Source organism: Planosporangium flavigriseum (assembly GCF_011947225.1).
In the GTDB taxonomy this organism is placed as follows: Bacteria; Actinomycetota; Actinomycetes; order Mycobacteriales; family Micromonosporaceae; genus Planosporangium; species Planosporangium flavigriseum.
Genome location: NZ_JAATVW010000007.1, coordinates 115344 through 173014, shown reverse-complemented (window position 1 = coordinate 173014; position 57671 = coordinate 115344). Strand labels below are relative to the sequence as shown.

Below are 57671 nucleotides of genomic sequence, written 5' to 3'. Positions count from 1 at the left end.
CCCGGGGCCGGTGTTCGCCAACATCGTCATCGCCGACGAAATCAACCGGGCCTCGCCCAAGACCCAGTCCTCGCTGCTCGAGGTGATGGAGGAGCGCAAGGTCACCGTCGACGGGATACCGCACCCGGTGCCCCGGCCGTTCCTGGTGGTCGCCACGCAGAACCCGGTCGAGATGGACGGCACCTACCGGCTGCCCGAAGCGCAGCTCGACCGGTTCCTGATGACGCTGTCGATGGGGTACCCCGACGAGGCGGTCGAGATCGACGTGCTCCGGGGCGCGGCGATCGGGCACAGCCCGGAAGCCCTGCCCGCGGTCGCGGACACCGACACGGTCGCCCAGCTCGTCGCGCTCGCCCAGCGGGTGCACGTCGCCGACCCGCTGCTCACGTACGCTGTCCGGTTGGCTGCGCCGACCCGGACGCATCCGCAGGTCCGCGTCGGCGTCAGCCCGCGCGGCGTCATCGCGCTGACCCGCGCCGCCCGCGCGTACGCCCTCGCCGCCGGACGCGCGTACGTCGTCCCGGAGGACTTCAAGGCCCTGGTCGAGCCGGTCTTCGCGCACCGGCTGCTGCTGTCTCCGGACGCCCAGGTGCGCGGGGTCTCCGCCCTCGACGTGCTGACCGAGGTCATCGAGGCGGTCCCGGTGCCGGCGCCCGCCGCCCCGTAATCGGTCGGAGCCGTCCATGACGATCACCAAGCGCGGCATCGGACTTCTCGTCGCCGGGCTGATCCTGCTCGCCACCGGGTTCCGGTTCGGATACCCGGAACTCACCGTGCTGGGCTGTGCCGGACTCCTCGCGGTGCTACTCGCGCATGCCTACGCCGCGCTGCGCCCGCGGCTGGCCGTGACCCGCCGGGCCGAGCCCGACCGGGTCATGCGCGGCGAGGACAGCCGGATGACGCTGACCGTGCGCAACGCCAACCGGGTGCGGGCGGCGACGCTCATCGCGTACGACCGGTGTGGACCGGCGACAGTACCCGTACCGGTGCTGCAGCTTCGACCGGGTCAGGACACGGTGACCGAGTACCCGGTGCCCACCGCCCGCCGCGGCGTTGTCGCCGTCGGGCCGCTGCGTATCGTGCGTCGTGACCCGCTCAGCCTGGTGACGATGGCCCGATCCCACGGCGAGACGGCACGCGTCTGGGTGTACCCGAAGGTTCACCCGCTCTCGGCGGTACCCGTCGGCGTGGTGCGCAGCCTCGACGGCCGGGTCGACCGGGTGCCGCACGGCACCATCACGTTCGACACCCTGCGCGGGTACGTGGTCGGCGACGAACTGCGGCACGTGCACTGGCGGACCAGCGCGCGGGTGGGTGAGCTCATGGTGCGCGAGCACCTCGACACCAGCCTGCCCCGGCTGGTCGTGCTCCTCGATGACCGGCCGGTGGCCCACCCGGGCCTAGGCGGCGGTACGTCCGACAGCTTCGAGTCCGCCTGCGAGGCGGCCGCGTCGATCGTCATGGCGGCACAGCGCGAGGAGTTGCCACTGACGCTCCAGACGGTCACCGGCGTGACGGCTGGCGGCGACGGCCGGCGCATCACCGACACCCGGCCGTACCTGGACCTCCTCGCCGAGGCACAGCTGCGGGACAGCGCTAGCCCGGGCGATGGTGACGAGTTGTCACAGGCGACGGCCCGACTGCGCCAGCGCCGGCTCGGCGACACCCTCGTCTACCTCACCGGGCCGGGCCGGGCCGACGATCTCGGGCAGGTCGGGTCGCTCCGCGGCGCGTACCCGACGATCATCGTCGGCGCGCTCGGCGCGCTCGGTGCGACCGGGTCGGCACCGGCCCCGACGGAAGGCATGGTCGTACTGTCCGCCGCTGACGGCGCCGACTTCGCCGCGGAGTGGGACGGAGTCCGGGCGTGGTGACGCGTTCGCTGCGGTCGCTGATCGTGCCCGCGGCCCTCGCCGGCATGCTCGCCATCGCCGGACTGGCGCTGGGACGCATCTACGCCGGTGGCCTCGGCCCCAGGATGTTCCTCGGCGCCGCGGTCGGTGCGGTCATCGTGAGCGTCGCGGTGCGGCGGCTCCCGTCCTGGTCCGTGGCGCCGCTGTCAGTCCTCGCCCTCGCCGGCTACACGCTGCTGGCCGTGCGGCTGTCGGCCGCCAGCGGCCAGATTCACGGCCCGCTGGTGACGCTGACCGTGGACGCCCTGCGCAACGGCATCCCCCGCGTCCTGACCGCGATGATCCCCGTTGAGGCGCAGCCCGACACGGTCGCGGTCCCGGTAGTCGCGACCTGGTTGGCCGGGCTCACCAGCGCCGAACTGGCGCTGCGCGCCCGGCGGGTGCTGCTCGCGTGCACGGCGCCCACGCTCCTGTACGCCGTCGTGCTGTACACGATCGGCCCGAACGCGAACGCGGCGCTGTGGCAGCCGATCTGTTTCGCCGGCCTCGTCGCCCTGGCGCTCGCGGCGAGCGCCGGTACCCGTGGCGGCGCCGCGCCCAATCTGACCGCGTCCCAACGCCACGCCCTCCGCCTGCGCCTCGCCCTCGGGACCGCGGCGAGCCTGACGGTCAGCGTCGGTCTGGTCGCCGCGATCGGGCCGAGCGTCGCCGCCGGTGTCCACAATCGCCCCACTGACCCGCGACGGTACGTCGCTCCCCCACGGCTGGACACCCTCGACGAGAACCCGCTGGTACGCCTGTCCGGTTGGGCGCTCAATCCGGACCAGCACCTGTTCGACGCCCGGATCTCCGGTGCGTCGGCTGACAAATACGTCACCCGCCTGGCCGTGCTCAACGACTACGACGGCGTGACCTGGCGCGTCGGCGCCACCTACCGCAGCGCCGGCCGGGTGCTCACCGGCCCGAACGCCACCTCGGCCGGCGGAGCCCGCTCGGGTAGGCGCGGACCGGCCGTGACGCAGCAGATCACCATCGCCGAACTCGACGGCCGGCTGGTTCCCTCCGTGGCGGTACCGGAGCGCATCGACGGGGTGCGGGTCGCCTTCGACGAGACCAGCGGGACGATCGCGCTGCCCGAAGGGCTACGGTCGGGCCTACGGTACGAGGTGGTGTCGCAGCCACCCCGGACCGACGGCAACCTGCTGCCCACCGCCGACATACCGACCGGACCAGGCGTCGCCAGGTTCGTGACGCTCGGCGGCGCGGCACCGCCGCAGATCCGCCGACTCAGCGAACAGCTCACCGAGGGCAATGGCGCGCCGTTCGCGCGCGCACAGGCGATCGAGCAGTTCCTGTCCGAGCACTACCAACTGGTGGCGGACGCGCCCAGCGGTCACGCCTACCCCAACCTGAATTTCTTCCTGTTCGGCCCGCGCAACGGCGGTGGCCAGCGGGGCACGTCGGAGCAGTTCGCCGCGGCGTTCGCGGTCCTCGGCCGACTGGTCGGCCTGCCGACCCGGGTCGTGGTCGGTTTCCGGTCGCCCACGAGCGGCACCGCGGTACGCGGAGCGGACGCCTTCGCCTGGCCGGAAGTGCTCTTCACCGGAATCGGATGGGTGGCGTTCAACCCGTTGCCGCAACCAAACACGCAGCCCCGGCCGGTGGAGGACGACTTCAAACCCAAGCCGGAGCCCTCCACTCCCCCGCCGTCGACCGCGCCGCCCGCCTCGGTCGCGCCGTCCTCGGCACCACCCAAGCCCTCCGCCAAGGCCGCGCCGCCCGCCGCCGCGACCCCGCCGGGCACGATCGCCGCAGCGGTGGTCGCCGGGCTGTTTCTCGCACTGGTCCTGACGGTCGGCCTGGTGGTGCTGCTGCGCACATCCCAACGCAGGCGACGGCTGCACGAAGGCGATCCGCCCCGCCGCATCATCGGAGCGTGGCTGGAGGTCCTCGACGCCCTGCGGCTGGCCGGCCGGCCGCCGCCCCGTCACCTGGCCGCCACCGAGATCGCCGAGCACGCCGCGCGCACCGCCGACGAACAGCGCACCGACGAACAGCTCAAGTCCCCAATTCGCCCAGCGGCGCCGGGGCTCGACGAGCTCGCGGGGCTGGTCAACGTCGTGACGTTCGCCCCCGACGGCGCGAGCGCCGCGCAGGCGGACCAGGCCACAGCAGCAGCCCTCGCGTACGTCGAACACCTGCGCGCGCGGCGGTCGTGGTGGCGGCGGCTGCTCTGGTCAGCCGATCCGCGCCCGGTGTGGTGGGGCCGGGGCCGGCGCTGACCCGGTGGGGCCGGCGCTGACCTGGTGGGGCCGGCCCCGCCCCTTGACCGGCGCCGGCCCCACTCTCGTCAGGCCGGCTTCGCGCCGAGGCTCTGCGCCGCGGCGTACGCGTCGACCAGCCCGGTTCCCTTGTCAACGGAGGTGGTGTACGAGCCGACGGTCTCGTACGGCGCGCCGTTGGCGAACTTGTACGCCGTCGACTTGATCGCGTTCTCGATCTGGGCCGGCGTCGCGTTCGGCGCCAACTGGAACAGTTGGGCCACGATGCCGACGATGTGCGGCGTCGCCATCGAGGTGCCGCTGATGGTGTTGAACGTGCCGAGGTCCAGCAGCCCGGGGCCGTTGTGCGGATCCGCGCCGGTGGAGCAGATCACCAGGTACAGCCGGCACGACGACGTGATGTTCGATCCGGGCGCGGAGATGTCCGGGTACGTTTCGGGGTGGCCCGCCGCGCCACGGCTGGAGAAGTCGGACACGGCGCCGTCGCGGGTACCGGTGCTCTGGTCGTCGTAGGACGCGACCATGATGATGCCGCCGGTCGGGTCCTGGCCCGGCGGGTTCGTGGCACTGTTGTTCGGGCCGTCGTTGCCGGCCGCCCAGGCGGTGACCACGCCCGCCGCGACCAGCGCCCGTTGGAGTTTCACCGTCGCCGAGTTCGGGTCGAACGTGCCGCCGCCGCTCGGGCCGTACGAGTTGTTGGTGACCTTGATCGGCGGGCAGCCGGCGCAGGGGTTCGCGTGGTGCTCCAGTACCCAGTTCAGGGCGCTGTCCGCGCCGAAGATGCTCAGGCCCGCGCCGACCGACAGGCTGATGAGGGTGGCGCCGGGCGCCGCGCCGTGCAGCTTCGTCCCGTCGGTGAGCTGGGTGTCCCGACCGGCGACGATGCCCGCGACGTGCGTACCGTGCCCGCCCGCCGATAGCGTGTCGGTGTCGTTGACCGCCGTCAGGTCGGCGAAGCACGTGTCGTTGGGTACGGGGAGGGACAGCCCCACATCGGTCAGCGGACCGCAGACATTCTTCAGGTTGAGCTTGACGGCGCTGGAGCCGTCGGCATTCTTGAAGAACGGGTGAGTGCCGTCCACGCCGGTGTCGATGATCGCGGCCGACACACCACGGCCGTCGATCGGTCGGCCCTGGGCGTCGCGAAGCTGTGTGCGGGCTTGCTCTCCCCGCGTGGCAACGTTCGATGTGGACAGGTACGGCTTGATCGCCTGGTCGCCTTCCACGTACGTGACGCCGCTGCGCGCGCGGACGGCCGCGATCTGGCCGGCGTTGCCACGGGCGACCGCGACGCCGATCGTGTTCCAGGTGGTGACGAGCGTGAGCCCGGAGTCGGTGACCGCCTGCCGGGCGGCGGCGATGCTGGTGCCGTGGACGAACACCGGGAGGGTGCCGGTGAGGTTGGTCAACTGCTGGGACAGCAAACTCGATACCGGGGCGAGCGGATTGCTCGCCCGCGCCGGAGCGGTGGGCACCAGCGCCATGCCGGTCAGGAGCGCACTGCCGGCCAGGAGTGCGCTCAGGAGTATCGGGGCGGTTCGGCGCACAGGGGGATCCTCTCTGCGTGACGACACCCGGCCGTTCCCGCCTGAAGATCGCGGCTGGATGTCGCGAGGGCGGCGGGCAGCCGGTTACCACACGGTAATGACAACGCCCACAGGTGTCGATCAGCAGAGATGAATAGATGTGGTTGTATCCCTCGATCGGATGAACCGATCGTGGACCTACCCGGCAATTCCCCCAGCGAGCCGGCGCATGCCCGCCAGCCATCGGTCCGGATTCTGCGTCTTGTGCGCCAGGTAGGTGCCGACCTCCGGGTGCGGCAGGATCAGGAACCGCTCGTCGGCGAGCCCGGCGATCACCGCGTCGGCCACGTCGTCGGGTGACAGCACCGCACCGGACGCGGCCGTCACGCGGGCCCCGACGTGGCCGGCGTCGAGACCGTCGCGCAGCATCGGCGTATCGACGCCCTGCGGGCACAGCGCGCTGACCCGGATCCCCCGGTCGCCATACGTGATGGACAGCCACTCGGCAAGTGCGACCGCGGCGTGCTTGGTGACCGTGTACGGCGCGTCGCCCACGGCCGTGAGCAGGCCGGCCGCGGAGCAGGTCTGCAGCAGGTACCCCTCGCCGCGTTCGAGCATCGCCGGCAGCACCGCGCGCGCCGCGTACACATGGGCCTGGACATTGACCGCCCACGACCGCTGCCAGAGCGCGTCACCGTCCTCCAGCCCGATCCCGGTCGTGATCCCGGCATTGGAGCAGAACAGGTCGACGCGACCGTACCGCCGCAGCGCGGCGTCGACGAGCGCCCGGACCTCGTCGGAGACCGTGACATCCGTGCGGACGCCCTGCGCGTCGACCTTCAGCTCACCGGCCAGCGCCGTCACCGCGTCCAGATCAAGATCAGACAGTACGATCCCAGCCGCGCCCTCGGCCGCGAACCGCCGCGCCAGGGCCGCGCCGATCCCGCCCGCCGCGCCGGTGATGACGACCACGCGTCCGTCCACTCGCATCGCTCACACCTCCGTGTATGGCGGCGCCAGATCGAGCAGCACGGTTTCCAGCACACCGCCCTCCCCCGACGCCAACGCCGGGGTGGGCAACAGCGCGATCACCGGCGTCTGCACGCCCTGGCGCACGTACTCCTCGATTTTCTGCCGGCAGACCTGCGGCGAGCCGTACAGGACCAGCGCGTCGACCACCTCGTCCGGGATCGCGGCCGTCGCCGCCCGCCGGTCCCCCGCCTCCCACGCCCGCCACATCGGTTCGAGCAGCTCACCGCGGCCCAACCAGCGATGGAACGCCGCGTACGCCGGAACGGTCAGGTACCCGGCGATCATGCGTCGGCCCAGCTCGCGCGCGTACCGCTGGTCATCAGTCGGGCACACGAAGATCCGGGCGACGGTCTCGAATCCGTCCTTCGCGCCTTCCAACTCGGCCCGCACCCGGGGCAGGTCGCTGGCGGCCAGCCAGTTCAGGATGACCCCGTCCGCCTCCGCAGCGGCCAGCCGCAGCATGCGTGAGCGCAGCGCCGCCAGCAGGATCGGTGGCGGGCTCGCCGGTGGCCGCTCCAGCTTGAACCGCCGCACGGTGAATGTCGGATACTGCTCGTCGACCATCTCGCCGGCGAGGGCCCGCTTCAGGAACCGCAGGGTGTCACGGGTACGCCCGAAGGGGTCCACAAAGGACTGCGTATTCCAGTCTTCGACCACGACCGGCGACGACGCGCCGATGCCCAGGCGGAACCGGTCAGGCGCGACCTCCGCGAGGGCCGCGGCCGTCATCGCGAGCAGACCCGGTCCGCGGGTGAACACGGGTGCGATCGCGGTGCCGAGCCGCAGCGCCGGCGCCCACGTCGACGCCAGCGCCAGCGGCGTGAACGCGTCAGTGCCAGCCACCTCCGAGGTCCACACGTCCGTGTAGCCGGCGTCGGCCAGCGCAGCAAGTAGCGGCGCGTGTGCTCGGAGTGGTACCCCTGTCAGCGGGATCGTCAGTCCCCAGCGCGCGTACATTGGCCGATCATCGCACGCGACATTCGATCCCTGTCTCCCCCTGGCCGCCCGTCTTGCCATAGCGGCAACGGGCCCCACGACGTTGATCTGATTCGATAACCTGTGGTCGACATCTGGACGCACCCGGGGGAGCTGCGATGTTGCCCGAGGAAGACCGACCACCTGTTTGGCTGCGCGACCAGCAATCGATCGACGTTCAGGTCGACAACCTGCAGAGTTTCGCGAAGGCGCTGCTGGCGGACCTGGAGAAGAACTTCGGTACCCACGTGCCCCAGGTCTACGATGTGATGGCCAAGCAGGCGTGCGTCGGCGACGGCCTGTTCTTCCAGGAGATGGACCTGGCCCGCCAACGGCACTACGAGAGCCTCACCGCCACCGTCAACCTGCTTCGCGGTTACACCAGCGGCACGTACGCCATCGGCAAGGGCGCGGAGACGGTCGCGAAGAACTACACCAACGCCGATGACCTGGCGCAGGTGACGGTCTCGGACGTGCACAAGGCGATGCCGCAAGGGACGCCCGGACCAGCCACCCACGCGTTGGAGAGCGCCTCGAGTCCGATAACGGCGTCCGACTCCGGCCTGACCGACAAGGGGATCCGGTGATCCCAAGCGACGGCGGCGGTCTTTACACCGACTGGCGCGCGTACGACATCGAGGCGATGCACAACCTCGTGCAGAGCGTGGGTGACGACCAGATCAGCACGAGCTGGGATCAGGTCAGGGCGTGGCAGAAGACCCACGAACTACTCGACGACCACACCAGCACGATCAGGTACTACCGGCAGGGGCTGGTCGACCGGTGGCCGCCAGACAAGAGCCCGGCTGCGGCGGCGTTCATCACGTACGTCGACGAGCTGATCGACTCGCTGCAGAAGGCTTCCGCGGATGCCAAGGTCAACGAGCGGGTACTCGGGGACCTCACCCATGAGGTGACGAGGGCCCGTGACGAGGTCCGGGCGGCGTACCAGGAGCATGCGGCCAACCAGGCAAAGCTCGACGCGAGCCCGCCGCGACCGCGGCCTGTTCCGTCCCGCTATCCCGTACCGACGCCCAGCCCGGCCCCGCCAGCCGTGCCGCCGGGCCGGCAGGAGGAGCTGACCCAGCGGGCCCGCGACGCGATGGTGCAACTGTCCGGGGTGGCGCTGAGGTCGAGTTCGCAGATGAAGGTGCCCGAGCCGTACACGCCGCCGGGGAAAACCACCCAGCACGATGGCGAACACATCGACCCGCCGGCCGCGGTCATGATGACGCCGCCGGTCATCCCGGCGCCTCGCACCTCCGCGTCCCAGGCCGCCCTGGCCGCGGCCCAGGTTCCGAGCGCACCGTTCCCCACCGGCTACTCCGGTGACGGCGCACCGGTCCTGACCGGCGGCACGCCCACGCTTCCACAACCGCCGACGGTCACGCCCAACCCGCCGACAGGCCTCCCATCGACGGGTGGACCTGGTGTGGTGCCGCTCCCCGGCATCGTCGGCCCACTCGGGGCCGGCGGTGGCAAGACTTCCACAAAGGGGCCCGGGCTTCCCAAAGTCGGCCCGCTGGGCGGTGGCACGGCCCACGGCCCCGCCGGCCCGCTGCCGGGCATCGCACCGGAGGTCCACGGCTCGGGCGCTGCCCCGGCCCGGCCGCTCCCGCCGGGCGGTGTGATCGGAGGCCCGCCCGCCATGGGCGAGGCCAGCCCCGGCGGCGCGGGCGGCGGGCGCGCGGGCGCCGCGCCACGCGTCAACCCCGTCGGCGGCGTCCTCGGTCAGGGCGCTCCCACAGCGGGCCAGCGCGGTGGACCGGCACGCACCCATGCCGCCAGCGGCACCGTGGCGGGTCAACCGGTCGTGGGTGGGCAGCGCCGCACCAACGGCGAGCGGGACCGCGACTTGCGGCACTGGGACCCCGACGATCCGTGGGCGATGGAGCACGGCGTCTCCCCCGTCCTGGAGCCTGGACGGGAGCCGACCTCGCACGAGCCCGGGCCGGGAGTCATCGGGATCGATCGGTGACGCGTCGCACCAGTCGGGCGTTGGCGGCAGTGACGGTCGGCGCCGCGGCGGTGATGCTCGCGGCGCCGCCCGCCGTCGCCGACTCCATTCGAGACCGGCAGTGGCACCTGGCGTACCTGAACGTGGCCGCCGCGCACGCACAGAGCCAGGGCGACGGGGTGGTCGTCGCGGTAGTCGACACCGGCGTGAACGCCAGCCACCCCGACCTCGCCGGCAACGTGCTGCCGGGCGCCGATGTCTCCGCCAGCGGGGGCACAAACGGTCAGGTAGACACCGACGGGCACGGCACGTCCATGGCGAGCCTGATCGCGGGCCACGGCCACGGCAATGGCGACGGGGTGCTGGGGATAGCGCCACGGGCCAAGATCTATCCGGTCCGCGACAGTGCCAATGGGCGCGGCCATCCCGCGGATCTGGGTGCGGGGATCGAGGCCGCGGTCAGGTCCGGCGCCAAGGTCATTTCCATCTCGCAGGGCGGCGAGTCCGACGAACGCCTGCGAGCGGCGATCCAGACGGCGCTGGCGGCGGACGCCGTCGTCGTAGCAAGCATGGGCAACAAGCCGGACGCGAAATTTCCCGACTTCCCGGCCGCGTACGGCACCATCGTCGCGGTGGGCGCCACGGACCAGACCGGCAACGTCGCGCCCATTTCGATGACCGGAGACCCGATGGTCCTGAGCGCGCCCGGCGTCCGCATCGTGTCCGCCGACAAGACCGGCTACAACATCGCGGACGGCACCAGCGATTCCACCGCGATAGTCGCGGGTGCCGCTGCGCTCGTCCGATCCAAGTACCCCAACCTGTCGGCTAAAGAGGTCGTCCACCGGCTCACGGCGACCGCGACCGACAAGGGCCCACCCGGCCGCGACCCGCAGTACGGCTACGGCGTACTCAACCTCGTCGCCGCGCTGACCGCAGACGTTCCGCCACTTGCCTCAAGCGCCACTCCGAGCCGACCCGCCACCTCGGCGGCACCGACTACCGGCGCGACGAACGCGGCCGCGCCCGGCAAGAACAAGAGCGACGGTTCCCCCTCCGGCACGATCGTCGCCGTTTCAGCCGTCGTCGTACTCGCCGCAGTGGGCGTTGCTGCCTGGCTTCTCCTTCGCCGCCGACACCAACCGCCCACCAGCTAACTAACTGTGTCCTATTTTCAGCTCAAGTTCTGCCAGACCTGACCGGCCTGTAGAGCGTGGCGTACCCGAGTGATCTGACCGACGCGCAGTGGGCGGTGCTGGAGCCGTTGCTGTGCCGGGCCTCCAAACGCGGCCCGAAGCACGCCGACCTGCGGGCGGTGGTGAACGGCATCCTGTACTTGACCCGGGCCGGGTGCCCGTGGCGGTATCTGCCGGGCGAGTACGGGCAGTGGACGCGGGTGTGGTCGCAGTTCCGGCGCTGGTCGCGCAACGACACCTGGGCAACTGTCCTCGCTGCGCTGCACGAGCAGGCCAGGGCGGCGATGGGTCGGGAGCGACGGCCTTCGATGCTGGTCATCGACTCCTCCCTCGCGCGGGGCGCGTCGCAGGGCGGGGTGACGTTCCACGACCGTGGCGGCCCGTACGGGGCGACGAACGGTGCCAAGCGGGTGGTCGCGGTCGACGTGACCGGGCTGCCGGTGGGCGCGATCGTGGTTCCGGCGTCGACGACCGAGTCCCGGGCGACGGAACTGCTGCTCGAGCACCTCGCCGAGCTCGGCCTCACCGACCGCCTGGAGCTGGTGCTGGTGGACCGGGGCACGACGGCGAACGCCGCACGGGTGATGAGCGGACGGTTCGGCTTCGAGGTACGCCGGGTGTTCTGGCCGGAGAAGTCCTCCGTCTTCCGACCACTACCTCACGCGTGGCGGGTCGAGGTGGCGCACGGGCGTATCGGCCGCGCCCGGCGGCTGGCGAAGTCGTTCGAGAACACCACCGCGTCGGCGGCCGGGTGGCTGCACGCCGCGTGCGTGAACCTGCTCCTGGCCGCGCTCGCGCCGGCGTAGAACTACTGCGATTGTCGTACCTGGCTGGCACGATACGGCCCATGCCGAGCGCGACCGGGGACGACGACACGCCACTGGTGTCGCACACCGGTGCGCCACTCACCCGCCCGGTGACGTTCGTGTTCACCCTCGACCCGACGGCCGAGCAGGACCAGCTGTGCTTCCAGTACGCGGGAGCCTTCCGGCTCGTGTTCAACCACCACATCGCGCGGGTGTTCGCCAACCTTGACCAGCGCGCCGCGGAGAAGAGCTACGGCATCACGGACGCCGAGCTGACGCCAGCACTGTCCTGGTCGAAGGTGTCGTTCATCAACCACATGAACGCGTGGAAGAACGGCTACGCCCCCGACTCCCCGGTCACTGAAATCGCCGACGGCACTGTCGTGCGCGGCCTGCCGTGGCGTGGTGCGGTGTCGGCGGACGTGTTCGAGACCGCGAGCGTGAACGCCGCCCAGGCGCTGAAGAACTGGCGTGACTCTTTCCGTGGCGAACGCAAGGGGAAGAAGGTCGGCCGGCCGCGGTTCAAGGCCAAGCACCGCACCACGCCGGCGTTCCGACTGCGGTGCAAGTACACCGAGGGCAAGACCCCACCCGTCCGGCCGGCCGGGCCCCGCGCGATGAGGTTGCCGAAACTGGGTGAGATCCGGGTCGCCGAGCACACCGGCAAGCTGTCCCGGATGCTCGAGACCGGCCGGTTCCATGCCTATGCGGCCGCGTTCACCTACCGCAACGGACGGTGGCAGGTGGCCGTCACCGGGATGGCCACCCAGCACCACCACCTGCGCCGCTCCGCCCGCCACCGCCACGACCGCCCGGCCGGGGTCGACCTGGGCGTGAAGGCGCTCGCGGTGGTGGCCGACTCCGACGGTCTCGTGCTGCACGAGTGGACGGGGGTGAAACCGTTGCAGCGCGCCCAGGCACGCCTGAAGCTGGCCAACCAGGCTCTTGCGAGAACCAAGCAAGGGTCGAACGGACGGAGGAAGGCAGTACGAAGCCTGGGCAAGATTCACGCCCGCATCCGGCAGCTGCGCCGCCAGCTCCTCCACGACATCACCACCACGCTGGTCACGCGCTGCTCGACCCTGGTCATCGAGGACCTGAACGTCACCGGCATGGTCCGTAACCGGTCACTCGCCCGGCACATCTCGGATGCCGCGCTCGGCGAGCTGCGTCGGCAGCTGGAGTACAAAACCGCCTGGTACGGTGCCCGCCTCGTGGTCGCCGACCGGTGGTACCCGTCCAGCAAGACGTGCTCGCGCTGCGGGCACGTCGACGACGGGCTCACCCTCGCCGACCGCACCTACCGATGCGCCGCATGCGGGCTTGAGCTCGACCGCGACGTGAACGCCGCCATCAACCTCGCCACGCTCGCACTCGAGCGGGCACCCGATGCGCCACCGCCACAGCCTGTGGCCGTCTGACACCACGCACGGTATCTGCACCCGGATGAGCCGGGGAAGAGCCGGTCGCCACCCTGCATCACTGGGGCCCTGGACCGGAACCCAAACCAGCAACGACTGGCACGGGAAGGGAACCAACCACCCGCCCCGCCGGGCCGGTGAAGGGAACCCGGTGTGCCCCTGAAATGGGACACACTCAGTAAGCGAGCCGACGTTGGCCGGCTGGCTCGACCGCGAGTCCGCCGCGCACCTGACGGCCGCGATCGACCCGCTGACGCGGGAAACGCGTCAGCGACGCGTGGCATTGGATAGCAGAATTCGGTGCGACACACCCATAGCCCCATACTCGCCTTGATCGAATCGCTCCTGGGATACTTCGCCCACGTTTCCCAGTGGAGGTTGATCAACGATGATGGGCCCTTCGCACGCCCTCTCGGGCGCTGCCGGGTGGCTGGTCGGATCGCTCGCGCTCCAGCAGTTCGCGGGCATTCATCAGACCCCGGTGCAGCTCGCCGTCGGCACGGCCATGTGCGCCGGCGGGGCGCTGCTGCCCGACATGGACATGTCGGGCCGGGTCCTGACCAACCGGGGCGGTGCGACGGTCGCGCACACCTTCGGGGTGGTGTCGTTGTTTCTGGCCGAGTGCATGGAGAAGCTGTCTCTCGGCATCTACAACCTGACCAAGGGCCGCCGCGACCCGCATCGCGACAACGGCCACCGCACGTTCACCCATACCCTGCCGTTCAACGTCGGCGTCGGGTTCGGCGTCTTCGAACTGTGCCTGCACTTCGGAAAGCCTGCCGTCCTCGGCATCCTGTTCTTCACGTTCGCCATGGCGCTGCGGGGCCTGTTCGAGAAGTGGGCGGCCCGGGCCGGCTGGCTCATCGTCACGCTCGCCGCCGCCGCCGGCACGCTCGGCGCGTACGCGGTCCTGCCCGCCGGCCGGGGGTACCCGATCCTCGGCATCGCCCTCGGCATCGGCGGCCTGATCCATATCCTTGGCGACATGCTCACCAGCCACGGCTGTCCGGTCCTCTGGCCGATCCCGACCGGACGGAAGCGCAGGTGGCGCTGCTACGGGCTGCCCGACGAGGTCTCGGTCAAGGTCGGCGGCAAGGTCGAGGTGTACGTGCTGCGCACCGCGTTCTGGCTGGTGTCGATCGCCACTGCGGCGTGGATGCTCTACCAACCGGTGCTCCAACGGTTCAACATCAAAGTGTGACGATCGAGGGTTCGATGATCGACGACTCCATGTCCGACGACTCCGGCGTTCCCGCCTTCTGGCGGGCGCTCGACCTGCCGGGCCTGGCCGACGTGCATACCCACTTCCTGCCGGAGCGGATGCTGCGCCGGGTCTGGGCGCACTTCGACGAGGGCGGTCCGCTGATCGGCCGGGAGTGGCCGATCCGGTACAGGTGGAGCGAGGCCGAGCGCATCCAGCACCTGGCCACGCTCGGCGTACGGATGTTCTCCGCGCTCGCCTACGCGCATCGACCGGGCATGGCCGCCGATCTCAACGAGTGGACCCTGGGCTTCGCCGCCGCGACCCCCGGATGCCTGCCCAGCGCGACGTTCTTCCCCGAGCCGGGCGTCGACGAGTACGTGCGCAGCGCGCTGGACCGGGGCGCGCGGGTGTTCAAGGTGCACCTGCAGGTGGGTGGCTACGATCCCCGCGACGAGTCACTCGACCCGGTGTGGGGGCTGCTGGCCGAGACCGGCACGCCAATTGTGGTGCACGCGGGTTCGGGTCCGGTCGCGTACGGCTTCACCGGACCGCAGCCGATCGGCGCCGTGCTCGCCCGCCACCCCCGGCTGTGCGCGCTGATCGCCCACATGGGCGCGCCCGAGTACGAGGGTTTCCTCGCCCTGGCCGAGCGGTACGAGCGAGTCGGGCTGGACACCACCATGGCGTTCACCGACTTCTTCGAGACGATGGCACCCTTCCCCCGAACGCTGTTCGGGCGACTCAAGGACCTGGGACTGGCCGGCAAAGTACTGCTGGGCAGTGACTTTCCGAACATTCCGTACCCGTACGCACACCAGCTGGCGGCGCTGGCGCGCCTGGAGCTGGGCGACGACTGGCTACGGGCGGTGTGCTGGCACAACGCGGCCCGACTGTTCAACCTCTAACGCGTCTGCTCCCGCGACAGCCACCCGGCGACCTGGGTGCGCGAGGACAGCCCTAGCTTGGCCAGGATGTTGGAGACGTGCACGGCGGCCGTCTTCTTGGAAATGTACAGCCGGCGCGCAAGCTCGGCATTGGTCAGCCCCTCGGCGATGAGGGCAGCGACCTCGCGCTCGCGTGGGGTCAGAACGGGGCCGGTGCCCTCCGCCGCGACCGAGACCGGCAAGCCGACCCGACCACGCAGGGCGTCGACCTCGGCGACGCGCCAGCCGCTCCAGCGCGCCAGCAGGCCGTCCGCCGCGACCACGTGGTCGCGGGCCTGGTCGACGCGTCCCAGGTGGATCAGGCATCGAGCCGCGCCGGTGCGGGCGGTCGCGCGGATAGCCGGGCGGGGTTCCCGCAGCGTGGTCGCCGCCTCGTACCCGGCGAACGCCGCTGAATGCCGCCCACCGGCCTCGTCGAGCTGGGCGAAGACGAGAGCCTGCAGTCGCCGGGAGGTGCGACGCCGCCGCGCCGCGTCTGGCGCGAACCGCACGGTGCGGCGTGCCGCGCGAGACGCCCGTCACCCGCACCCCCGGCGGTGACGACCGGTCCGGCTCCGGCCGAACCGGCGCCGCTCGGCGGCTTCCGCGATCAGTTCCTGGTGCCGCTGGTTGACGAGGATCCGCAGGGTTTCCGGGTGGTACAACATCGTGGTCACATCCGTCCGCTCGAAGCTGACTCCAGCTTCGTTTGGTAAGGGCCTTTCCACGTCGGCAGCAGTTACCTATCTCCCGGCCGACAGGGGTACCTAGTCGGCTCGGGACGGCCCTAGGTACCCCTACGCCCGACCGCTGCCGAGAACGGCCGACCACGGTTCGCAAGAATGATCGCTATGCGTCGGACCCTGCGCCACCCGGCCCGGATCGTGCCCATCGCGTTCCTGCTCGCCATCGGAGTCGGTACCGGGCTGCTGATGCTGCCCGCCGCCCGGGCCGGCGTCCACCCGCCAGGCGCCGACCAGCCGTCACCGCTCACGGCACTGTTCACGGCCGCGTCGGCGGTCTGCGTCACCGGCCTGACCGTGGTCGACACCGCGACCTACTGGTCGACGTTCGGCCATGTCGTGATCATGGCGCTGATGCAGGTCGGCGGGTACGGGATCATGACCCTCGCGACGCTGCTCGGACTGCTGGTGTCCCGGCGACTCGGGCTGCGGACCCGCCTCATCGCGCAGGCCGAGACCCGCATCACCGACCTCAGCCAGCTCCGGCGGCTGCTGGTCCGGGTCGCCGTGCTCATGCTCGCCTTCGAGGTGGTCATCGCGGTGGTACTGGCGCTGCGCCTGCGCATCGGGTACCGGCAGGACCCGGGGACCGCGCTCTGGCACGGAGCCTTCCACGCGGTGTCGGCGTTCAACAACGGCGGCTTCTCGCTGTACCCGGACAACCTGCTGCGATTCGCCACCGATCCGTGGATCTGCCTGCCTATCGCCATTGCCGTGGCCACCGGATCGCTGGGCTTTCCGGTGCTGTTCGAGCTTGCCCGTGAGTTCCGCACGCCCGCCCGCTGGTCGGTGCACACCCGGATCACCGTGTACGGCTCGTTGGTGCTGCTGGCGGCCGGCGCGCTGGCCGTCCTGCTCTTCGAGTGGACCAATCCGGCCACGCTGGGTCGGTTCGACGTCCCCGGCAAGATCCTCAACGCCGTGTTCCAGGGGGTGATGCCGCGCTCCGGAGGCTTCAACACCGTGGACTACGGGCGGATGAACCCGGAAACGCTCGCTGTCACCGACGCCCTGATGTTCATCGGCGCGGGCAGCGCCGGCACCGGCGGCGGCATCAAGGTGACGACGTTCTTCCTGCTGGCGTTCGTCCTGCTGGCGGAGGTCAGGGGCGATCCCGACGTCGTGGTGGGCCGCCGGCGGATCCCGGTGGCGGCGCAGCGGCAGGCGCTGACCATCGCCCTGTTCGGGGTGCTCCTGGTCTTCGCCGGCACCCTCGCGGTGCAGGCGTTCACCCCACACCCGCCGGACCGGGTGCTGTTCGAGGTCCTCTCGGCGTTCGGGACGGTCGGGCTCTCCACCGGCATCACCGCCTCACTGCCGCCGCCGGCCCAGTTGCTGCTGGTCATCCTCATGTTCCTGGGCCGGGTCGGTACGATCACGGTGGCAACCGGGCTCGCGCTCCGGGAGCGCAAGGTGCTCTACCGACACCCCGAGGAGCGACCGATCGTTGGCTGACATCCGTGACAACGACGTTGTCGTCATCGGCCTGGGACGGTTCGGCCGCCAGGTGGCCCTGTCCCTGATCGAGTTGGGCCATGACGTGCTGGCGATCGACGAGAATCCGGAGATCGTCCAGCGGATGGCCGACCGGCTCACCCACGTCGTGCAGGCCGACTCCGCCGACGAGGAAACCCTCCGGCAACTCGGCGTCGGCGAGTTCCGGCGCGCGGTGGTGGGGATCGGCACCGACATCGAGGCCAGCGTGCTGACCGTACTGGCCCTCTCCGAGCTGGGCGTTCCGGAGATCTGGGCCAAGGCGATCAGCGCCAAGCACGGCCGGATCCTCGACCGGGTCGGTGCGGACCACGTCGTCTACCCGGAGGCGGCGATGGGCGAGCGCGTCGCGCACCTCGTCACCGGCAAGATGATCGACTTCATCGAGTTCGACGACGAGTACGCCATCGCCAAGACCCGGGCACCGAGCGAGACGCACGGGCGCACCCTGGGCCAGGCCGCGCTGCGATCCAAGTACGGCGTGACCGTCGTCGGGGTGAAGCGACCGGGGACCGATTTCATCCACGCCACGCCCGACACCAGGATCGAGCGCGGCGACCTCCTGATCATCTCCGGCCCCACCCGGAACGTCGAACGGTTCGCCGCGCTCCCCTGAGAGCTGTACCCAGTAGGGTCGAAAATCATGAAGCACTCGCACTGCTCGTACTGTGGCAGCCCGTTCACCGCCGAGGCGTCCTGGCCCCGGTCCTGCGCCGACTGCGGCGAAACCACCTGGCTCAATCCGCTGCCGGTCGCGGTGGCGCTGTTGCCCGTCGACGACGTGGGCCAGCGCGGCCTCGTCGTCGTCCGCCGGGACATCGAGCCCGCCCGCGGCCACCTGGCACTGCCGGGTGGCTACATCGAGGTGGGCGAGACGTGGCAGGAAGCGACAGTACGTGAGCTGCGCGAGGAGACCGGCCTGATCGCGATGCCCGACGAGGTGAGCCTGTTCGCCGTACATAGCGTCGCGACCGGCACGGTCAACATCTTCGGGCTGCTCCCCGCGCGCCGCGCCGACGATCTACCTCCGTCGGCGCCGACCGAGGAAGCCACCGAGTGGCTCGTACTCACGCAACCGCAGCGGCTGGCGTTCTCCACGCACACGCAGGCCATGGCGGACTACTTCGCGTCCGCCTACTTCGCGTCGGCATAACACTCCACGGTCGCCACGCCGAGCGGGAACCGTACCGCGGTGTCGCCGAACAGCAGTCGGCGCGCGTCGTCCGCGGCGGCCTCCACCGTGGCGACCATCGCCTCGGCCATCTCCTTGGGGCAGTGCACCACGACCTCGTCGTGTTGGAAGAACACCAGCTGGGCCGGGGTGTCGGCGAGCGCGGTGCGCAGCCTGGCCAGGAGCGCGAGCGCCCACTCCGCCGCGGTGGCCTGGATGACGAAGTTCCGGGTGAACCGGCCTCGTGCCCGCGCGCCGGCGTCGGTGCGCGGCCCGTCGCCATCTTCGGCGGAGACCGGCTCGAAGGCCTCATCCCGGATAGCCACCGACCCCGGCGGACATGTCCGGCCGAGCCAGGAGCGCACCAACCCGCCCGCCCGCCCGGTACGCGCGGCCTGCTCCACGTACTCCCACGCCCTCGGGTAGAACCGGCGCAGCGCGGCGAGGGCCGGCGCCGCCTGGCCCCCGGTCTGCCCGTACATCGCGCCGAGCAGGGCCACCTTGGCCCGCGCGCGGTCGCCGGCGAACGCGTCGGCGGCGAGGGCCGCGTACAGGTCACCGCCGCGGGCCGCCTCGGCGAGCCGCCGGTCACCGGAGACCGCGGCGAGGATGCGCGGCTCCAACTGTCCCGCGTCGGCGACCACGAACGTCCAGCCGGGGTCGGCGACCACCGCCCGGCGGACCACCTTCGGGATCTGCAGCGCCCCGCCGCCACGGGTGGCCCACCGCCCCGACACGACGCCGCCCGGCACGTACTCCGCCCGGAACCGCCCGCCGCGTACCCACTGCTCCAGCCAGGACCAGCCGTGCGCGACCCAGATGCGATAAAGCTCCTTGTACTCCAGCAGGAGCGGCACCGCCGGATGTTCGACCCGTTGGAGCACCCAGGCCCGCGTGCTGGGCAGCTGGATACCGGCGCGGGCGAACGCGCGCAGCACCTCGGCCGGCGAGTCCGGGTGGATGCGCTGGCCGAACGCCTCGTCGATGGCCTGGGTCAACTCGGCTAACCGGCGCGGCGGCCCGCCCACCGGGGACGGCTCCCCCAGCATCTCGGTCAGCAGCCGGTCGTGCACGTCGGGCCGCCAGGGCAGCCCGTACCGGCTCATCTCGGCCGCGACGAGCCCGCCGGCGGACTCCGCGGCGACGAGCAGGCGCATCCGCCGCGGGTCGGCGGTCGCCGCGATCCGGTCGCGCTGCGCCTGGTACACCCGGACCAGGACCTCGAGGGGATCGGCGCCGAGGTCGGGTGGGGGTGGGCCGGTGTCGAACAGCGCCTCCTGCGCCTCGCCCGGCGGCGTGGCCGCGCGGGCCGGCGGATCGGGCGGCACCGGCCCGCCGGTCAGCCGGGCCCAGGCCGCGGGTAGCGCGCGGGGTGCCCCCCAACGGCCCTCGTAGCCGAGCAGCAGCGCCTCGACCAACTCCAGGTCGTGGCAGCGCTCGACCCGCACGCCGGCCTCCAGCAGCCGCGGGTAGATCGCTGCGGTCGCCGGCCACAGCCACCGGGGTGTACTGGCGGCTTCCCGCGCCCTGACGGCGGCGGTGAGGTCGGCGACCTCGATGACCGGGCCGAGCGGCTCACCATCGTCGGACAGCTCGCGCAGGCGGCCGCCGCCACTCACGTCGGGATGGACGGCGACCAGCATGGCCCGATTACATCGCACCGCTCCGACAATTCCGGCACCCGGCGCCCGTCCCGCGACCGTGATCACGGAGACTGTTCCGCCCCCGGGCCCGGAACAGTCTCCGTGATCATGAGAAGCCGCGTTACTTGACGGCCCCCGCGGTCAGGCCGGCCTGGATCTGCCGCTGGAAGAACGCGTACACGATGATCATCGGAAGGATCGACATGCTCAGCGCGGCGAACAACCCCGACCAGTCCGCCTCGTAGCCGGCGTTGACCGAGATCTGGGCGATGCCCTGGGTCAGCACGTACTTGTCCGCGCTGGTCATCAGCACCACCGGCAGCAGGTACTGCGCCCACTGCCCGATGATGTTGAAGATCGTCACGCTCACCATTCCCGATCTGGCCATCGGCAACATCACCTGGAAGAACAGCCGGGTGTGCGAGCAGCCGTCGATCACGGCCGCCTCCGCCACCGAACCCGGCAGCGTCTTGAAGAAGGCCGAGAGGAAGAAGACCGTGAACGGCAGCGAGTACGCGATGTAGACGAGCACCAGCCCCGTGTACGTGTTGAGCAGGCCGAAGTTCTGCACGACCTTGAACAGCGGGACGAGCGCGAGGAAGGGCGGGAACGCGAGCCCCGACACGAACAGGAAGTAGACGAACCGGTTGCCGATGAAGGTGTACCGGGCGAGGACATAGGCCGCCATCGAGCCGAGCAGCATCGTGCCGAACGTGCTGAGCCCCACGACGATGACGCTGTTGAAGAAGTACCGTCCCACGTGCGCCTTGGTCCACGCCCGCGACCAGTTCTCCAGCCGGAGTTCAGCCGGCAACGTCCAGGGGCTGCTGAAGATCTCGGCGGTGTTCTTGAACGAGGCCAGGAACGTCCACAGGATCGGCCCGATCACGACGAGAGCCCACAGGATCAGCGCGACCTGGCCGAGCCGGGAGAGGATCCGCGCCTCCGACCGGGTGGAGGGCTTCCCGCGGTCGGGCGTCGAGTGGCGGGACGGGCTCGTGGCCCGCTGAGTTTCGATAGTCATGAGCGATCCCACCTAAAACTCGATCGACTCGCGCCGGGTCACCCGCAGCGTGAGCGCCGCGAACGTGAGCGTGAAGAAGAACAGCGCCACCCCCATCGCCGATGCGTAGCCGTACCGGGAGAAGGCGAACGCGTTGCGGTAGATCTCGACCGACAGCACGGTGGTCGTGCCGTCCGGACCACCGTTGTCCACCGACAGGACGTTGACGATCGCGAACGCGTCGAACGCCGCGATCCCCAGGTAGACCCACGCCACCTGCAGGGTGTCCCACAGCAGCGGCAGCGTGACCCGGAAGAACAGCGTCACGCCGCCGGCGCCGTCCAGCGCCGCCGCTTCGTAGATGTCCTTCGGGATCGAGGCCATCCCCGCGGAGAACAGGACGACGTAGAACCCCACGCACTGCCACACCAGGGCCGCGATGATCGCCCACAGTGCGAGCTTGGGATTGATGAGGAACCCGACGGGCTCCAGGCCCAGCTTCATCAGGAAGCCGTTGATGAGGCCGGACGAGTTCGGCCGGTACACCGTCTGGAACAGCACCGCGACGATCGGTACCGCCAGGAGCTGGGGGAAGAAGAACACCACCCGGTAGAACTTCGACCCCCACACCCCCGACATCGTGCCGCTGCGCGATCCCCCACCCACGTTGATGAGGAACGCGAAGAGCAGCGCGAGCGCGATCGTCACCAGCGGCAGGACGAGCAGAAGGATCCCGTTGTGCTGCACCGCCTTCCAGAACGTGCCGTCGTCGGCCAACCTCCGGTAGTTGTCGAAGCCGATCCACTTCGGTGGGGCGAAGCCGCGCCAGCTGGTCATCGAGATGTAGAACGCCTGGGCGAACGGCGAGATCACGAAGGTCAGGTACAGCGCGACGGGTACGGCCAGAAAGCCGAACACGAATGGGTACTTGCGGTGCTGCATGACGGGTCCGCTCCGGTCAGCGCGTGAACTTGGTGATCGACTTGTCGTTCTTCACCGCGTCGGCCTTCTTCTGCATCCGCTCGCAGAACTGGTCGGGCGTCTCCCGGCCGAACATCAGCGCGTTGGTCGCGGTACGGCACTCCTGCTCGATGTCCTTGTAGTCGCCGTCGAAGAAGAAGTCGACGACCTCCTTACCGGCCGCCTTCAGCGCGTTCGTCGAACTGGTCACGCCGGGCGGGAAGGTGACGCCCTCCGCGCCACCGACCACGACCGTGTTCGACCCGACCAGCTCGCCGAAGCCCTTCGCGCCGGCACGCGACAGCATCTGGCGCAGGTACTCCAGCCCGCCCGCCTTGTTCTTGGCCTTCGCCGGCACGAGGTATCCCTCGGCGGCCGTCGCCCGTACCGCCTTCGTCGACAGCTTGCCCTTCACCGGGATCGGCAGCAGTTGGTACGTGAAGTCCGCCGGGGCGTCCTTCTTCTGCTCGTTCTCCAGCCAGTCACCGCTCGGGTAGTAGGCCAGCTTGTACTGGTTCTGCTGCAGCTGAACGTCCGTGTGCTTGAGCCCCTCGTACGCCTTGTCCAGGTACTTCGCGCCGACCTCCGCCCACGCGGTGGCCGCCTGCTTGACGGCGTCCTGCTTCCACGCGCCGTCCTCGAGGTTGTCGATGTTCTTGAGAACCTCCTGGCCGCCGAGCTTCGCCGCGTGCGTGAGAATGACCGTGTACTGGTAGTACGCGGCGTTGGCGCCCGCGTACCCGTACGGGGTGATGCCGGCCTTCTTGATGTCGTCGAGCTGCTTGAGGAAGGCGTCCCAGTCGGCCGGCTGGGTCCAGCCCCGGCCGGAGAAGAGCTTGCCCGAGTACCACAGGCCGAAGACGGTGGACACGTAGTACAGCACGTACGGCTTGCGGTTGAACGAGCCCCGCTCGACGGTGCCCGGCACGACGGTGTCGCGGACCTTCTTGCCGGGGTCGTCGACCGACGGGGCGTCCCACAGGTCGGTCAGGTCAGCGAGCTGCTTGTCCGCGACCATGGCGCCGAAGTCCAACAGCTTGCTGCCGGAGTTGTTGATCATGTCCGGCACGTTGGTGCCGCTGGCCAGCCGCGGCTGGACCACGGTGCTGATCTCGGTGACCGCCTCGTGCTTGATGGCGGCCTTCGGAAAGGCCTTCTTGTACAGCGGCTCGTGCACGTCGGTGGCGTACTTGTCGGTGTACCCACCAGGGAAGATCACGACGTCGAGCGCGGCGTCCTCCTTGACACCGAACGGGTTCTTGTCGCTCTTGGTGCCGCCCCCGCCGTCGGTCTCGCTGTCGCCACCGCTGGTCGCGCAGGCGCTCAGCAAGCTAGTACCGGGGACGACGACTAAGCCGACGGCGGCCGCGCCGCGTAGGAGCGAGCGGCGGGCGACGGTGGGGACGGACGATGCTGGCTCGGGATCAATGGACATCTTCGGCTCCTCTGTTGACGGTCGGGCGGTGCTGATCTGGGCTGACAGGTTTTGCGAGGCGTTGCCCGAACGGGGTTCGGGGACCCGTCCGGACCGGATGTGCATGCGCACCTAATCCGCCTCCTTCGCGGCCCGATGGCCCGCCACCGCGCGCGCGGTGACCTGGAAGGACGCGTGCGCCCGCTCGTGGGTTCGCTGCGCCACCGCGATGTAGAGCAGGTCGAGCACGACCAGTTGCGGATGGCGGGCCGACAGCGCGTCGGGGCGGAACGTCGTCGCCTGCGTGGCGGTCAGCAGCACGATGTCCGCGACGTCCGCCAGCGGCGAGCGGGGGAAACTGGTCAGTGCGACCGTGGTGGCGCCCTTGCTGCCGGCCTCGGCGATCATCTCGATCGTCTCGCGGGTCTGGCCGCTGTGCGAGATGCCGAGCGCGACGTCACCCGGGTTCAGCAGCGCGGAGCTGGCAAGTCCGTTGTGGACATCGGTCCACGCCCACGCCGCGACGCCGATCCGGTGCAGGCAGAACTGCATCTCGGCGCCGACGAGCGCGCTGCCGCTGGCGCCGTAGATGTCCACCCGTGAGGCGCCGGCGATCGCATCGGCGGCCCGCTCGATCTCCCCCAGGTCGAGCAGGGCCGCCGTGTCGTGCATCGCACGGGTATCAGCCGCCATGATCTGGCCCAGCACTCGGTCGAGGGGGTCGGTGGGCTGGATCTCGCGTCCAATGTCGACGGTCCAGCCACCGGTTCGCGCGGCCCGGCCGGTCTCCCCGGCGATTCCCAGCCGCAGATCGGCGTAGCCCTCGAAGCCGAGGGCCCGGCAGAACCGGGTCACGGTCGCCGGTGAGGTACCGCTTCGCTCGGCAAGCTCGACGATCGTGCAGCGGGCGGCGTTCGCCGGGTCGGTCAGTACGAGTTCGGCGACGCGCTGGAGCGCACCGGTGAACTCGGGCAGCCGGGAGCGCACCCGGGCGAGAACCCCATCGGCGGGAAGCACCGGCATGGCGATCGGCTCTGCGGCGGCCGACTCAGCGGCAGCCGACTCAGCGCCGGCCGACCCAGCGCCGGCCGCGGGGGAAACCGCGTCATACCCAGCCATGCCCCCGCCTTCCGCAAGGAGTGTTAACTGTTAGTGGTAAAAGTTCTTACTGAGGCCCCTCCGCTGTCAAGGCTTTGGTCGAAGTTTTCAAACCGTTACCTACATCGATCAGTTGAGCTGCCTCCGACAGGCGACACGGCGGCCCGGATCGTGACCGCATGCGACCTTGCGCAAGCGGATGGCAATAACCGCAACGCTTGCCGCAACAAGAAGCAGAGTGACCGAACGGCCAGTCCGACCGGATCATCACCGTCGCCGCGCATGTCCGGTAGGCTCCACCGCGGTCAATGGCCGCGAGCCGCGCCACCGCATGTCGAGGGCCCGTGCTGTCGGCAACGTCGAGCGGTACCCTACGGATCGGCCGAAATGGGGTACGTACTGGTGAATTGCATGGCATTCGTCCGACGACGCCTGTCCACGACCGTCGCGCTGCTGGCTTCCGTGTTGATCGTTCTGGGCGCCGCGACTGTGCCGGCCGCCGCCGCACCCGCCGACCCGGACGGCATCGGCAACCAGTCCCTCCGCGAGAAACTCGACGCCGCGGCCAGCGCGTACAACGACGCGAAGGGCCGACTGGACGCCTCCCGCGCGCGGCAGGGCGACCTACAGCAGCGCCTCGGCGCCGCCGAGCTTCGCCTCAAGGAGCTCGACGCGGAGGTCGGCCCGATCGCCGCCGCGGCCTACCGCGGAAGCCGCCTCAACGTGTCGATGGTGTTGCTGGACGCCGGCCCCTCCGGTGTGATGTTGCACGACGCCGCCACGGTCAACTACCTGACGCAGCGCGATGACCGGGAGATCCGCACCCTCGCCAAGGCGAAGAAGGAGTACGCCGAGCAGAAGGCGGCCCTCGACAACGAGATCAAACTGCAGGAGCAGCAGCTCGCCGAGATGGACAAACGCAAGCGGGACGCGGAGCAGGCGCTGGGCAATCCGGGTCGCGGATCGTCGCTGGGCGCCGGGCTCGCGGCAACCGCCAACCCGGCGCCCCGCAACTCCGACGGAAGCTGGCCGAGAGAGTCGTGCTCGGTCAAGGATCCGACGACGTCGGGCTGCCTGACCCCGCGCACCCTGCACGCGCTGCAGCAGGCGCAGAGCGCCGGCTTCGACCACTTCACCGCGTGCTACCGCGCCGGCGGTGGCGGCGAGCACCCGAGGGGCCGGGCGTGTGACTTCGCGGCCAACGCCAGCGGCTTCCAGAACGCGCGGGCCAGCGGGGCCGACAAGGCCTACGGTGATCGGCTCGCCGGCTGGCTCATCGCCAACAGCGATCGGCTCGGGGTGCTCTACGTGATCTGGTACAAGCAGGTCTGGTTCCCGGGCCTGGGCTGGAAGGCGTACACGTCGGGCGACGGCACCCCGGCCGGTGACCACTACAACCACGTACACCTCTCGGTGCACTGACTCAGGCGTCGCGTACCGCGTCCAGCGCGAGCAGCGCCACATGTAGTGACAGGCACACGTCCACGGCGTCCAGGTCGGCACCGACGATGCGGGAGATGCGCGCCAGCCGCTCGTAGAACGCCGGCCGCGACAGGTGGGTCGCCTCGGCCGCCGCCGACTTGTTGCGCCCGCACTCCAGATAGGCCCGCAGCGTGCCGAGCAGGTGCTCGCGTGGGTGCTGCGCATCGTAGGTCAGCAGCCCGCCCAGCTCCCGCTCCACGAACGTCTGCAGCCGGGGCTCGTCGCGCAACAGGTGCAGCAGGCCGGCCAGGCCGACGTCGGGCAGCCGGTACACCATGCCGGCCCCGGCGCCCGACATCCGCCGGTCCCGGCGGGCGGCGTGCGCGACCTGGCGGGCCTCCAGGAGCGAACGACGCGCCTCCCGCGGCGAGTCCACGCCGGAGCCCGCCGCGACCACGACCTCGGCGCGGGCCAGGGACCGTACCGCCGCCGCGAACCGGAACAGCGCCATCTCCGCCTCATCGGCGCTCTTCAACGCCAGCAGGGCGCCGACCGCGTGGTCGTCCAGTACGCTCGCCAGCCCGGACAGGCGCGCCTCGCGCACCGCCTGGCCGACCGCTTCGGCCAGGTCCCGCAGTCGCGCCTGGGCCGAGGTCGGCGCCTCCGGCGGGTCGGCCCGATGGCGTACGACCACACCGACCAGGTGGCGACGCTCCAGCGGTACGCCCAACGCCCGCGCCCGCAGCGCGACCTCATCGACGGGCCCGGTGTGGTCGAGCAGCGCGGTCAACAGCGTCCGGTGGATCTGACGGGCGAGGTCCTCGGCGTCGCGGCGGATCAGCCGGCCCAGCGCGAGGGCCGACGCGGCACGCTCCAACAGGATCGACAGGCGCGTCGGCGGCGCGCCGTTGGCGCCACGTGAGCCGCCTGGTCCCGGCCCCTCCCAGCGCAGCAGCAGCCGACCCCAGTCCTGTCCGCGCGCGCCGACGACGGTCACCAGCCAACCGGAGTCCGGGTCGTACCCGGTGCGCCCGGCGGGGCGGATGCGTCGCGAGTACGACTCCCAGCCGTCGAGCAGCAGCTCGGCCCGCTCCCCCGCGGCGTCGTACGCGAGGACCTGTCGCGCGAGGTTCTCCAGGACGACGGGGGCGCCGGCGAGCACCGCCGCCTGCGCGACCACCTCCGCGGGTTCGGCGCCCTCGACCGACAGTTCGGTGAACCGCTGGTGGATCTCCTCAGTGGCGCGCAGCTCCGCGAGCTGGGCGTCGATGATGAGCCCGTGCACGGCTTCGGTGACCGGCACGAACGGGGTGGCCCGGTGCAGCTCGATCAGGGGCAGCCCGTGGCGCTGCGCCGCCGCGACCATCGCCCTGGGTACCGAGGTCGCGTACCTGCGACCCAGTTCGAGCACCAGGCCGCAGGCGCCGACCTCGGCGAGGTCGCTGACGAACCGGCGCAGCCCGTCGTCGTCGGCGGGCAGGCCGATGCCGGTGCTGAGCACGAGTTCCCCGCCGCGCAGCAGGTGGGCGATATCGGGTACCTCGGCGCTGTGCACCCACCGCACGGTCCGGTCGAGCCCGGCTTCGCCCGCGACCACGCGCGGCGCACCTAACCGGACCGGATCGAGGGCGAGCACTTCACGGACGGTCGGGAACACGGCTCAAGTCTCCCGGCACAGTTCCCAGAAGGCCACGGCCGCCGCGGCCGCGACGTTGAGCGAGTCCACCCCGGCGTGCATCGGGATCACCACCGCCTGGTCGCTCGCTGCGATGGCCTCGCGCGTCAGCCCGGCGCCCTCGGCGCCCAGCAGCAGGGCCGGCCGCTCCCGCTCTTTCGCGGTCAGGCGCTGGATGGGCAGCGCGTCCGGCGCGGGGGTCATGGCCAGCAGCGTGAAGCCGGCGCGCCGCACCTGCTCGAGGCCGGCGGGCCACGGGTCCAGCGTGGCGTACGGCACGGCGAAGACCTCCCCCATGCTCACCCTTACGCTGCGCCGGTAGAGCGGGTCGGCGCAGGTGGGCGACAGCAGCACCGCGTCCATGCCCAGGGCGGCCGCCCCCCTGAAGATCGCCCCGATGTTGGTGTGGTTGTTGACGTCTTCGAGGATGGCGATCCGCCGGGCGCCGGCGAGGACGTCGCCCGGGTCGAGCAACGGCTTGCGGTGGAACGACGCGAGCACGCCACGGTGGACGTGGAATCCGGTGACGGCATCCATGACAGCCTGGCTCGCCGCGTACACGGGGGCGTCGTCGCCGAGGTCCTTGACCTGCCGGAGCCGCTTTTCGTCGACGAGCACCGACCGCATCCGGTAGCCCGCCCGCAGCGCCCGGCGCAGCACCAGTTCACCCTCGGCGATGAAAAGCCCGCTCGGCGGCTCCCACCGGGTACGCAGCTCGAGATCGGTCAGCGCGCGGTAGTCGGCGATCCGCTCATCATCGGGGTCGGTGACAGCTACTGGGTCAGGCACGCCGCCCATTGTGACGCTAGCGCTGATCAAGGACGAACGGCGGGGACACCGTTCGTCCTTGATCTAGCTGCTCACTCCGGCTGTCGAACCGGCTGTGCCTCGTCCCCGAGCAGCGAGCTGGCGGGGTTGCGGGGCGCGGCGGAGAGCTGCTGAGGCGCAGCCGACGAGCCCGGGGTGGTGACCGGACCGGCGCTCTCCGGGTCGGTCACGCTTCCGGGGCCGCTGCCCGGACCGCCGACCGCGACACTGGCCTCCCTGGCGGCGTCGGCAGCCGACGTGGCGGCCGCCCGGGCCTCCTCGGCCGCTGCCTCGGCGGCCTGCGCCATCTCCTGGTCGACCGCGGCCTTGGCCTCCGGCCGCTCAACGCCCGGGGCCACGCCCAGCCCGCTCAGGCCGCCCAGCGCGCCGCCGATGCCTTCGAGTGCCCGCGTCAGCTCCGCCGGCACGATCCAGACCTTGTTGGCCTGTCCGGCCGCGATCTGCGGCAGGGCCTGCATGTACTGGTACGCCAGAACCTGCGGGTTGGGGTCCGCGGTGTGGATGGCATCGAAGACCGTCTGGATCGCCTTCGCCTGGCCCTCAGCCGTCAGGATCCGCGACACCCGGTCGCCCTCGGCGCGCAGCACCGCCGCCTGCTTCTCACCCTCGGCGGTCAGGATCTGGGCCTGCTTGTGCCCCTCGGCCTGCAGGATCACCGCGCGCCGGTCCCGCTCGGCCCGCATCTGCTTCTCCATCGAGTCGCGGATGCTCGGCGGCGGCTCGATCGCCTTGATCTCCACCCGGGTCACCTTGATGCCCCAGCGCCCGGTCGTCTCGTCCAGAACTCCCGACAGGTGCCGGTTGATCTCGTCCCGACTGGTCAGGGCCTTCTCCAGATCCATAGAGCCGATGACGTTCCGCAGCGTCGTCACCGTCAACTGCTCGATCGCCTGCAGGAAGTTGGCGATCTCGTAGGTCGCCCGTACCGGGTCGACGACCTTGAAGTACAGCACCGTGTCGATCGACACGACCAGGTTGTCGGAGGTGATGACGGGCTGCGGTGGGAAGCTGACCACCTGTTCGCGCATGTCCACCTTGGTGCGCACCGCGTCGATGAACGGCACCAGCAGATTGAGACCGGGCGTGAGCGTGCGGTGGTACTTGCCCAACCGCTCCACCACGTCCATACGCTGCTGCGGCACCACCCGCACCGACCGGAACAACACCGTAATCACGATCAACGCCAGCGCCACCGCCAGCGCGATCAGAATCGCTTCGCCCACTGGTATCTCAGCCCCTCCACACCATCGCCGTCGCACCCTTGACCTCGATCACCTGCACCCGCTCGCCGGGCTCGTACACCTCGGTCCCGTCGAAGGACCGGGCCTGCCACAGCTCGCCGTCGATCTTCACCAGACCGCGGTCGGCGTCCACCCGCTCGAGCACGACGCCGGCCGACCCTTCGATGGCGGCCAGGCCGATCCGGACCGCCCCGCCGTCGCCCCGATCGAGCCGCCGCTTGAGCGCCGGCCGCGCCACGACCAGAGCGAGCGCCGACACCAGCGCGAAGACCAGAGCCTGCGCCCACAGCGCATCGACCAACGCGGCCGTCACCGCCGCCGCGAGTGCCCCGCCGGCCAGCATGAGCAGCACGAACGTACCGGTGAAGAGCTCGGCCACCGCGAGTCCCACCGCCGCTACTATCCACAAAAGCACCGCCACGCCTCGATCGTGACACGTACGCGCACGCCTCCGCGACGGCCATAAGATCGCCGCCATGCCGCTGCTGCCCGACACCGCCCGCCGGATCGACGACGCCGTCGCGGCGGCGCAGTCACACGGTCGAGTACCCGCCCTGGTCGCCGCGGTCGTACGCGACGGGGAGCCGGTCCACTTCACCGGCGCCGGGGAGTTCACCGGCGCCGGGCAGGGCTCCCGACCCGGGCCCGACACGCAGTTCCGGATCGGCTCGATCACCAAGACGATGACGGCCGCGCTGGTCCTCGCGCTCCGCGACGAAGGCCGGCTGGTGCTCGACGACCCGCTGCGCCGACACCTCCCGGGCACCCCCGTCGGCGACGTCACCGTGCGACAACTCCTCGGTCACGTCTCCGGGCTGCAGAGCGAGCCCGACGGCGACTGGTGGGAGCGGTCGGCCGGCGTCGACCTGGACCGCTTCCTGGGCGCGCTCACCCCGGAGAAGATCGCGTACCCGCCGCACCGGACCCACCACTACTCCAACCTGGGGTACGGGCTGCTCGGTGCCGCACTGACCCGGCTCACCGGGCAGCCGTGGTGGGACCTCGTCGCCACGCGCCTGCTCGTCCCGCTCGGCATGGCGCGGACCACGTACCACCCGACCGAGCCGTTCGCCCGCGGGTACGTGGTGCACCCGTGGCACGACACGCTGCGGGAGGAGCCGCGCCACGACGCCGGGGCGATGGCGCCCGCCGGCCAGCTGTGGTCCACGACCGACGACCTGCTGCGCTGGGCGACGTTCCTGGCGCAGCCCGAACCGTCCGTTCTTACGCCCGCCACCCTGGCCGAGATGTGCGTGCCCGTGGTGATCAGCGATCTCGACTCCTGGACCGCCGGGCACGGGCTCGGGCTGCAACTGTGGCGGCGCGGCGAACGGGTGTACGTGGGCCACACCGGCTCGATGCCCGGGTACCTGGCGGTCCTCGCCGTGCACCGGCCCTCGCGTACCGGGGTGGTCGCCTTCGCCAACGCGTACACGCTGCACGGCGGGCACATCGGTGAGCTGGGGCTAGACCTGCTCACCGCAGTACTCGACGCGGAGCCGGCCCGCCCGGCGCCGTGGCGGCCAGGGACCGAGCCAGGGACCGCGCCGGGCGCCGAACCGCCCGCCGACGTGCTGCCGCTGACCGGGCGGTGGTGGTGGATGGGCAGGGAGTTCCAGGCCTCCTGGGACGCGGCGACCGGCGAGTTGGTGCTGACGTCCGTACCCGAGCACGGTCAGGCGTGGCGATTCACCCGCGAGGGGCCGGACCGGTGGCGCTGCCACGCGGGGTCCAACGAGGGCGAAGTGCTGTTGGTACGCCGGGAGGCCGACGCCGTGGCGGCACTCGACATCGCAACGTTCGTGTTCACCCGTGACGCCTGGCCGGCGAGGTAGGGCCGGGCCTACTCGCCCGGGGCCGTCACGAAGTCGATCAGCCGCTCCATCGCGCCGATCAGTGGCGTCTCCACGTCGCGGAAGCTCGACACCGAGGCGAGGATGCGCCGCCACAGGTCGACCGGTTCGGCCACGCCCAGCGCCGCGCAGACGCCTTCCTTCCACGGCTGGCCACGCGGGATCTGCGGCCAGGCCCGGATACCGAGCCGCTCCGGCTTCACGGCCTGCCAGATGTCGATGTACGGATGGCCGGTCACCAGGACATAGGGTGAGGTGACCGAGGCGACGATCCTGCTCTCCTTGGAGCCGGCCACCAGGTGGTCGACGAGCACCCCGAGCCGGCGCTCCGGGCCGGACCCGAACGCGCGGACCGCCTGCGGCAGTTCGTCGATACCGTCGAGCGGCTCCACTACCACGCCCTCGATGCGCAGGTCGTCACCCCAGATGCGCTCCACCAGGGCGGCGTCGTGGATGCCCTCGACCCAGATGCGGCTGGCCCGCGCGACCCGCGCGTCGACCTTGTCCAGCGCGATCGACCCGGACGCGGTACGGCGCGGCTTCGCCGGAGCGGCCGCTGCCGCCGGCTTGCGCAGGGTCACGACCTCGCCGTCGAGCAGGAACGCCGCCGGCTCCAGCGGGAAGTTGCGACGCCGGCCGTGCCGGTCCTCCAACACGACCGCGCCGAACTCGAACCCGACGACAGCGCCGCAGAACCCGGAGTCCGCGTCCTCGACGACGAGATCGGGTTCCGCGTCGATCTCGGGCACCACCTTGCGTCGCCGCCAGTTGCCCGCGAGCACGTCTTCGCCGTACACGAGCGGGGAGCCTATCGGGGTCGATGCGGCTTATCACGGCGACGCGCCCATGCGACGACACGTACGCCGGCAGGCACGAGACAGTCGCCCATGCAGCACGTACAGTTGCGGGCATGTTCCCCGCAGCGCACGAGGCGACCATGACCGTGCGCCGGTCGACCCGGTTCGTCGCCTGGGTACGCGCTTGGCGCGCCGGCCTGGTGCCGTACGACGACGTCGCCGACCAGATCGCGGCCGACGAGGAGCACCTGGTCGCGGACGCCCCCGGCACCTGGACCGACATCCCGCTCGGCGAGGGGCTCACGCACCTCTCCAAGTGCCACCCGGACCAGATCCGGCTGGCGCTGCCCGCGCCGGGTGACCCCCGTGGCCTGCCCGGCCCCGGCCCGTTCACGGGCGCGGCCCTGGTCGCTGGCGAGGGTGTCGTAACACCGGGGCTCGGACTGGTTCCCGAGGTGCGCACGCACACCTCCGGCTCCGGGGTGACCTTCGAGACGGTGCTGTGGCGCTGCTACCCGCTGCCCGAGTCCACGGGGCGGCCGGTCGACGAACCGACCGCCGCGGAGGCCGAGGCTGAGCTGTCCCAGACCCTCGCCGAGTCGACCCGGGCCCTCGCCCGGCTCGACATCGCGCAGTGGCGGCCGGAACTGGCCAGCGCCCTCGCAGCGCTCCGCAGCCCGGACAATGCCGCGGATCTTCCGCCGGGCTACGACCCCCGGGCCCGCCGGCTCTACGCCCGGGCCAGCGTCCTCGATCAGGTGCTGGCCCTGGCTGACCAGTCCGCTCCCGGCGGCGCGGTCAACGGGTACGAGGCGCAGCAGCGCGATGCCGCGCTTCGCCCGCTGCTGGCCTCCTGCCGTCGGGCGCTGGTCGCCGCCTGCAACGCCCCGATGATCTAGCCGACTACACCTCGTCGATCAACTCCGCGATCGACGGGATCACCCGCGACGGGCGGTACGGGTACCGGTCGATGTCCGCGCGGGTACTGATGCCGGTGAGCACCAGGATCGTCTCCAGCCCGGCCTCCAGGCCGCACAGCACGTCGGTGTCCATCCGGTCGCCGATCATGGCGGTCGTCTCCGAGTGCGCGTTGATGGTGTTGAGGGCCGAGCGCATCATCATCGGGTTCGGCTTGCCGATGAAGTACGGGTCCACCCCGGTCGCCTTCGAGATCAGCGCCGCCACCGCGCCACACGCCGGCAGGGCGCCTTCGGCGGACGGCCCGGTCGCGTCGGGGTTGGTCGCGATGAACCGGGCGCCGTTGTTGATCAGCCGGATCGCCGTGGTGATCGCCTCGAAGCTGTAGGTGCGGGTCTCCCCCAGCACGACGTAGTCGGGCTCCTGGTTGCTCAGGACGTACCCGATGTCGTGCAGCGCCGTGGTCAGCCCGGCTTCGCCGATGACGTACGCGGTGCCGCCGGGCCGCTGGTCGTCGAGGAACTGGGCGGTCGCCAGCGCGGACGTCCAGATCGAGGTCTCCGGCACGTCGATGCCCATCCGCGCCAGCCGGGCGTGCAGGTCACGCGCGGTGTACATGGAGTTGTTGGTCAACACCAGGAACGGCCGGCCCGACTCACGGAGCTTCCCGATGAACTCCGGCGCGCCGGGTATCGGGTGTCCTTCGTGGATGAGCACGCCGTCCATGTCGGTCAGCCAGGACTCGACCGGCTTACGTGGTCTGACGGTCATGAACCGGCCCTCCGAGGTGCGGGGCAGCAGTCGCGCGGGCACACGTCCCAGGTCGGCACGCAGCCGAGCGCCGCCCGCGGTGCCGCCGGGTCGATCCGCTCCCGGACCAGGTCGCACACCATGCTGACGAACCGCGGGTCGGTGTCCGGCGTCGCGGCCCGGGCGAAGTTCAGGCCCAGTTTCCGCGCCGTCTCGGCCGCCTCGTTGTCGAGGTCCCAGATGACTTCGAGGTGGTCGGAGATGAAGCCGACGGGCGAGACCACGACGTTGCGGACCCCGTCGGCAGCGAGCGCCTCCAGGTGGTCGTTGACGTCCGGCTCCAGCCAGGGCACCTGCGGCGGGCCGGAACGGCTCTGCCACACGAGGTCCCACGCCAGTTCCAGCGCGGCGAGGCCGCCGACCAGGCGCGCGGTCTCCCGTACCTGAGTGGAGTACCGCCGACCGTCCGGTCCGCTGGTCGCGTCCATCGAGGTCGGGATCGAGTGCGCGGTGAAGACGAGACGGGTGCGCTCCGGCGTCCGGTCCGGCAGCGTGTCCAGCGCCGCTTTCACGGCGTCGGCGTGCGGCAGTACGAAACCGGGGTGGTCGTGGAAGTGCCGAAGCTTGTCGATGTGCGGCGCGTCGGGCCCCACCTCGGCCCGGGCGCGCGCGATGTCCTCGAGGTACTGCCCGCACGCCGAGTACGACCCGTACGCACTGGTCACGAACGCGATGGCCCGGCGGACCCCGTCATCGCGCATTTGTGCAACGGTTTTGCTGAGGTACGGCTCCCAGTTGCGGTTGCCCCAGTACAGAGGAAGGTCGATGCCCGCCCGGGGCAGTTCCTCGGCGAGCGCCGCGAGTAGTTCGCGGTTCTGGGCGTTGATGGGCGAGACACCTCCGAAATGCCGGTAATGCTCGGCCACTTCGGCCAGCCGCTCTGCCGGGATTCCCCGCCCCCGCGTCACATTCTCCAGAAACGGGATGACATCGTCCGGCCCCTCCGGACCGCCGAACGAAACCAGCAGAAACGCGTCGTACTCCATTCCGCTATCTTGCTCGCCGCCCTCAGCGCCCCGTCGACCACCCCTCACGCTGCTCTTACACAGTGACATTGCGTGGCTACCTTAGGTATGGTCGATGGCTTCCAACCAGACGCATGGGTCGATGCGAGGTGACGGGGCGTGCAATTACGCGTGCGCGTGGCGGACGGCTCGATCGACGAGGCCCGCTCGCTGTTCACCTGGCTGCAGGATGAGCCGCGGGTGCGTACGCACGGCGAGCCGACGATGTCCGACGGCGACGGCAGCGCAGATCCAGGGCACGCCGATCACATGGGACCCGGCCTCGACGTACTCGGCCTCGTCATCGGCTCCGGCCTGACGACCGCGCAGCTTGTGCTGTCCATCATCATGTGGCGCGCCTCGCACGGGCGGCCGGTACGGGTGATCATCGAGCGCGACGGCCGGGAGGTGCCGGTCGACACCGACGACGCCGCTGAGGCCGAGGCGATCGCGGCGAAAGTCGAAACGGGTTGACGGTTGGCGCAGCTCTCCGATCCGCTTCGCTCCCAGGTCGCCCTCGTCGGAGTTGGCGCGTACACCCGGCTGCCGCCGTTGCCCGCGGTCGCCAACAATCTCACCGGAATCTGCGACGTCCTGACCGACGACCGGCTCTGGGGCCTGCCTGCGGACAACTGCCGCATCGTGGCCGACCCGAAAACGCCGCAGGAGGTCGACGGACCGCTGCGCCGGGCGGCTCGCTCGGCCGGCGTCGGCGGCCTGCTGCTGGTGTACTTCGCCGGTCACGGCCTGGTCGACGCGCGCACCGGCGAACTGCACCTGGCCGTCCGCGAGACCGACCGGGAAGCCGCGTACGCCACCGCCGTGCCATACGAGTGGATCCGCCGCTCCGTCCTGGCGAGCCCGGCGAGCCGGCGGGTCGTGATCCTCGACTGCTGTTACGCCGGGCGGGCGATCAGCGGCATGGGCGACGACCTGACCGCGGTCGCCGACGAGGTCGAGATCGACCGGACCTGCATCCTGGTCGCCACCTCCCCCAACCGGGTCGCCCTCGCACCACCGGACGAGAAGTACACCGCGTTCACCGGCGCGCTGGTGGGGGTGTTGCGCGAAGGGGTACCCGACGGCCCCGACCCGCTCGACGTGGCGACCGTGTACGACGAGGTCCTGCTGGACATGCGGCGAAAGGCCCGGCCGTTGCCGGAGTTGCGCTGCCGTAACGGCGGCGAGCGGGTACCGCTGGTGCGCAACCTCGCCCGCCCGGCACGGCGACCCGCGCCGGCCCCGCCGGCCGTCCAGCCCGGTCCACTTTCACATGCTGGAAGTGTGCTGGTCGCCGGCCCGGCGGTGAGCGACGATGAGCTGCGCGGCGCCACGGTGGCAGTGCTCGCGCACAGCCCCGCCACCGGCGCCATGGGAGTACGACTGGACCGCCCGACCACACGCTCGGCACAGGAAGTCTTCGAGCACCCCACGCCGGCGGCGCTCGCGTTCGCGCCGGTGTTCGACGGCGGTCCGGTGCGCGATGTCGTCATACTGCTGGCCGCCCCGCACGCGAACGCGCGTCGCCCCGCGGGCTTCCGGCCGGTACACGGGGGGCTGGGCACCGTCGCGGTGCCCGTCGACGGGGCCACGGCGTCCACGCTGTCGGCGGCGTGCCTGTTCGTCGGGTACCTCGGCTGGCGGCCGGGCCAACTCGAGGCCGAGTTGGCCGCCGGTGAGCTGGTGGTCTCGGGCACCCAGCTGGACACATGGTTCTGGCAGCAGCAGGGCCGGTAGGACTGAGGAGAAGTCGTGGCCACCGAGGTCGGTCTGGTCAACCGCCTGGCGACAGCCGTACAGCGCGGCCGGCGGGTGGCGCTCGTCCTCGGTTCGGGCGTGACCGCGCCCGCCGTGCCCGGCGTGGCGCGCATGGTGGATCTGGCCGACCGGTTCGTCGCCGAAGGCATCGAGAACCCCGACCTCGCGGCCGCGCTCGCCCAGGTCCGCGCCGCCCACTCCGACCGGCCGGTGGACATGTACCGGGCCTACAAGCGCACCTTCACCGAATGGGTGTCCCCGATCGAGTTCGACATCGTGGTGCAGCAGGCGGTGCTGCAGGCCCAGGGCCCACAGGACGGCGCGGCCGGCGCCTTCGAGCGCGTCGGCTTCCAGCGCGGCGCCCTTCTGGAGGCCGATCTGGACAGCTGGCTGCTGCCCGCCGGGGTACGCGCGCTCGGCGCCCTGTTGGCGACCCGGCCGGCCAGCTTCGGCCACCGGGTACTCACCACCAACTTCGACCCGCTGATCGAGGTCGCGGTCCAGCGCGCGGGCGGTCGGGTACGCACGCTGCTCCTCAGACGGGACGGAACGCTGCGGGCACCGCTCGACGACGAGGGCACCGTGGACGTGGTGCACCTGCACGGGTACTGGCGACCGACCGACGAAACCGACGACCGGTCGGTGCTGCACGACCCCGAGCTGCTTCGGGCCAACCGCGCCGCCGTGGCCGGTGAGCTGGCCGATCTCCTGCGCGACGAGACGATCTGCGTTGTCGGTTGCAGCGGTTGGGACGACACGTTCACCGCCGCGCTCCGGCTCCTGTCGGCCGGCGGCGACCTCGACGTGCTCTGGGCGCTGCACAGCGCGGATCCCGACGTCGCACCGCTGCCGTCGGCGGCAGACCCGACGCTCACGCTGTCGGTCTACCACGGGGTGGACAGCGACCGGCTCTTCCCGGCGCTGTCGCGGGTGCTGCAGGAGCGGGTGCCCGTGGTCGCGCCGCCGACGCCGGTGCCGACGACCGCACCGGTGCCGGAGACCGCACCGGTGCCGGAGACCGCACCGGGCCCGCCGCCCCTCATCCCGGTGCCCCGCACCGGAAGCGGGCATCGGGTACGGCACACCGAACTGGAGCGCCTGCTGGGCGCTCGCCAGTCGGCTGACGAGCTCCTGCGCCAGCTCGACCGCGAGTTCGGCTGGCGCCTGGAGGGCGGCTCCGCCGACGTACCGCCGTCGGTGCTGTACTGGCCGGTGCAGCTGCGCCAGCCGACCCTGATCCACGCGGTGCAGGCGCTCATCGCGGCCGCTCTGTCGGCGCGCGGCATGCGGGTACTGCTGTGCTTCGAGGACCTTGCGGCCGAGGTGCACCCCGACGAGCTGCGCCGGGTGATGCGTGCGGACGTACAGCGCTGGTTCCGGCTGGTGGAGGGGGCCCGGCCGCCGACGGTGGAGTCGCTCGAGGCGTTCTGCGAACCGGACCGGATCGCCAAGCGTCTGCTCGACCCGGCCATGCTGGCGCGCCCGACCGACCCCTGGGCGGTCGAGCGCGACTACTACCGCCACAGCACCCTGTACGCCCTCGCCAGGACCATCAAGTCCATCCCGGACGCCGACGCCGACGACGTGGACGCGGTCGCCGTGACGACCGGCCTGGCCACCACCCGGGCGGAGCGCCTCTGGAGCCCCCTCGCGGTCTGGGCGTACCTGCACTATCTCCTGCTCGACAACCAGGGCGACTGCGTCGTCACGCTCGGCGGCGACGACGAGGCCACCATGTGGCGGCTGTGGCACGAGGTCTTCGCCGATCCGGTACGCCACCTGTACAACCCGCGGATCGTGAACCTGCGCCAGGACGCCGGCATGCTGCGCTGCAACAGCTTCCAGGAGCTGAAGGAGCACCTGGAGCGAACCTGCGAGCTGCCGACGTGGCGGACCGAAGGGCACTACCTGCACTGGATCGTGCAGAACGGGCTGCTGCTGTCGCAGTACCTGCGCAACCGCCCGTCGCTGTCGGTCGGCGGCCGTCCACTGGACTCGTGGGAGGCCGTGGTGCGAGCCCTTGAGACGCCGGCTGAGCGGCCCCGGGTCATCCAGGCAATCGCCCGGGAGGTGTCGGCCCTGTTCCTGGGTGAGTCGGGTTGAGGCGGCCGTTGTCGGTACGCGCTACGAGCCGAGCAGGCGGTCCAGGAAGTCACGGTAGCGGTGCACGGCGGCCCGCAGCTGCTCGGTGTCGCCCGGCCCGTTGCGCCAGGCGTCGAGGTCCTTCTTGAACGCGTTGAGCGACGCGGTGAGGGCCTCCACCGTCTCCTCCACGACCCGCTCGGCCTCGTTCGCCACTTCGTGCGGGTCGTCGATGAAGCGAAGCTGCAGGTCGCGCCAGCGGTCGCGGACGGACTGCGCGTAGCCGTCGCTCCACATCCCGAGCGGCGGCATCGACGGCATGTCGCCGAACGACTGCCCGCTGGAGGCGAGCGTCGTCCCGCCGATCATCGGCGGTGTCCCGCCCCGCGGCAGGTCCGCCGGCGGGGGCAGCTCGCCCGGAAACCGCTGCGGGCTGTTGACCGCATGGAGAGGGGGCGTTCTGGGAGTGGTGGTCCGCTCCTCGTCGGGGACGATCGTCCCGTCCGTGCCCATCTCAGCGGACGGAGTCGAATCAGCGCGGGCCGTGTTCGGCCGAGCACCTCCGCTAGGGCGGATGAGGACCCACGCGCCCGCCGCAAGGGCGAGGAGCACGAGAATCCAGGTTACGTATGTCGATAACAAGGCGTTCCTCCTTTACGGGAGGTTTCGCACGCGGTGCACCGCCAAACCGACTCCGAACCCGTCAAATGTAGCGCGGCCGACGGGCGCCGCCACTGGTCACCGGCGCTCGTAACGGGAACTACGCCCCGAACGTCAGCGCGGCGGTCACGCTTCCGCGCTCGGCCATCCACCGCCGCGCCAGATCGCGGTAGTTGAGCCGCTCGGGCGGGCCGATGTGGGCGCCGAGGGACCGTCTCACCGCGGCGATGTCGTCGGAGGGCCCCTCAAGCTCCACGAAGTGCCCCAGCCTCGGCAGTTCGTCCAGGCAGACGACGATGGACAACCCGGCCCTGCGGTACTCACGCCGCCGCTTCTGCAGGCGCCAGACGCAGACGAGCCCCTGTCGCGCCAACTCTTCACGCACCTCTTCGGCTTCGGCGGCCGGAAGCTCCACCTCCAACCGCGAGTGCGAGCCGTCCGTCAGAAACGTCCGCGGCCCCTTGAAGCCCGCCGTCACCTGCCCGTCGATCAACCGCAGCCGGAGCACCAGATCCGCCGTACGCAACAGGCCGGCGGGCGTGTCGTAGTACTCGTCGGCCTGCAGAGACGCGGCGTCCGCCCGGAAGCCGAGCCGGTCGAGCACGGCCCGGACCGCACCTGTGTCCCGGACACGGTGCTTGCTCTCCGTCTCCACTGCCCCGGTCACGGCATCCCGCCGCCTTAAGGTCGCGCCACCTCTTCTCGCCAGCGCGTCACCGCTGGCGCGGGAACAGCTGGATGCTCCCGTTGAGGTACCGACTCACATGCTCCACCAGGTTGACGTGAATTCGAAAGGCCTCTATGACATCGGCTTCGGAGTCGTCCGGGCCGGCGATCCGGAGCTTGCCGCCGAACTCCCGCTCGACGTACAGATCGCCCCGGCTGCCGATCAGCAGCACCGAGTTGGGCGCCCGGTGGGTGCCGGTCACCCTGATGTTGAGGGGCAGCCGCTCGTCCGCGGACACCGTCACCAGCTCGGCGAGGGTGGGCAGCACGTACGCGCTGGGTCGCAGCTCCTGGTTGCGGGGCAGCGCCGCCTTGCCCGCGGGTACGACGACGTGCAGCACCCAGTTGCGTACGCCGAGCGCGATCAGTCCGTCCCGCATCGCGTACAGGAAGTCGAGGTTCTCGTTGCCGGCGGTCACCACGGTCTGGACGGTGGTGGCGATCCCGGCGGCGGCCAGTTCGGACAGTGTGCGCAGCGCCCGCTCGCCGGAGCTGGTGCCCGCCGGCAGGTAACGGCGGTTGACAGGGCGCATCCGGTCGTTGTCGCGCCGGTCGAGACTGTCCATAGAGATGCGTACGTGCACCCCGTACTCGCACAGCACCGGCAGTACGGGGTCGAGGTCGCCGACGCCCGAGCTGTCGAGGACGACAGCCTTCCCGGCCGCCGCGACCTCCCCGACGAGCACCCGCGTACGCTCGGGCCGGATCAGCGGCTCGCCGCCGGTGACCACCGCGACGAGAGCGGGAACGGCCGCGGCCATCCGCGCCACCCGCCACGACTCGTCGTCGCTCTCGCTGTCCCGGTACGCCTGCATCAGGTCGTCGGCGTGGCAGTACCGGCACCGAAGTGGACAGTGCGCGGTCGCGAAGCAGTTGACCACCAAGGGTCTGTCCACCACGGGCGGCTCGTCGAAGTGCCCGAGCAGCGACGTACCGAAGTGCGGACGCTGCGCCGTGTCCGGCACCGTGCGCGCGATGCCGAACTCGGCCAGCACCCGGACGAGGTCCACGTCGGCCGGTGCGATCGGATCCCCGCGCGCCAGCGCGACGACCACCCGCGCCGGGGCGCCACGCAGACCGAAGAAGTGATCGCGATCGGGTACGTAGGCGACGGCGCCGAACCGCTCTTCGCGCGTGACAACCCGGGGCGCAAGCATTGCGGACAGCGTCGGCCGCGTCAGGCCGGCCGACCTCCGGAGGCTCGACACACCACTCCCCTCCCTCGCCGGAATCGGATCAGGAGGTGCGGCGGCCCCTGGCCTGTGTCGCCAGAGTCGTACCAGCCATCCTTTCGAACGAGAGGAGACTCGCCGAAAACAACCGCGCTAAACGTCGCCTCACGCGCCGATCGCGTGGAATCCTCCATCAACGTGGACGATCTCACCCGTCGTCGCCGGGAGCCAGTCCGACAACAGCGCCAGGCACGCTCGGGCCGCAGGCTCCTGGTCGGTGAGGCTCCAGCCGAGCGGCGCCCGGTTGGTCCACGCCTCCTCGAACTGCTCGAAGCCGGGGATGGACTTGGCCGCCATCGTCCGAAGCGGACCGGCGGAGACCAGGTTGGCCCGGATACCCTTGGCGCCCAAGTGCAGCGCGAGGTAGCGGTTCGCCGATTCGAGACCGGCCTTGGCCACGCCCATCCAATCGTAGACCGGCCAGGCCTGCGTGGCGTCGAAGGTCAGGCCGACCACGGCACCACCGGGGCTCATCAGGGGCAGGCACGCCATGGCGAGGGACTTGTACGAGTACGTGGAGACGTGCAGCGCGGTGGCCACGTCCTCCCACGGCGCGTCCAGGAACCCACCGCCGAGGCAGCTCTGCGGCGCGTACCCGATGGAGTGCACGACGCCGTCGAGCCCGTCGACGTGCTCGCGGACCTTGTCGGCCAGCCCTTCGAGGTGCTCGTCGCTGGTCACGTCGAGCTCGATGACGGGCGCCTTCTTCGGCAACCGCTTGGCGATGCGCTCGACGAGCGAGAGCCGGCCGAACCCGGTGAGCACGACCTCGGCGCCCTCATCCTGGGCGATTTTGGCAATGGAGAACGCGATCGACTGGTCGGTGATGACACCGGTGACCAGCAGGCGCTTGCCGGCGAGCAGTCCTGACATTCCAACCCCCTACTCAGTGGCCACAGCCGCTCATGGCCGAGGCCGCAAAATCACCGCAGCCACGAAACGCCGCAGCCACGAGAAGCCGCAGCCCGAAACGCCGCAGCCGCTGAAACGCCGCAGCCTCAGTGCCCCATGCCCAGGCCGCCGTCGACCGGGATGACCGCGCCGCTGATGTACCCCGCGCCGTCACCGGCGAGCCAGGTCACCACGGCCGCCACCTCGTCGGGCGCGGCGAACCGGCCGAGCGGGATCGCCTCGCGGTACGCCTTCTTACGGTCATCGGGCAGCTCGGCGGTCATGTCGGTCTCCACGAAACCGGGCGCCACGACGTTCGCCGTGATGTTACGGCTGCCGAGCTCGCGGGTGATCGAGCGCGCGATGCCGACCAGGCCCGCCTTGCTCGCCGCGTAGTTCACCTGCCCGGGGCTGCCGTACAGGCCGACGACCGACGAGATGAAGATCATACGGCCCCATTTAGCCCGCAACATCTTCGGTGCGGCGCGCTTGGCACAGCGGAACGCGCCGGTGAGGTTTGTGTCGACCACCCGCGTGAACTGCTCCTCGCTCATCCGCAGCAACAGCGTGTCGTCGGTGATGCCGGCGTTGGCGACCAGGACCTCGACGGGGCCCAACTCGGCCTCGACCTTGCTGAACGCGTTGTCGACCGCGACCGGGTCGGTGATGTCGCAGACGACGCCGTAGAGCCCTTCCGGCGCCGCTCCACCGCGATGCGTCACCGCTACCCGGTCACCCTGCGCGGCGAACGCCCGTGCAATCGCCAGTCCGATGCCGCGGTTACCACCCGTGACCAGTACCGTGCGCGCCACGGTGCCCCCTTTTGTCCGTCTCGGTCGTGTACCTCTCGGACCGGAGACTATGTGCTACCGGCCGGTACACAGAAGTCGGACAGCGAACCCGCGTGGTGAAATTCGGCTGAGATACGTGTACGATGATGCCCGCTTACGGAGCGCCCTACGCGCTCCCCACCGGCCCCGACCTTCAGGAGGTGATCGCTGTGCGAGATAGCGATCCTCCGAGTCGTGGCCGGATTCGCGTCACTGTCTGACGCACTCCTGTCGCACGCCCATCCGCTCCCGGCCATCCGGTCGGCGTACCGGCACGTGGAGAACCGACGTCCACGCTGACCGGCGCGAGGGCGCCGCGACATCGGCCACGGCTCTGACCCCACCCCGGTCATGTCCGCCTCTCGCCTCGTCCGGAGCCGTCGATGAGCCGTTACCTCGCCCCACTGGGCTTCACCCTCGCCACCCTGTGGGTGGCCGTGGTCTTCGTTCTGGTCAGCGCGCACTGAAACCGGCCCTCCGCCGACGTACGGTGGAGGGCGTGGTGAGCTAGCCGGCGACTCCGGTCACGGCAGCCGGGACGTCCACAACAGACTCATCGCCGCCGCGGCGAGCGCGAACAGCAGCGCCGTCCCCACGTACCACTGGGTCACCTCGCGCGGCTTCGTCCGGTACCCGATCGAGCTGCCCATGTCCTGGTACACCTGCTTCAACTCGGCCGCGGACGTCGCCTCGTAGAAGTGGCCCTTGGTGGCCTGCGCCAGCCGCTGCAGCGACGGCCGGTCGACCGGTACCCGCTGCGCCTGCCCGTCGATCTCGATCATCCCGGTGTCGGTGCCGAACGCGATCGTCGAGACCGGCACGTTGGCCGTGTCCGCCGCCGTGGCAGCCTCCTCAATGGAGCGGCCGAACGTGCGGTACCCGTCGGACAGCAGCACGATCCGCGCGGGAGGAAGCCCCTGGGCCCCGTCGGCCGGCACGCTGCGCAGCGCCTCCAGGCACGAGAAGACCGCCTCGCCGGTCGCCGTGGACTGGGCCAGTTGCAGCCCGTTGAGCGCCTGCTGGATGGCCGGTCGATCCTTCGTGGGCGAGACCAGCACATTGGCGGACTTCGCGAACGCCACGAGCCCCACGTTGAAGGTCGGCGGCAGGTTCTTGACGAACTCGCTGGCGGCCTGCTTCGCCGCCTGGATCCGGGTCGGTGCCACGTCGGTGGCCTCCATCGACAGGGACACGTCGATGGCAAGCATGATCGTGGCCCGCTCGAGTGGTTCCCTGGTGTCGACCGACGGCCGGGCCATACCGGCGGCCATCGCCAGCAGCGCGACCAGCAACGCGCCTGCCGCGAGGTGCCGCCGTGCGCCGATACCGCGCGGCGCGAGGACCCGCAGCAGTTCGACGTTGGTGAAGCGCATCGCGTACGCCTTCCGCCGCACCTGGCGCCACACGTACGCGCCGGCCACCGCGAGGACCGGAATGACGGTCAGCAGCCACCACGGTTCGAGGAAACGGATCATCGCGTGGTCCCCCTGGTACGGGCATGGCGTTGCGCGGCCACGAACCGCACGATGTCGAGTAGCCAGTCGGAGTCGGTGCGTAGTCGCAGGTGCGCCGCGCCCGCACCGCGGATCGCGCCGGCGATGGTCGAACGCTGCGCGGCCGCGGCTGCCGCGTACCGCTCCCGCAGCCGCGGGTCAGCGGTCTGTACCTCGTGCATCTGCCCGGTTTCGGGTTCGACGAACGCGATGACCCCGACGTCGGGCAGGTCGAGCTCGCGCGGGTCGACGATCTCGACGGCCAGGACGTCGTGTCGTACGGCGAGCTTCCGCAGCGGTCGGGCCCAGGACTCGACCGGGGCGAGAAAGTCGGAGATGACGACCGCCATGCCGCGCCGGCGGGGCGGTCGGTTGAGCAGGTCGACGAGCCCGCCGAGATCGTCGCGCCCCGCCTTCGACGGCGTACGGGCGATCTGGCGCAGCAGGCCGTTGGCCTCCTTGCGACCGGGCCGGGCCGGCATCCGTACCCGGCTGTCCCCGGTGCCGACGACCGCGCCGATCCGGTTGCCGCCACGGACGGTGAGGTGCGCGATCGCCGCCGCGGCCGCGATGGCGAGGTCGCGCTTGAGGCACTGGGCGGTGCCGAAGTCGAGGCTCGCCGACAGGTCCACGGCCAGCCAGGTCTCCAGCTCCCGGTCGGCCACGGTCCGGCGGACGTGCGGCGTCTGGGTACGGGCGGTCACCGGCCAATCCATCCGGCGGACGTCATCGCCCGCGCGGTACTCCCGCGACTCGCCCGCCTCGGTGCCCGGTCCGGGCAGCAGCCCCAGGTAGTCGCCCTGCAGCAGCCCGTCGAGCTTGCGGGTGATCAACAGCTGGAGCCGGCTCAACACGAGTTCGGCGCGGGCCTCATCGAACTCCGCGTCGAACTCGGCACCGCCGGCCGGGGAGGCGGGCGCGGGCGCGGCGAACCCGCGCCGGCGAAGCCGCGCCAGCGCCGAGAGCCCGGCGGGGCTCACGGCGACACCGCCTCGTCCTCATACCATGCTGGAGCCGGAAGGCTCATGCCGGCCGCCCGGGCCACGCTGACGCCGGCTGCTGCCCAGCGGCGCCACCGGGTGGGCCTCCGGGCGCGGAGTTCTGCCGCGGCGCGACGGTCGGCAGCGGCACGGCGGCGAGGACCCGGTTGACGATCTGGTCGGCCGGGATGTCGTCGGCGAGGGCGTCGTAGGACAGCACCAGGCGGTGGCGGAGGATGTCCGGGGCGACGTCCTGGACGTCCTGCGGCAGGGCGTAGTCGCGGCCGCGCAGCAGGGCCAGGGCCCGGGTGGCGCGCACGATGCCCAGCGACGCGCGGGGGCTCGCCCCGTACTGGATGAGCTGCGCGATTTCGGGGATGCCGTGTTCGGCCGGCGCGCGGGTCGCCAGCACGAGCCGCACGGCGTAGTCGACCAGCGCGTTGTGCACGAAGACGTCGTCGGCCTTGCGCTGCAGGCCCAGCAGGTCGGCGGGGCTGAAGATGGTGGCGGGCTCGGGTGCGGAGACGCCCATCCGGTACACGATCTCCCGCTCCTCGGCATCCGTCGGGTACCCCACCTGGATCTTCATGAGAAACCGGTCGCGCTGCGCCTCCGGCAGCGGGTACACGCCCTCCTGCTCGATCGGGTTCTGGGTGGCCATCACCAGGAACGGCTGCGGCACCCGATGGGTCTCCCCGCCGATCGACACCTGCTGCTCGGCCATGACCTCCAGGAGCGCCGACTGGACCTTGGCCGGGGCCCGGTTGATCTCGTCGGCGAGGAGGAAGTTGACGAACACCGGCCCCAGCTCCACGTCGAACTTCTCGCTGGACGCGCGGTAGATGCGGGTACCGACGATGTCGGCGGGCACGAGGTCCGGCGTGAACTGGATCCGTGCGAACGTGCCACCCACGACTCGGGCGAGCGTCTCGACCGCGAGGGTCTTCGCCACGCCGGGAACACCTTCGAGGAGGCAGTGGCCGCGGGCCAGCAACGCCACGAACATCCGCTCGATCATCCGGTCCTGACCGACGATGACCCGCTTGACCTCGAACAGGGCCCGCTCCAGCAGCGTTGCGTCCTGGGCTGGGGTGGTAGCTGGGGCGGTGGCGGACCGACCGTCGGCTCCGGACTCGCCAGCACTGGAGTCGGACGGGGTCGGCGCGGGCATGGTCGGTTCAGCCACCGGTCCTCCACAACTGCAGACACGTAAGGATCGCTCCAAGCGTCGCATGAACGTGTCCGCGATCGCGCCCGGGCACCCGGACCGGGCCCGGAGGCAGCGGAAAGTGAAGGAGAATTGGGCTCGGGATGCGGGATCGCTCGGTAATTGACGATCAGCCAACCGGAACCGTCCACCGGAGAGCGGACAAGGGTAGACAGCGCGGGGGGATCCGAGGGTACGATTCACCCGTCGCCGGGCGGCTTCCCCCGTGGTCGCCCGGCGCTCGATCCCTTCCCGGCCCGGCCGACCGCGCACCTGGCACACTGCATGCCGTGCCAATGAACGCGCCCTTCTCACCCGCACCGGACGCCGAACTCTTGATCTGCTCCGCAAAGGCCTGCCGTGAACCGGCCAGGTGGGCGCTGCGCTGGAACAACCCGCGCATCCACACCGAGGAGCGGCGCAAGAACTGGCTCGCGTGCGACGACCACAAAGAAGGACTTGCGGAATTCTTAAGGATTCGCGGGTTTCTCCGTGAGGTTGAACCGCTGTCCTGAGCAATAGGCTCACGCCTGTGACCCAGGCACTCGCGCTCGAGCCGTCGCCGGACACCATTACCTGGCGGCGGGTGTCGCGCCGCCTCGTCGTGATCGAAGAGCTTCAGGTGCTCGCCAGCACGGTGGTGGTCGTGGCCGCCAACCTCGCCGCGCTGCTGTTCATCGACAACCGCCTACCGCTGTTCGTGGCTGCCGTCGCCATCGCGATCGGGCTGGTCAGCGCCGTCCTCGTGGCGCGGTCGGTGCGGACCTGGCGCTACGCCGAGCGAGACGACGACCTGCTCGTACGCCATGGCTTGTTCCTGCGCAGGCTGTCCATCGTGCCGTACGCGCGGATGCAGTTCGTCGACGTCACCGCCGGCCCGCTGGAGCGGCTGTTCGGGCTGGCCACCGTCACGATGCACACGGCGGCGGCGGCGAGCGACGCCCGGATCCCCGGCCTGCCCTCGGTCGAGGCCGCACGGCTGAGAGACCGGCTGTCGTCGCTCGGCGACGCCCGCTCGGAGGGGCTGTGAGCATCGGAGAGGCCGTGACCAGCACGTCGACGGCCGAGGCGCCGGACCGGGAGATCACCGCGACCGCCGTCGAGCCGCGCCAGCGCCTGCACCCGGTGACCCCACTCCTGCGCGGCCTGCACATGCTGGCGATCGTCATCGCGGTCTTCTCCTGGCAGGGGTACCAGGAGCTCGGCCCGGCGCGGTGGGCGCTCGGCGCCCTTGCTGTGCTCGTCGCGGCCCTCACCGTCGCCGCGGTCAGCTGGCTCACCACGGGATACCAGATCCACGGGCGGGAACTGCGGATCTCGGAAGGCCTGCTCTGGCGGCGGACCCGGGCGATACCGCTCGAACGGCTACAGGCGGTCGACGTCGTACGCCCGCTGCTCGCCCGCCTGACCGGCATGGCCGAACTGCGGCTGGAGGTCATCGGCGCGTTCCGGGCCGAGGCCCCGCTGGCCTACCTCAGCCTGCCGGTCGCGACCCGGCTGCGCGAGCACCTCCTGTCCCTGGCGGGCGGCCTTGACGGCCTCACGCCGGGACAGCGACCGGTCGAACGGCCCGTGCACTCGGTGCGCAACGGCCGGGTTCTCCTCGCTCAACTACTCACGCCGCACACCTGGTTCGTGCCGGTCGGGCTCGTGGTGGCCCTCCTGCCCTACCAGCGGCAGGAGGTGTGGAATCTGGTCGCCGTCGGCAGCATGCTCACCGCCATGGTCGGCGTCGTACAGGTGCCGATCCGGCGCATCGTCGACGACTGGCACTTCCACATCCTGGAGGACTCCGCGGGCCTGCGGCTGTACCACGGCCTGCTGAGTACGCGCAGCCAGACGGTGCCGCGCCAGCGCATCCAGGCGGTCGGGGTGACCTGGCCGCTGATGTGGCGGCCGCTCGGCTGGCTACAGGTGCGGATGGACGTCGCCGGCTACGGCGCCCACGACCGGCAGGCCGGCATGAACGCGGGGGTGCTGCTTCCGGTGGCCGACCGCGAGACCGCGCACCCGGTCCTCGCGGAAGTCCTCGGCGCGCATCTGCTGGCGCCGCCGTTGACCCCGGCGCCCACCCGGGCCCGCTGGCTGGCCCCGCTGCGCTACCGGCTGCTGGCCGTGGGGCACGACCGTGACCTGGTGTACGCCCGGGACGGGTGGCTGATCCAGCGCCTGGTCATCACCCCACTCGCCCGGGCACAGAGCGTACGGGTGGTGCAGGGGCCGATCCAACGGCTGCTGCGCGTCGCCGACGTGCACGTCGACACCGCCGGCCGGCTCCACGTGGTCGGCGAGCACCGCGACGTGGACGAGGCCTACGCCTTGGCGGCGACGCTCGCCTCGGCGGCGCGGGCGGCCCGGGCCCGGGAGATGGGTGCCCACCACCGCTCCACCAGCGCGCCGACGACGAACACCAGCCCGACGTAGGTCCACCCCATGAAAACGTCGATCATGTAGTGCTCGCCGCTGTACACCAGCGTGAACGTCATCGCGAGCGGGTACGCCAGCAGCAGCGGCCACCAGCGCCGGCGCACCTTCGGCAGGAAGAACGCGACGACCATCAGCGCGAACGCGGTGTGCAGGGACGGCATCGCGGCGACCGGGTTGGCCGAGTCCTGGCCGACGTTGATCAGGTTGCCCGCGCCGTGCAGCCCGAGCGCATCCCAGGCCCGGGTGGATCCCCGCTCCACCGGGTCGATCAGGCCGTACCTCGCCGCCCACCACGGCGGTGCGGCCGGGTAGAGGAAGTAGGTCGCCAGCCCGGCGGCGGACAGCAGGATCCAGCGGAGCACGAACGCCGCCCACCGGATCCGGTCGCGGAGCCATAGCACCACCGCCACGGCTGGCGTGGCGACGAAGTGCGAAAAGTACACCCAGCTCGCGCAGACGTCCCACCAGTGGATGTTGCCCGGGTCGTACAGGTGCTGCTGCAGCCATAGGGTCGGCACCCGGCCGTCGGTCAGCCACCCGAACATGTAGCGGTCGGCGGCGACCATCTCCATCGCGTGCGGTACGACGCCCTGGTCGGCGAAGCCCCGTGACAGGTTGTAGACCTGCAACAGCACCACGATCGCGGCCCAGTCCCGGGCGAACCCCAGGTGGACCCGCCAGGGGCGGTCGACGCGCCAGGCGATCGTCGCCGCCCAGAGCCACAGGAACGTCAGGATCGGGTCGGTCAGCGGCAGCCCCAGCAAGAACCACCAGGCGGTGAAGGCGACAGACCAGATGGCCAGGGCTTTCAGCCGGCGCTGGTGGCCAGGGATGGACCCTCCGAGAGCCGAGTTATCCGGCGCCGGAGCCTCAGAACGGGAGGTGAGCGTCATCGCCCCTCAGGCTAACGGCGTTCGCTCCGGCATTCGAGGCAGCACCAGTCGACCCATGAATTGTGGAACTCATGGCATCGACGGTATCTGACCGCCTACGCTGCCCGTATGCGGCCGGATGACGAAGTAACCGAGGCCCCTGCCGTCGGCGCGCCGGACGGGACGGTGAGCTGGGTCGGCGCGCGTACCCGGGTGCAGCTCACCGTCACGGACGCCGACACGGCCCAGGCCGTGGGCTCCGGCGACGTCCCCGTGCTGGGCACGCCCCGGCTCCTGGCGCTGGTCGAAGCGGCCACCGTCGGCGCGACGGCCAACCGACTGCCGTCCGGGGCCACGACCGTCGGCACCCGCGTCGAACTCGACCATCGGGCGCCGACTCCGGTCGGGCGTACCGTCGTCGCCGAGGCTCGGCTGGCGAAGGCGGACGGGCGGCGGCTCACCTTCGAGGTGACCGTACGGGACGGCGACGCCGTGGTGGCCGACGGCCGAGTCGAGCGGATCGTGGTCGACCGCCACCGTTTCGTCCAGAAGGCGTTCGGCGAGGCGTGAACGCCTTCACGGAGGTCGCCCGGGACGTGTACGTCCTGCGCTACCCCGTCCTCGACGTCAACGTGACCCTCGTCGTCGGCGACGGCGCCGCTCTGCTGGTCGACACGCTGTCGACCGATGCCCAGGCGCGCGAGCTCCGCGACGCGGTCCGCGCGGTGACACCGCACCCGCTGACCGTGGTCAACACCCACCACCACTTCGACCACTGCTTCGGCAACGCGGTGCTGGCCGCCCCGGACCGGCCGATCTGGGCGCACGAAGAGGCCGCGATCCTGCTCCGTGAACAGGTGACAAAGCTGAAGCGGGAGGCGTACGCCGAGTGGGGCCCCAGCCACCCCGAACTGGCCGCCGGCCTGGCGGAGGTGACGGTGCGGCCGCCGGACCACACCGTGCATCTGGAGGCCACCCTCGAACTGGGCGCCCGGCAGGTGACGCTGCGCCACCTCGGCCGCGGCCACAGCGTGGGCGACCTCGTCGTCCACGTTCCCGACGCGGCAGTGCTCGTCGCCGGTGATCTGGTCGAGGAGGGCGCCCCGCCGAGCTTCGGCGACGGGTACCCCCTCGAATGGCCGGAGACGCTCTTCGCGCTCCTTGAGCTCACCTCGCCGGCGACGGTGGTCGTACCCGGGCACGGCGCCGTGGTCGACCGCGACTTCGTACGCGCGCAGCACAACGACCTGACCGAGCTGGACTGGCTGATCCGGGAGGGGCACGCCTGCGACGCGCCGGTCGACGAGGTCGCGGCGCGCGCGCCGTTCGGCCCGGACGCCGCGCGGGTCGCGGTCCGGCGGGGGTACGCCGAACTGTCCGGCAAGGCCGCGTGACCGCCGGTTGCTCCGGCGTGCCATGGTCAGAACGTGCAGCACATGTCGACTGACCGCGCCGAAACGGTGACCCTGCGCGCGCCGCGCCACCGGGTCAGCCGCAAGGCCATCTGGTACTGGACGGTTCGCGCCGTCATCGGCTGGCTGGTCGTGCTCGCGGTCGAGTTCGGCTGGCTGGTCAACGCCCCGACCTTGGGCCTGCCCGTCCTCGTTCTGCTGGTGACCGTGGTGCTCGCCGTGGTCCACCTGATCGTGATGCCGCGCTGGCGCTACCGGGTCCACCTGTGGGAGGCGACGCCCGCGGCGGTGTACACCCAGTCGGGCTGGTTCAACCAGGAGCGGCGGATCGCTCCCGTCTCCCGGATCCAGACCGTGGACAGCGAGCGGGGCCCATTCGAGCAGCTGTTCGGCCTGGCCAACGTCACGGTGACGACGGCGTCCGCGGCCGGACCGCTCAAGATTCATGGGCTCGACTACGCCACCGCGCAGCGGTTGGTCGACGACCTGACCCGGACGACCCAGGCGACGCCGGGGGACGCGACATGACCTGGCCGGGGCCGGCCGAGGACGCCCGCCCCGACGCCCGACCCGCGGCCGGCGAGCCGGTCCCGACCGGCGACGGGATCGACCCGTCATGGCGGCGGCTGAGCCCGCGCATGCTGCTGGTGCACCCGTTCCAGGAGATCCCCCGGGCGCTGCCGGCGATCTTCGGCCTGTTCGTGGCCGGTACCGCCAGCGGCAACCAGTGGTGGGGCGTGGTCAGCCTCGTCGGCGTCATCGGGGCCGCGATGACGCGCTGGTTCACCACGACCTACCGCATCACTCCGGACTACGTGCAGGTACGCCAGGGGTTGTTCCGGCGGCGGGAGCTGTCGGCACCGCGCGACCGGATCCGCACCGTCGACGTCACCGCCCACGCCGTCCACCGCCTGGTCGGACTGGCCCGGGTCGAGATCGGCACCGGCCGCTCGGACCGCACGGACGAGGGCGTACGGCTCGACGGGCTGAGCGCCGCCGAGGCCGCGCGCCTGCGCGAGGAGCTGCTGCACCACCGGCCACAGCCGGTGACTCAGCCGGTAGCCGAAGCGGCGCCGGTCGCCGCACCGGCAGCCCGCCCCGACGTGGAGGTCGTCCTGGCGACGCTGCGGCCGAGCTGGGTCCGGTACGGGCCGTTCACGCTGTCGGGCTTCGTCGCGGTGGGCATCGTGGCGGCGTTCCTGTCACGCGCGATCAACGAGTGGCACCTCGACCCCACCCGGTACGGACCGCTACGCGCCCTCGCCGCCCACTTCACCCACGCGCCGGTCGGCCTCGCGGTCGCCGAGGTCCTCGCCGCGTGCGCGGTCTTCGTGGCCGTCGCGTCGACGGTCGGATACGTACTCGCCTTCTGGGGGTTCCGGCTCACCCGGCACAGCGCCGGTACCCTGCACATCACGCGCGGGCTGCTCACCTCGCGGGCCACCACGATCGAGGAGCGGCGGCTGCGCGGGGTCGAGGTGAGCGAGCCGTTGCTGCTGCGCCTGGTGGGCGGCGCCCGCTGCATCGCGATCGCGACCGGCCTGCGGGTCGGCCGCGGCGCCGAGCACGGCGGCACCCTGCTGCTGCCGCCAGCGCCGCGCGCCGAGGCCGAACGGGTGGCCGGCGAGGTGCTACGCGACCCGGCGCCGGTAACCGCCCCGCTCACGCCGCACGGCCCGCGCGCCATGCTGCGCCGTTACACGAGGGCGGTGGCCGCTGTCGTGTTCACCATCGCGGTACTGATCGCCGGCTGGTGGTTCGCCGGCTGGCCGGCCTGGATCTGGCAGGTCGCCCTGCTCGCGTTGCCGGCGGCCGCGCTGCTGGCGTACGACCGGTACCGCAGCCTCGGGCACGCCCTCATCGGCGGCCGGCTGGTCGCCCGGCAGGGTTCGCTGGTACGGCGCCGACACGCGCTGGCGTGCGACGGGATCATCGGGTGGAACATCGAGCGGTCGTTCTTCCAGCGCCGGGCCGGCCTGGCGACGCTGACGGCGACGACGGCCGCCGGGCACCAGCGGTACGAGGTGCTCGACGTGCCGCAGGCCGAAGCGCTGCGGCTGGCCGACGAGGCGACGCCGGGGTTGCTGACGCCCTTCCTTGAGCGCCACCCGCACCCCCACTCAGTGATCATGAAGGATCCGGGGCGTCATAGCACCCCGAATCCTTCATGATCACGGGAGTTCGCGGGCGGGCTAGCCGACGATGGAGCCGATCGCGGGCTTGGTCAGCAGCGCCGACTGGTTGCGCGTGATGCCCGGGTCGAGCGAGCGCTCCACGAAGATGGCGTGCCAGATGCAGAAGACCAGCACGGTCCAGACCTTGCGCGAGTTGTCGGCCTTGCCCTGGTGGTGCTCGTTGAGTAACTGCACCGCGTAGTCGAGGTCGAGCAGGTGACCCGCGCCGGACCGGTGGAAGATCTCCCGGGCCCACCCGTACATCTCACCGCGCAGCCAGACCCGAGTCGGCGTGGGGAACCCGAGCTTCTTGCGGTTGACGATCGCCGGCGGCACCACGCCTTCGAGGGCCCGGCGCAGCGCGAACTTGGTCTCGTTGGTCTTCGGCGGCAGCTTCAGATCGACCGGCACGGTCGCCGCGACGTCGAAGACCTCCTTGTCCAGGAACGGCACCCGAAGCTCCAGCGAGTGGGCCATGGACATCCGGTCGGCCTTGACGAGGATGTCTCCGCGCAGCCAGGTGTACAGGTCGACGTACTGCATCGTGGTCACGTCGTCGAGGCCCATCGCGGCCGCCTCGGCGTAGATCGGCGCGGTGACGTCGGTGTAGCGCACCGAAGGGTCGTACCGGCGCATCAGGCGCGCCTTCTCGTCCTCGGTGAACATCCGGGCGTTGCCGTAGTAGCGCTCCTCGATCGGCGTGGTGCCACGCTCCAGGAAGCTCTTGCCCTTCACGCCCTCGGGGATGACCTTCGACACCGCCCGCAGCCCCTTCTGGATCTGGTCGGGAAGGCCGTTCACGGCGGCGAGCGAGAGCGGCTCGCGGTAGATCGTGTACCCGCCGAAGAACTCGTCGGCGCCCTCGCCCGAGAGCACGACCGTGACGTGCTCGGCGGCCTTCTTGGCCACGAAGTACAGCGGCACCAGCGCCGGGTCGGCCACCGGGTCGTCCAGGTGCCAGATGATCTTCGGCAGGGCGTCCATCATGTCCTGCGGCCCCATGAGCGTCGGGATCGTGGTGACCCCGAGATGCCGGGCCGACTCCTGCGCCACGTCAACCTCGGAGTACCCGTTGACGTCGGTCCCGACGGTGAAGGTCAGGATGTTCGGGTTGAACTCGCGGGCGAGGGCCACCACGGCGGTGGAGTCGATGCCGCTGGACAGGAACGCGCCCACCGGCACGTCGGAGCGCATGTGGACCCGTACGCTCTCCCGCAACGTCTCCCGGATGCGCTGGTAGAGCGCCTGCGGGTTACTGGTCGGGGTCGGCCGGAACTCCGGCTGGTAGTAGCGGTGCGTCGTCAGCTTCTCGCCCGGAGCGTAGATGAACGACTCCCCCGAGCCGATCCGGCCGATCCCCTGGTGCAGGGTCGCCGGCTCCGGCACGTACTGCAGGGTCAGGTAGTGCGACAGGTTGGCCGCATCGATCCCGGCGTCACCGGCCGACGCCGACTCGGCGAACGGCAGCAGTGACTTCTTCTCGCTGGCGAAGAAGATGCCCTCGGACGTGACCAGGTGGAAGTAGGGCTTGATGCCGAACGGGTCGCGGGCGCCGAAGGCCTTGCGCGCGGCCCGGTCCCAGATCACGAACGCGAACATGCCGCGCAGCCGGCTCACCGCCGCCGGTCCCCAGTAGTGGTACGCGGCGACGATCACCTCCGTGTCCCCGGTCGTCGCGAACTCGGCGCCGTGCTCGCGGATCAGCTCCTCGCGAAGCTCCAGGTAGTTGTAGATCTCGCCGTTGAACGTGATGACGTACCGGTTGGCCTCCGGACCGGTCGGCGGGTACGCCAACGGCTGGTGGCTGTGCTCCACGTCGATGATCGAGAGCCGCTTGAAGCCGAACGCCACGTCGTCATCGACGACGGTCACCCCGGTCTCGTCCGGCCCTCGGTGGTGGATGCTCTCGAGGGCCTCCGCGAGGCTGTCCCGACAGGCCGACGCGCGACCGTGAGCGCTGACAAAGGTGAGCAGACCGCACATGGCCGTTATCTTGTCACGACCGTGCCGGACCGCCACGCGTGACGAGCGCCTCCGTGGAGGTACCGTCAGGTCATGGGCGAGCAGGGTGAGCAGCGCGCAGAGGACACGCGGTCAGCGGGAACACCGTCCGAGGGGACCCAGTCCCACGACCCCGACTTTCCGCAGCGTTTCGTCGAGTTCATGCGCACCGGCTGGCGCGACACCTCGCTCTCGGTGTCGCCCCGCCCGGAGGCGCCCCAGCACGCCAAGCGGCGGGCCGCGGTGTCCGCCGTCTTCCCGGGTGAGACATTGGTCATCCCGTCCGGCCGGGCGAAGGTACGGGCCAACGACACCGAGTACCCGTTCCGCCCAGGCAGCGACCACGTCTGGCTGACCGGCGAGCACGACCCGGACGCGGTTCTGGTCATGCGCGCGGGTGGGGACGACACGCTGTACATCCGGCCCCGCTCCCCCCGCGACACCGACGAGTTCTTCCGCGACCGGATGTACGGCGAGCTGTGGATCGGCCGCCGCCACACCCTGGCGGAGAAGTCGGCCGAACTGGGCATCGCCACCGCCGACCTGGCCACGCTGCCGGCCGTCCTGGACGATCTCGCGCCCGGGCGTACCCGGGTGCTGCGCGGCTACGACCCGGCCGTCGACACCGCGGTACGGCCCGCCGGCGACGGCATGCGCGACGCGGAGCTGGCCTGGACGCTGTCCGAGCTGCGCCTGGTCAAGGACGAGTGGGAGATCGCCCAGCTGCAGGACGCGATCGACGCCACCGTACGCGGTTTCGAGGACGTGGCGCGAGTACTGCCGGCCGACCGCACGGTCAGCGAGCGGCTCCTGGAAGGCGTGTTCGGGCTGCGCGCCCGCCACGACGGCAACGACGTCGGGTACTCGTCGATCGTCGGCGCCGGCCCGCACGGCGCGATCCTGCACTGGATCCACAACAACGGCCGCACCGCGCCCGGCGAGCTACTGCTCATGGACATGGGCGTGGAGAACCGGAACTTCTACACGGCCGACGTCACCCGCACGGTGCCGGTCAACGGCCGGTTCACACCACTGCAGCGGCAGGTGTACGACATCGTCCACCGCTCGCAGCAGGCCGGCATGGACGTGATCAAGCCGGGGGTGAAGTTCGCGGACATCCACCAGACCTGCATGCGGGTGCTCGCCGAGGGCCTCGCCGACCTCGGCGTGCTTCCGGTCAGCGTGGACGAGGCCATGTCGAAGGAGTCCACGCTGTACCGGCGGTGGACGCTGCACGGCTTCGGTCACATGCTCGGCCTCGACGTGCACGACTGCGCGCATGCCCGCAGCGAGAACTACCGCAAGGGCAGCGTGCAGGAAGGGTACGTGCTGACCGTCGAGCCCGGCCTGTACTTCCAGCCCGAGGACGAGCTCGTCCCGGCCGAGCTGCGCGGCATCGGTATCCGGATCGAGGACGACGTCCTGGTGACCGCGTCCGGCGCCCGCAACCTGTCGGCCGGGTTGCCCCGCACCGCCGACGAGGTGGAGGCGTGGCTGGCGGCCCAGCGCGAGGCGGGTCCGCGCCTGCCCGAGTAGGTTTCTCCGCGATCTTGGACACCTAGACCGGTTATCGGCGGGCCAGGCGTCCAAGATCCCACAGGGATGGCGCCTAGTGAACCGTCACGGGCAGGACGAGATCGCGGAACTCCTGCGGAAGCTGGGCCATGATGTCCTGGA

General features: G+C 71.0%; 55 protein-coding genes (2 of these 55 cut by a window edge). 27 read left to right on the top strand and 28 right to left on the bottom strand.

The features are described 5' to 3' along the window. The 3 genes in view from HC028_RS12970 to HC028_RS12960 are tightly spaced (at most 16 nt apart) and all read left to right on the top strand, a layout consistent with a single transcriptional unit that may run on beyond the window. Positions 1–667 carry the 3' portion of an AAA family ATPase gene (locus HC028_RS12970; protein WP_168077015.1) on the top strand. The gene continues 281 nt to the left of window position 1, outside the view, so the window shows 667 of its 948 coding nt (coding positions 282–948); the start codon falls outside the window, past its left edge; it ends in the stop codon at positions 665–667. Between the two features lie 16 nt (positions 668–683). Then, positions 684–1874: a DUF58 domain-containing protein gene (locus HC028_RS12965; RefSeq protein ID WP_168076863.1), complete on the top strand. Its 1191-nt coding sequence runs from the start codon at positions 684–686 to the stop codon at positions 1872–1874. Continuing rightward, positions 1868–4135, top strand: coding sequence for a transglutaminase TgpA family protein (locus HC028_RS12960; protein WP_239075392.1), 2268 nt, complete (start codon positions 1868–1870; stop codon positions 4133–4135). Before HC028_RS12965 ends, HC028_RS12960 begins: the two co-directional genes overlap by 7 nt. A gap of 68 nt (positions 4136–4203) precedes the next feature. Here HC028_RS12960 and HC028_RS12955 read toward each other — a convergent pair whose 3' ends face one another. The 3 genes from HC028_RS12955 to HC028_RS12945 all read right to left on the bottom strand — a co-directional run bounded on the left by HC028_RS12955 (position 4204) and on the right by HC028_RS12945 (position 7632). Beyond that, positions 4204–5682 (bottom strand): S8 family serine peptidase, encoded by a 1479-nt coding sequence (locus HC028_RS12955; protein WP_203981231.1) that lies wholly within the window; start codon positions 5680–5682, stop codon positions 4204–4206. 177 nt (positions 5683–5859) lie between these two features. Beyond that, positions 5860–6651, bottom strand: coding sequence for an SDR family oxidoreductase (locus HC028_RS12950; protein ID WP_168076862.1), 792 nt, complete (start codon positions 6649–6651; stop codon positions 5860–5862). Positions 6652–6654: 3 nt separating this feature from the next. Next, positions 6655–7632, bottom strand: coding sequence for an LLM class F420-dependent oxidoreductase (locus tag HC028_RS12945; RefSeq protein ID WP_168077010.1), 978 nt, complete (start codon positions 7630–7632; stop codon positions 6655–6657). Between the two features lie 155 nt (positions 7633–7787). On the opposite strand from HC028_RS12945, the gene HC028_RS12940 reads away from it, so the two are divergent. From HC028_RS12940 to HC028_RS12910, 7 genes are all read left to right on the top strand, one after another. Further along, complete coding sequence (locus HC028_RS12940; protein ID WP_168076861.1) at positions 7788–8255, top strand: hypothetical protein; 468 nt, start codon at positions 7788–7790, stop codon at positions 8253–8255. Continuing rightward, on the top strand, positions 8252–9646 hold the full coding sequence (locus tag HC028_RS12935; RefSeq protein ID WP_168076860.1) for a hypothetical protein: 1395 nt from the start codon (positions 8252–8254) through the stop codon (positions 9644–9646). Before HC028_RS12940 ends, HC028_RS12935 begins: the two co-directional genes overlap by 4 nt. Then, positions 9643–10782, top strand: coding sequence for a S8 family serine peptidase (locus HC028_RS12930; protein ID WP_168076859.1), 1140 nt, complete (start codon positions 9643–9645; stop codon positions 10780–10782). The genes HC028_RS12935 and HC028_RS12930 overlap by 4 nt, the downstream gene beginning before the upstream one ends. A gap of 56 nt (positions 10783–10838) precedes the next feature. Further along, positions 10839–11627 carry an IS5 family transposase gene (locus HC028_RS12925; protein ID WP_168076857.1) on the top strand — a complete coding sequence of 263 codons (789 nt, stop codon included), beginning with the start codon at positions 10839–10841 and terminating at the stop codon, positions 11625–11627. Positions 11628–11668: 41 nt separating this feature from the next. Then, positions 11669–13048, top strand: coding sequence for an RNA-guided endonuclease TnpB family protein (locus HC028_RS12920; protein ID WP_168076855.1), 1380 nt, complete (start codon positions 11669–11671; stop codon positions 13046–13048). Between the two features lie 388 nt (positions 13049–13436). Further along, positions 13437–14249, top strand: coding sequence for a metal-dependent hydrolase (locus tag HC028_RS12915; protein WP_168076853.1), 813 nt, complete (start codon positions 13437–13439; stop codon positions 14247–14249). Positions 14250–14278: 29 nt separating this feature from the next. Then, positions 14279–15157: an amidohydrolase family protein gene (locus HC028_RS12910; RefSeq protein ID WP_373313888.1), complete on the top strand. Its 879-nt coding sequence runs from the start codon at positions 14279–14281 to the stop codon at positions 15155–15157. Here HC028_RS12910 and HC028_RS28460 read toward each other — a convergent pair. Beyond that, complete coding sequence (locus HC028_RS28460) at positions 15154–15687, bottom strand: helix-turn-helix transcriptional regulator (protein ID WP_168076852.1); 534 nt, start codon at positions 15685–15687, stop codon at positions 15154–15156. The genes HC028_RS12910 and HC028_RS28460 overlap by 4 nt on opposite strands. A gap of 27 nt (positions 15688–15714) precedes the next feature. Continuing rightward, positions 15715–15852, bottom strand: coding sequence for a hypothetical protein (locus HC028_RS12900; protein WP_168076850.1), 138 nt, complete (start codon positions 15850–15852; stop codon positions 15715–15717). Positions 15853–16026: 174 nt separating this feature from the next. Here HC028_RS12900 and HC028_RS12895 point away from each other — a divergent pair, with 174 nt between their 5' ends. The 3 genes from HC028_RS12895 to HC028_RS12885 are packed head-to-tail and all read left to right on the top strand — an operon-like array spanning position 16027 to position 18565. Further along, positions 16027–17373, top strand: a complete 1347-nt coding sequence (locus tag HC028_RS12895) for a TrkH family potassium uptake protein (protein ID WP_168077006.1) — start codon at positions 16027–16029, stop codon at positions 17371–17373. Next, positions 17366–18028 (top strand): potassium channel family protein, encoded by a 663-nt coding sequence (locus HC028_RS12890; protein ID WP_168076849.1) that lies wholly within the window; start codon positions 17366–17368, stop codon positions 18026–18028. Before HC028_RS12895 ends, HC028_RS12890 begins: the two co-directional genes overlap by 8 nt. A gap of 27 nt (positions 18029–18055) precedes the next feature. Continuing rightward, positions 18056–18565: an NUDIX domain-containing protein gene (locus HC028_RS12885; protein ID WP_203981232.1), complete on the top strand. Its 510-nt coding sequence runs from the start codon at positions 18056–18058 to the stop codon at positions 18563–18565. Here the strand turns inward: HC028_RS12885 and HC028_RS12880 are convergent. The 5 genes from HC028_RS12880 to HC028_RS12860 form a co-directional block, all read right to left on the bottom strand. Next, the gene (locus HC028_RS12880; RefSeq protein WP_168076847.1) at positions 18547–20226 is read right to left on the bottom strand and encodes a bifunctional 3'-5' exonuclease/DNA polymerase; all 1680 of its coding nucleotides are present in this window, start codon (positions 20224–20226) and stop codon (positions 18547–18549) included. The genes HC028_RS12885 and HC028_RS12880 overlap by 19 nt on opposite strands. A gap of 121 nt (positions 20227–20347) precedes the next feature. Then, positions 20348–21250 (bottom strand): carbohydrate ABC transporter permease, encoded by a 903-nt coding sequence (locus tag HC028_RS12875; protein ID WP_168076845.1) that lies wholly within the window; start codon positions 21248–21250, stop codon positions 20348–20350. A gap of 12 nt (positions 21251–21262) precedes the next feature. Then, positions 21263–22171, bottom strand: a complete 909-nt coding sequence (locus HC028_RS12870) for a carbohydrate ABC transporter permease (protein ID WP_168076843.1) — start codon at positions 22169–22171, stop codon at positions 21263–21265. A 16-nt stretch (positions 22172–22187) separates the two neighbouring features. Continuing rightward, the gene (ngcE, locus tag HC028_RS12865; protein ID WP_168076841.1) at positions 22188–23624 is read right to left on the bottom strand and encodes an N-acetylglucosamine/diacetylchitobiose ABC transporter substrate-binding protein; all 1437 of its coding nucleotides are present in this window, start codon (positions 23622–23624) and stop codon (positions 22188–22190) included. A 111-nt stretch (positions 23625–23735) separates the two neighbouring features. Next, positions 23736–24626 carry a MurR/RpiR family transcriptional regulator gene (locus HC028_RS12860; RefSeq protein WP_168077002.1) on the bottom strand — a complete coding sequence of 297 codons (891 nt, stop codon included), beginning with the start codon at positions 24624–24626 and terminating at the stop codon, positions 23736–23738. Positions 24627–25112: 486 nt separating this feature from the next. Between HC028_RS12860 and HC028_RS12855 the strand changes: the two genes are divergently transcribed. Then, complete coding sequence (locus tag HC028_RS12855; protein WP_168076839.1) at positions 25113–26123, top strand: coiled-coil domain-containing protein; 1011 nt, start codon at positions 25113–25115, stop codon at positions 26121–26123. 1 nt (position 26124) lies between these two features. On the opposite strand, the gene HC028_RS28135 is transcribed toward HC028_RS12855, so the two are convergent. From HC028_RS28135 to HC028_RS12835, 4 genes are all read right to left on the bottom strand, one after another. Then, entirely contained in the window at positions 26125–27780 is a 1656-nt protein-coding gene (locus HC028_RS28135) for a PucR family transcriptional regulator (RefSeq protein WP_168076837.1), read from the bottom strand. A gap of 3 nt (positions 27781–27783) precedes the next feature. Continuing rightward, positions 27784–28596, bottom strand: coding sequence for a TrmH family RNA methyltransferase (locus HC028_RS12845; RefSeq protein ID WP_168076835.1), 813 nt, complete (start codon positions 28594–28596; stop codon positions 27784–27786). A gap of 62 nt (positions 28597–28658) precedes the next feature. Next, complete coding sequence (locus tag HC028_RS12840; protein ID WP_373313889.1) at positions 28659–29837, bottom strand: SPFH domain-containing protein; 1179 nt, start codon at positions 29835–29837, stop codon at positions 28659–28661. Between the two features lie 19 nt (positions 29838–29856). Beyond that, on the bottom strand, positions 29857–30288 hold the full coding sequence (locus HC028_RS12835; RefSeq protein WP_168076831.1) for an NfeD family protein: 432 nt from the start codon (positions 30286–30288) through the stop codon (positions 29857–29859). Positions 30289–30343: 55 nt separating this feature from the next. On the opposite strand from HC028_RS12835, the gene HC028_RS12830 reads away from it, so the two are divergent. Continuing rightward, on the top strand, positions 30344–31702 hold the full coding sequence (locus tag HC028_RS12830) for a serine hydrolase domain-containing protein (protein WP_168076829.1): 1359 nt from the start codon (positions 30344–30346) through the stop codon (positions 31700–31702). 8 nt (positions 31703–31710) lie between these two features. On the opposite strand, the gene HC028_RS12825 is transcribed toward HC028_RS12830, so the two are convergent. Next, the gene (locus HC028_RS12825; protein ID WP_168076827.1) at positions 31711–32517 is read right to left on the bottom strand and encodes a DUF3097 domain-containing protein; all 807 of its coding nucleotides are present in this window, start codon (positions 32515–32517) and stop codon (positions 31711–31713) included. Positions 32518–32630: 113 nt separating this feature from the next. On the opposite strand from HC028_RS12825, the gene HC028_RS12820 reads away from it, so the two are divergent. Further along, positions 32631–33416: a hypothetical protein gene (locus HC028_RS12820; protein ID WP_168076825.1), complete on the top strand. Its 786-nt coding sequence runs from the start codon at positions 32631–32633 to the stop codon at positions 33414–33416. Positions 33417–33420: 4 nt separating this feature from the next. Here the strand turns inward: HC028_RS12820 and HC028_RS12815 are convergent, their stop codons facing one another. Both HC028_RS12815 and HC028_RS12810 read right to left on the bottom strand, forming a co-directional pair. Beyond that, positions 33421–34206 carry an HAD-IIA family hydrolase gene (locus HC028_RS12815; protein ID WP_168076823.1) on the bottom strand — a complete coding sequence of 262 codons (786 nt, stop codon included), beginning with the start codon at positions 34204–34206 and terminating at the stop codon, positions 33421–33423. Further along, on the bottom strand, positions 34203–35231 hold the full coding sequence (locus tag HC028_RS12810; RefSeq protein ID WP_168076821.1) for a ferrochelatase: 1029 nt from the start codon (positions 35229–35231) through the stop codon (positions 34203–34205). Before HC028_RS12810 ends, HC028_RS12815 begins: the two co-directional genes overlap by 4 nt. 138 nt (positions 35232–35369) lie before the next feature. On the opposite strand from HC028_RS12810, the gene HC028_RS12805 reads away from it, so the two are divergent. Genes HC028_RS12805 through HC028_RS12795 form a run of 3 tightly spaced genes read left to right on the top strand, consistent with a single transcriptional unit; the run spans position 35370 to position 39110 of the window. Continuing rightward, positions 35370–35723 (top strand): effector-associated constant component EACC1, encoded by a 354-nt coding sequence (locus HC028_RS12805; RefSeq protein WP_168076819.1) that lies wholly within the window; start codon positions 35370–35372, stop codon positions 35721–35723. 3 nt (positions 35724–35726) lie between these two features. Next, entirely contained in the window at positions 35727–36986 is a 1260-nt protein-coding gene (locus tag HC028_RS12800; protein WP_168076817.1) for a YqgE/AlgH family protein, read from the top strand. Positions 36987–37001: 15 nt separating this feature from the next. Further along, positions 37002–39110, top strand: coding sequence for an SIR2 family protein (locus HC028_RS12795; protein WP_168076815.1), 2109 nt, complete (start codon positions 37002–37004; stop codon positions 39108–39110). Between the two features lie 21 nt (positions 39111–39131). Here HC028_RS12795 and HC028_RS12790 read toward each other — a convergent pair whose 3' ends face one another. From HC028_RS12790 to HC028_RS12755, 8 genes are all read right to left on the bottom strand, one after another. Then, a complete protein-coding gene (locus tag HC028_RS12790) occupies positions 39132–39602 on the bottom strand; it encodes a hypothetical protein (RefSeq protein ID WP_168076813.1) in 471 nt (156 codons plus the stop codon). A 247-nt stretch (positions 39603–39849) separates the two neighbouring features. Further along, positions 39850–40416, bottom strand: a complete 567-nt coding sequence (locus HC028_RS12785; protein WP_168076811.1) for a class IV adenylate cyclase — start codon at positions 40414–40416, stop codon at positions 39850–39852. Between the two features lie 46 nt (positions 40417–40462). Further along, complete coding sequence (locus HC028_RS12780; protein WP_168076809.1) at positions 40463–41632, bottom strand: radical SAM protein; 1170 nt, start codon at positions 41630–41632, stop codon at positions 40463–40465. Positions 41633–41812: 180 nt separating this feature from the next. Continuing rightward, entirely contained in the window at positions 41813–42580 is a 768-nt protein-coding gene (gene fabI, locus HC028_RS12775; RefSeq protein WP_168076807.1) for an enoyl-ACP reductase FabI, read from the bottom strand. A gap of 125 nt (positions 42581–42705) precedes the next feature. Beyond that, positions 42706–43410, bottom strand: a complete 705-nt coding sequence (locus HC028_RS12770; RefSeq protein WP_168076806.1) for a beta-ketoacyl-ACP reductase — start codon at positions 43408–43410, stop codon at positions 42706–42708. A 542-nt stretch (positions 43411–43952) separates the two neighbouring features. Next, complete coding sequence (locus tag HC028_RS12765; RefSeq protein ID WP_168076804.1) at positions 43953–44903, bottom strand: VWA domain-containing protein; 951 nt, start codon at positions 44901–44903, stop codon at positions 43953–43955. Then, a complete protein-coding gene (locus tag HC028_RS12760; protein WP_425565134.1) occupies positions 44900–45901 on the bottom strand; it encodes a DUF58 domain-containing protein in 1002 nt (333 codons plus the stop codon). Before HC028_RS12760 ends, HC028_RS12765 begins: the two co-directional genes overlap by 4 nt. 43 nt (positions 45902–45944) lie before the next feature. Then, positions 45945–47087, bottom strand: coding sequence for an AAA family ATPase (locus HC028_RS12755; protein ID WP_239075394.1), 1143 nt, complete (start codon positions 47085–47087; stop codon positions 45945–45947). A 317-nt stretch (positions 47088–47404) separates the two neighbouring features. On the opposite strand from HC028_RS12755, the gene HC028_RS12750 reads away from it, so the two are divergent. Genes HC028_RS12750 through HC028_RS12740 form a run of 3 tightly spaced genes read left to right on the top strand, consistent with a single transcriptional unit; the run spans position 47405 to position 49532 of the window. Then, complete coding sequence (locus tag HC028_RS12750; protein ID WP_168076803.1) at positions 47405–47623, top strand: hypothetical protein; 219 nt, start codon at positions 47405–47407, stop codon at positions 47621–47623. Between the two features lie 17 nt (positions 47624–47640). Next, positions 47641–48138, top strand: coding sequence for a PH domain-containing protein (locus tag HC028_RS12745; RefSeq protein WP_239075395.1), 498 nt, complete (start codon positions 47641–47643; stop codon positions 48136–48138). Further along, a complete protein-coding gene (locus HC028_RS12740) occupies positions 48135–49532 on the top strand; it encodes a PH domain-containing protein (RefSeq protein ID WP_239075396.1) in 1398 nt (465 codons plus the stop codon). Before HC028_RS12745 ends, HC028_RS12740 begins: the two co-directional genes overlap by 4 nt. Here HC028_RS12740 and HC028_RS12735 read toward each other — a convergent pair. After that, positions 49421–50428: a phosphatase PAP2 family protein gene (locus HC028_RS12735; RefSeq protein WP_168076801.1), complete on the bottom strand. Its 1008-nt coding sequence runs from the start codon at positions 50426–50428 to the stop codon at positions 49421–49423. The genes HC028_RS12740 and HC028_RS12735 overlap by 112 nt on opposite strands. A 108-nt stretch (positions 50429–50536) precedes the next feature. On the opposite strand from HC028_RS12735, the gene HC028_RS12730 reads away from it, so the two are divergent. Genes HC028_RS12730 through HC028_RS12715 form a run of 4 tightly spaced genes read left to right on the top strand, consistent with a single transcriptional unit; the run spans position 50537 to position 53990 of the window. Continuing rightward, positions 50537–50977: a thioesterase family protein gene (locus tag HC028_RS12730; protein WP_168076799.1), complete on the top strand. Its 441-nt coding sequence runs from the start codon at positions 50537–50539 to the stop codon at positions 50975–50977. After that, the gene (locus tag HC028_RS12725) at positions 50974–51801 is read left to right on the top strand and encodes an MBL fold metallo-hydrolase (RefSeq protein WP_168076797.1); all 828 of its coding nucleotides are present in this window, start codon (positions 50974–50976) and stop codon (positions 51799–51801) included. The genes HC028_RS12730 and HC028_RS12725 overlap by 4 nt, the downstream gene beginning before the upstream one ends. 42 nt (positions 51802–51843) lie before the next feature. Beyond that, entirely contained in the window at positions 51844–52347 is a 504-nt protein-coding gene (locus HC028_RS12720; protein WP_168076795.1) for a PH domain-containing protein, read from the top strand. Then, positions 52344–53990 (top strand): PH domain-containing protein, encoded by a 1647-nt coding sequence (locus tag HC028_RS12715; RefSeq protein ID WP_168076785.1) that lies wholly within the window; start codon positions 52344–52346, stop codon positions 53988–53990. Before HC028_RS12720 ends, HC028_RS12715 begins: the two co-directional genes overlap by 4 nt. Before the next feature lie 21 nt (positions 53991–54011). On the opposite strand, the gene asnB is transcribed toward HC028_RS12715, so the two are convergent. Next, positions 54012–55976 (bottom strand): asparagine synthase (glutamine-hydrolyzing), encoded by a 1965-nt coding sequence (asnB, locus tag HC028_RS12710; RefSeq protein WP_168076776.1) that lies wholly within the window; start codon positions 55974–55976, stop codon positions 54012–54014. Positions 55977–56048: 72 nt separating this feature from the next. Between asnB and HC028_RS12705 the strand changes: the two genes are divergently transcribed. Then, positions 56049–57530 carry an aminopeptidase P family protein gene (locus HC028_RS12705; protein WP_168076774.1) on the top strand — a complete coding sequence of 494 codons (1482 nt, stop codon included), beginning with the start codon at positions 56049–56051 and terminating at the stop codon, positions 57528–57530. A 73-nt stretch (positions 57531–57603) separates the two neighbouring features. On the opposite strand, the gene HC028_RS12700 is transcribed toward HC028_RS12705, so the two are convergent. Next, positions 57604–57671, bottom strand: partial view of a DUF2267 domain-containing protein gene (locus HC028_RS12700; RefSeq protein WP_168076772.1) — the 3' portion only. Its footprint extends 316 nt past the window's final position; only the last 68 of its 384 coding nucleotides appear in the window; its start codon lies off the right edge, out of view; it ends in the stop codon at positions 57604–57606.

What these genes read in the sequence shown, in the direction of transcription:
- HC028_RS12965 (WP_168076863.1), top strand. Translation starts at nt 684, where the DNA reads ATGACGATCACCAAGCGCGGCATCGGACTTCTCGTCGCCGGGCTGATC.
- HC028_RS12950 (WP_168076862.1), bottom strand. Translation starts at nt 6,651, where the DNA reads ATGCGAGTGGACGGACGCGTGGTCGTCATCACCGGCGCGGCGGGCGGG.
- HC028_RS12940 (WP_168076861.1), top strand. Translation starts at nt 7,788, where the DNA reads ATGTTGCCCGAGGAAGACCGACCACCTGTTTGGCTGCGCGACCAGCAA.
- HC028_RS12920 (WP_168076855.1), top strand. Translation starts at nt 11,669, where the DNA reads ATGCCGAGCGCGACCGGGGACGACGACACGCCACTGGTGTCGCACACC.
- HC028_RS12915 (WP_168076853.1), top strand. Translation starts at nt 13,437, where the DNA reads ATGATGGGCCCTTCGCACGCCCTCTCGGGCGCTGCCGGGTGGCTGGTC.
- HC028_RS12910 (WP_373313888.1), top strand. Translation starts at nt 14,279, where the DNA reads ATGTCCGACGACTCCGGCGTTCCCGCCTTCTGGCGGGCGCTCGACCTG.
- HC028_RS12895 (WP_168077006.1), top strand. Translation starts at nt 16,027, where the DNA reads ATGCGTCGGACCCTGCGCCACCCGGCCCGGATCGTGCCCATCGCGTTC.
- HC028_RS12885 (WP_203981232.1), top strand. Translation starts at nt 18,056, where the DNA reads ATGAAGCACTCGCACTGCTCGTACTGTGGCAGCCCGTTCACCGCCGAG.
- HC028_RS12880 (WP_168076847.1), bottom strand. Translation starts at nt 20,226, where the DNA reads ATGCTGGTCGCCGTCCATCCCGACGTGAGTGGCGGCGGCCGCCTGCGC.
- HC028_RS12875 (WP_168076845.1), bottom strand. Translation starts at nt 21,250, where the DNA reads ATGACTATCGAAACTCAGCGGGCCACGAGCCCGTCCCGCCACTCGACG.
- HC028_RS12870 (WP_168076843.1), bottom strand. Translation starts at nt 22,171, where the DNA reads ATGCAGCACCGCAAGTACCCATTCGTGTTCGGCTTTCTGGCCGTACCC.
- ngcE (WP_168076841.1), bottom strand. Translation starts at nt 23,624, where the DNA reads ATGTCCATTGATCCCGAGCCAGCATCGTCCGTCCCCACCGTCGCCCGC.
- HC028_RS12860 (WP_168077002.1), bottom strand. Translation starts at nt 24,626, where the DNA reads ATGCCGGTGCTTCCCGCCGATGGGGTTCTCGCCCGGGTGCGCTCCCGG.
- HC028_RS12855 (WP_168076839.1), top strand. Translation starts at nt 25,113, where the DNA reads ATGGCATTCGTCCGACGACGCCTGTCCACGACCGTCGCGCTGCTGGCT.
- HC028_RS12845 (WP_168076835.1), bottom strand. Translation starts at nt 28,596, where the DNA reads ATGGGCGGCGTGCCTGACCCAGTAGCTGTCACCGACCCCGATGATGAG.
- HC028_RS12830 (WP_168076829.1), top strand. Translation starts at nt 30,344, where the DNA reads ATGCCGCTGCTGCCCGACACCGCCCGCCGGATCGACGACGCCGTCGCG.
- HC028_RS12820 (WP_168076825.1), top strand. Translation starts at nt 32,631, where the DNA reads ATGTTCCCCGCAGCGCACGAGGCGACCATGACCGTGCGCCGGTCGACC.
- HC028_RS12815 (WP_168076823.1), bottom strand. Translation starts at nt 34,206, where the DNA reads ATGACCGTCAGACCACGTAAGCCGGTCGAGTCCTGGCTGACCGACATG.
- HC028_RS12810 (WP_168076821.1), bottom strand. Translation starts at nt 35,231, where the DNA reads ATGGAGTACGACGCGTTTCTGCTGGTTTCGTTCGGCGGTCCGGAGGGG.
- HC028_RS12790 (WP_168076813.1), bottom strand. Translation starts at nt 39,602, where the DNA reads ATGGGCACGGACGGGACGATCGTCCCCGACGAGGAGCGGACCACCACT.
- HC028_RS12780 (WP_168076809.1), bottom strand. Translation starts at nt 41,632, where the DNA reads ATGCTTGCGCCCCGGGTTGTCACGCGCGAAGAGCGGTTCGGCGCCGTC.
- fabI (WP_168076807.1), bottom strand. Translation starts at nt 42,580, where the DNA reads ATGTCAGGACTGCTCGCCGGCAAGCGCCTGCTGGTCACCGGTGTCATC.
- HC028_RS12765 (WP_168076804.1), bottom strand. Translation starts at nt 44,903, where the DNA reads ATGATCCGTTTCCTCGAACCGTGGTGGCTGCTGACCGTCATTCCGGTC.
- HC028_RS12750 (WP_168076803.1), top strand. Translation starts at nt 47,405, where the DNA reads ATGAACGCGCCCTTCTCACCCGCACCGGACGCCGAACTCTTGATCTGC.
- HC028_RS12735 (WP_168076801.1), bottom strand. Translation starts at nt 50,428, where the DNA reads ATGACGCTCACCTCCCGTTCTGAGGCTCCGGCGCCGGATAACTCGGCT.
- HC028_RS12730 (WP_168076799.1), top strand. Translation starts at nt 50,537, where the DNA reads ATGCGGCCGGATGACGAAGTAACCGAGGCCCCTGCCGTCGGCGCGCCG.
- HC028_RS12720 (WP_168076795.1), top strand. Translation starts at nt 51,844, where the DNA reads ATGTCGACTGACCGCGCCGAAACGGTGACCCTGCGCGCGCCGCGCCAC.
- HC028_RS12715 (WP_168076785.1), top strand. Translation starts at nt 52,344, where the DNA reads ATGACCTGGCCGGGGCCGGCCGAGGACGCCCGCCCCGACGCCCGACCC.
- asnB (WP_168076776.1), bottom strand. Translation starts at nt 55,976, where the DNA reads ATGTGCGGTCTGCTCACCTTTGTCAGCGCTCACGGTCGCGCGTCGGCC.
- HC028_RS12705 (WP_168076774.1), top strand. Translation starts at nt 56,049, where the DNA reads ATGGGCGAGCAGGGTGAGCAGCGCGCAGAGGACACGCGGTCAGCGGGA.